At 59.8% G+C, this 57,671-nt stretch carries 40 protein-coding genes (1 of these 40 running past the window's edge); 9 read left to right on the top strand and 31 right to left on the bottom strand.

Going from position 1 to position 57,671, the window contains the following annotated elements; genetic code table 11:
• Nucleotides 1-275: 275 nt before the first annotated feature.
• The 4 genes from ACFFT4_RS03135 to ACFFT4_RS03150 form a co-directional block, all read right to left on the bottom strand.
• A complete protein-coding gene (locus ACFFT4_RS03135) occupies nucleotides 276-1,220 on the bottom strand; it encodes a DoxX family membrane protein (protein ID WP_378045011.1) in 945 nt (314 codons plus the stop codon).
• A 68-nt stretch (nucleotides 1,221-1,288) separates the two neighbouring features.
• The gene (locus ACFFT4_RS03140) at nucleotides 1,289-1,831 is read right to left on the bottom strand and encodes a methylated-DNA--[protein]-cysteine S-methyltransferase (RefSeq protein WP_378045012.1); all 543 of its coding nucleotides are present in this window, start codon (nucleotides 1,829-1,831) and stop codon (nucleotides 1,289-1,291) included.
• Nucleotides 1,818-2,399: a bifunctional transcriptional activator/DNA repair enzyme AdaA gene (locus ACFFT4_RS03145; protein WP_378045013.1), complete on the bottom strand. Its 582-nt coding sequence runs from the start codon at nucleotides 2,397-2,399 to the stop codon at nucleotides 1,818-1,820. Before ACFFT4_RS03145 ends, ACFFT4_RS03140 begins: the two co-directional genes overlap by 14 nt.
• A 486-nt stretch (nucleotides 2,400-2,885) precedes the next feature.
• Entirely contained in the window at nucleotides 2,886-4,388 is a 1,503-nt protein-coding gene (locus ACFFT4_RS03150; protein WP_378045014.1) for an MDR family MFS transporter, read from the bottom strand.
• Nucleotides 4,389-4,608: 220 nt separating this feature from the next.
• Here ACFFT4_RS03150 and ACFFT4_RS03155 point away from each other — a divergent pair, with 220 nt between their 5' ends.
• Nucleotides 4,609-5,229 carry a TetR/AcrR family transcriptional regulator gene (locus ACFFT4_RS03155; protein ID WP_378045016.1) on the top strand — a complete coding sequence of 207 codons (621 nt, stop codon included), beginning with the start codon at nucleotides 4,609-4,611 and terminating at the stop codon, nucleotides 5,227-5,229.
• 66 nt (nucleotides 5,230-5,295) lie between these two features.
• Here the strand turns inward: ACFFT4_RS03155 and ACFFT4_RS03160 are convergent, their stop codons facing one another.
• Nucleotides 5,296-5,955 carry a phosphatase PAP2 family protein gene (locus ACFFT4_RS03160; RefSeq protein ID WP_378045017.1) on the bottom strand — a complete coding sequence of 220 codons (660 nt, stop codon included), beginning with the start codon at nucleotides 5,953-5,955 and terminating at the stop codon, nucleotides 5,296-5,298.
• A gap of 38 nt (nucleotides 5,956-5,993) precedes the next feature.
• The gene (locus tag ACFFT4_RS03165) at nucleotides 5,994-7,844 is read right to left on the bottom strand and encodes an LTA synthase family protein (RefSeq protein ID WP_378045019.1); all 1,851 of its coding nucleotides are present in this window, start codon (nucleotides 7,842-7,844) and stop codon (nucleotides 5,994-5,996) included.
• Between the two features lie 145 nt (nucleotides 7,845-7,989).
• Here ACFFT4_RS03165 and ACFFT4_RS03170 point away from each other — a divergent pair, with 145 nt between their 5' ends.
• Nucleotides 7,990-8,286: a hypothetical protein gene (locus ACFFT4_RS03170; protein ID WP_378045021.1), complete on the top strand. Its 297-nt coding sequence runs from the start codon at nucleotides 7,990-7,992 to the stop codon at nucleotides 8,284-8,286.
• On the opposite strand, the gene lplT is transcribed toward ACFFT4_RS03170, so the two are convergent.
• On the bottom strand, nucleotides 8,267-9,478 hold the full coding sequence (gene lplT / locus ACFFT4_RS03175) for a lysophospholipid transporter LplT (protein WP_378045023.1): 1,212 nt from the start codon (nucleotides 9,476-9,478) through the stop codon (nucleotides 8,267-8,269). The two genes, ACFFT4_RS03170 and lplT, sit on opposite strands and share 20 nt — an antisense overlap.
• 404 nt (nucleotides 9,479-9,882) lie before the next feature.
• On the opposite strand from lplT, the gene ACFFT4_RS03180 reads away from it, so the two are divergent.
• Nucleotides 9,883-11,115, top strand: coding sequence for an S-layer homology domain-containing protein (locus ACFFT4_RS03180; protein ID WP_378045024.1), 1,233 nt, complete (start codon nucleotides 9,883-9,885; stop codon nucleotides 11,113-11,115).
• Nucleotides 11,116-11,450: 335 nt separating this feature from the next.
• Here ACFFT4_RS03180 and ACFFT4_RS03185 read toward each other — a convergent pair whose 3' ends face one another.
• The gene (locus ACFFT4_RS03185) at nucleotides 11,451-12,710 is read right to left on the bottom strand and encodes an NAD(P)/FAD-dependent oxidoreductase (RefSeq protein WP_378045025.1); all 1,260 of its coding nucleotides are present in this window, start codon (nucleotides 12,708-12,710) and stop codon (nucleotides 11,451-11,453) included.
• 477 nt (nucleotides 12,711-13,187) lie between these two features.
• Nucleotides 13,188-13,388 (bottom strand): cold-shock protein, encoded by a 201-nt coding sequence (locus tag ACFFT4_RS03190; RefSeq protein WP_094043234.1) that lies wholly within the window; start codon nucleotides 13,386-13,388, stop codon nucleotides 13,188-13,190.
• Nucleotides 13,389-13,768: 380 nt separating this feature from the next.
• Here ACFFT4_RS03190 and ACFFT4_RS03195 point away from each other — a divergent pair, with 380 nt between their 5' ends.
• Entirely contained in the window at nucleotides 13,769-15,802 is a 2,034-nt protein-coding gene (locus tag ACFFT4_RS03195) for a molybdopterin-containing oxidoreductase family protein (RefSeq protein ID WP_378045518.1), read from the top strand.
• On the opposite strand, the gene ACFFT4_RS03200 is transcribed toward ACFFT4_RS03195, so the two are convergent.
• From ACFFT4_RS03200 to ACFFT4_RS03265, 14 genes are all read right to left on the bottom strand, one after another.
• Nucleotides 15,797-16,783 (bottom strand): oxidoreductase, encoded by a 987-nt coding sequence (locus ACFFT4_RS03200; protein ID WP_378045027.1) that lies wholly within the window; start codon nucleotides 16,781-16,783, stop codon nucleotides 15,797-15,799. The two genes, ACFFT4_RS03195 and ACFFT4_RS03200, sit on opposite strands and share 6 nt — an antisense overlap.
• A 40-nt stretch (nucleotides 16,784-16,823) precedes the next feature.
• Nucleotides 16,824-17,993 (bottom strand): acyl-CoA dehydrogenase family protein, encoded by a 1,170-nt coding sequence (locus ACFFT4_RS03205; protein ID WP_378045029.1) that lies wholly within the window; start codon nucleotides 17,991-17,993, stop codon nucleotides 16,824-16,826.
• A 148-nt stretch (nucleotides 17,994-18,141) separates the two neighbouring features.
• Nucleotides 18,142-18,633 carry a translation initiation factor IF-3 gene (gene infC, locus ACFFT4_RS03210; protein ID WP_378045520.1) on the bottom strand — a complete coding sequence of 164 codons (492 nt, stop codon included), beginning with the start codon at nucleotides 18,631-18,633 and terminating at the stop codon, nucleotides 18,142-18,144.
• An 18-nt stretch (nucleotides 18,634-18,651) separates the two neighbouring features.
• The gene (locus tag ACFFT4_RS03215; protein ID WP_378045031.1) at nucleotides 18,652-19,443 is read right to left on the bottom strand and encodes an energy-coupling factor transporter transmembrane component T family protein; all 792 of its coding nucleotides are present in this window, start codon (nucleotides 19,441-19,443) and stop codon (nucleotides 18,652-18,654) included.
• Entirely contained in the window at nucleotides 19,397-21,052 is a 1,656-nt protein-coding gene (locus tag ACFFT4_RS03220) for an ABC transporter ATP-binding protein (RefSeq protein ID WP_378045032.1), read from the bottom strand. The genes ACFFT4_RS03215 and ACFFT4_RS03220 overlap by 47 nt, the downstream gene beginning before the upstream one ends.
• A complete protein-coding gene (locus ACFFT4_RS03225) occupies nucleotides 21,049-21,663 on the bottom strand; it encodes an ECF transporter S component (RefSeq protein WP_378045033.1) in 615 nt (204 codons plus the stop codon). Before ACFFT4_RS03225 ends, ACFFT4_RS03220 begins: the two co-directional genes overlap by 4 nt.
• Nucleotides 21,664-22,024: 361 nt before the next feature.
• Nucleotides 22,025-22,351, bottom strand: a complete 327-nt coding sequence (locus ACFFT4_RS03230; protein ID WP_378045035.1) for a type II toxin-antitoxin system RelE/ParE family toxin — start codon at nucleotides 22,349-22,351, stop codon at nucleotides 22,025-22,027.
• Nucleotides 22,335-22,607: a type II toxin-antitoxin system Phd/YefM family antitoxin gene (locus ACFFT4_RS03235; RefSeq protein WP_378045037.1), complete on the bottom strand. Its 273-nt coding sequence runs from the start codon at nucleotides 22,605-22,607 to the stop codon at nucleotides 22,335-22,337. The genes ACFFT4_RS03230 and ACFFT4_RS03235 overlap by 17 nt, the downstream gene beginning before the upstream one ends.
• Nucleotides 22,608-22,736: 129 nt before the next feature.
• On the bottom strand, nucleotides 22,737-23,420 hold the full coding sequence (locus ACFFT4_RS03240; protein WP_378045038.1) for a YdeI/OmpD-associated family protein: 684 nt from the start codon (nucleotides 23,418-23,420) through the stop codon (nucleotides 22,737-22,739).
• A 91-nt stretch (nucleotides 23,421-23,511) separates the two neighbouring features.
• The gene (locus tag ACFFT4_RS03245; RefSeq protein ID WP_378045039.1) at nucleotides 23,512-23,949 is read right to left on the bottom strand and encodes a PaaI family thioesterase; all 438 of its coding nucleotides are present in this window, start codon (nucleotides 23,947-23,949) and stop codon (nucleotides 23,512-23,514) included.
• 154 nt (nucleotides 23,950-24,103) lie between these two features.
• Complete coding sequence (locus tag ACFFT4_RS03250; protein ID WP_378045040.1) at nucleotides 24,104-25,873, bottom strand: acyl-CoA dehydrogenase FadE; 1,770 nt, start codon at nucleotides 25,871-25,873, stop codon at nucleotides 24,104-24,106.
• Nucleotides 25,874-25,984: 111 nt separating this feature from the next.
• Nucleotides 25,985-27,169, bottom strand: coding sequence for an acetyl-CoA C-acetyltransferase (locus ACFFT4_RS03255; RefSeq protein WP_378045042.1), 1,185 nt, complete (start codon nucleotides 27,167-27,169; stop codon nucleotides 25,985-25,987).
• A 97-nt stretch (nucleotides 27,170-27,266) separates the two neighbouring features.
• A complete protein-coding gene (locus tag ACFFT4_RS03260) occupies nucleotides 27,267-29,666 on the bottom strand; it encodes a 3-hydroxyacyl-CoA dehydrogenase/enoyl-CoA hydratase family protein (RefSeq protein ID WP_378045044.1) in 2,400 nt (799 codons plus the stop codon).
• Nucleotides 29,667-29,671: 5 nt separating this feature from the next.
• Nucleotides 29,672-31,882, bottom strand: coding sequence for a (Fe-S)-binding protein (locus ACFFT4_RS03265; protein ID WP_378045521.1), 2,211 nt, complete (start codon nucleotides 31,880-31,882; stop codon nucleotides 29,672-29,674).
• 73 nt (nucleotides 31,883-31,955) lie between these two features.
• Here ACFFT4_RS03265 and fadR point away from each other — a divergent pair, with 73 nt between their 5' ends.
• From fadR to ACFFT4_RS03280, 3 genes are all read left to right on the top strand, one after another.
• Entirely contained in the window at nucleotides 31,956-32,558 is a 603-nt protein-coding gene (fadR, locus tag ACFFT4_RS03270) for a fatty acid metabolism transcriptional regulator FadR (RefSeq protein ID WP_378045045.1), read from the top strand.
• A gap of 145 nt (nucleotides 32,559-32,703) precedes the next feature.
• Nucleotides 32,704-33,480: an electron transfer flavoprotein subunit beta/FixA family protein gene (locus tag ACFFT4_RS03275; RefSeq protein ID WP_378045047.1), complete on the top strand. Its 777-nt coding sequence runs from the start codon at nucleotides 32,704-32,706 to the stop codon at nucleotides 33,478-33,480.
• 24 nt (nucleotides 33,481-33,504) lie between these two features.
• Nucleotides 33,505-34,488, top strand: coding sequence for an electron transfer flavoprotein subunit alpha/FixB family protein (locus tag ACFFT4_RS03280; RefSeq protein ID WP_378045049.1), 984 nt, complete (start codon nucleotides 33,505-33,507; stop codon nucleotides 34,486-34,488).
• Nucleotides 34,489-34,652: 164 nt separating this feature from the next.
• On the opposite strand, the gene ACFFT4_RS03285 is transcribed toward ACFFT4_RS03280, so the two are convergent.
• The 5 genes from ACFFT4_RS03285 to ACFFT4_RS03305 form a co-directional block, all read right to left on the bottom strand.
• Nucleotides 34,653-35,534, bottom strand: a complete 882-nt coding sequence (locus ACFFT4_RS03285) for an AraC family transcriptional regulator (RefSeq protein WP_378045050.1) — start codon at nucleotides 35,532-35,534, stop codon at nucleotides 34,653-34,655.
• A gap of 40 nt (nucleotides 35,535-35,574) precedes the next feature.
• Nucleotides 35,575-36,321, bottom strand: coding sequence for a phytanoyl-CoA dioxygenase family protein (locus tag ACFFT4_RS03290; protein ID WP_378045051.1), 747 nt, complete (start codon nucleotides 36,319-36,321; stop codon nucleotides 35,575-35,577).
• A gap of 276 nt (nucleotides 36,322-36,597) precedes the next feature.
• Entirely contained in the window at nucleotides 36,598-36,915 is a 318-nt protein-coding gene (locus ACFFT4_RS03295; RefSeq protein WP_378045053.1) for a nucleotidyltransferase domain-containing protein, read from the bottom strand.
• Nucleotides 36,899-37,324, bottom strand: a complete 426-nt coding sequence (locus ACFFT4_RS03300; protein WP_378045054.1) for an HI0074 family nucleotidyltransferase substrate-binding subunit — start codon at nucleotides 37,322-37,324, stop codon at nucleotides 36,899-36,901. Before ACFFT4_RS03300 ends, ACFFT4_RS03295 begins: the two co-directional genes overlap by 17 nt.
• A 169-nt stretch (nucleotides 37,325-37,493) precedes the next feature.
• Nucleotides 37,494-39,791: a type IA DNA topoisomerase gene (locus ACFFT4_RS03305; protein WP_378045523.1), complete on the bottom strand. Its 2,298-nt coding sequence runs from the start codon at nucleotides 39,789-39,791 to the stop codon at nucleotides 37,494-37,496.
• A gap of 159 nt (nucleotides 39,792-39,950) precedes the next feature.
• Between ACFFT4_RS03305 and ACFFT4_RS03310 the strand changes: the two genes are divergently transcribed.
• Entirely contained in the window at nucleotides 39,951-41,186 is a 1,236-nt protein-coding gene (locus tag ACFFT4_RS03310) for an FG-GAP repeat domain-containing protein (RefSeq protein WP_378045056.1), read from the top strand.
• On the opposite strand, the gene ACFFT4_RS03315 is transcribed toward ACFFT4_RS03310, so the two are convergent.
• On the bottom strand, nucleotides 41,183-42,043 hold the full coding sequence (locus tag ACFFT4_RS03315) for a TVP38/TMEM64 family protein (protein ID WP_378045058.1): 861 nt from the start codon (nucleotides 42,041-42,043) through the stop codon (nucleotides 41,183-41,185). The genes ACFFT4_RS03310 and ACFFT4_RS03315 overlap by 4 nt on opposite strands.
• 349 nt (nucleotides 42,044-42,392) lie before the next feature.
• Here ACFFT4_RS03315 and ACFFT4_RS03320 point away from each other — a divergent pair, with 349 nt between their 5' ends.
• Nucleotides 42,393-46,691, top strand: a complete 4,299-nt coding sequence (locus ACFFT4_RS03320) for a galactose-binding domain-containing protein (RefSeq protein WP_378045060.1) — start codon at nucleotides 42,393-42,395, stop codon at nucleotides 46,689-46,691.
• 1,012 nt (nucleotides 46,692-47,703) lie between these two features.
• Here the strand turns inward: ACFFT4_RS03320 and ACFFT4_RS03325 are convergent.
• Together ACFFT4_RS03325 and ACFFT4_RS03330 are read right to left on the bottom strand one after the other, a co-directional pair.
• Nucleotides 47,704-56,952, bottom strand: coding sequence for a carbohydrate binding domain-containing protein (locus ACFFT4_RS03325; protein WP_378045062.1), 9,249 nt, complete (start codon nucleotides 56,950-56,952; stop codon nucleotides 47,704-47,706).
• 98 nt (nucleotides 56,953-57,050) lie between these two features.
• On the bottom strand, nucleotides 57,051-57,671 hold the 3' end of the coding sequence (locus tag ACFFT4_RS03330; RefSeq protein ID WP_378045064.1) for a sensor histidine kinase. The gene runs 1,155 nt beyond the window's last position; 621 of the gene's 1,776 nt are visible here — the last part of the coding sequence; the start codon falls outside the window, past its right edge; the stop codon is at nucleotides 57,051-57,053.

The following is a 57,671-nucleotide window of genomic DNA, read 5'->3' on the forward strand; positions in this document are numbered from 1 at the left end:
CAGCAAGCACGTCAAAAAACGCCTCCTGTCCCACATGAACTCGCAAAATTACCGAGTGGGAGAGAAGGCGTTGTGTTTAGCCACAGTTAATCGACGGCTTCTGCCAGGCCGTTACGCAGGCCCATTCGGGCAGATGCCCGCTTTTAGCGGTCTGCCAGGCCGTTACGCAAGCCCATTCGGGCAGATGCTTGGTCAGCCGTACAAAAAAAAGACCAATCGGATTTCTCCGATTGGCCCAGCCTGCCGCAGCGCGGTTTTCCCGGTCGTCCGGGGGATCAAGCGAATCTGTAATACAACAGCACGTAAGTCGCCAGCACGAGCAGGAAATTCAGCGCCACGAACACGATTCGCTCCAGCTTCGTCTTATGCATCTCGACCGGAGGCTTGTAGAAGCTCACGCCTTCGATGATGAACAGCGCCAGTACGATATGGATCATAAAATGACCGACGATCTCGACGTAGCCGAACAGCATCGTCGTCATAATGAAGATCAGCGTAAGCACGATGGACAGCAGCCGGTTCAAAATGCCGACGACGAGCAAATAGCCGACAACGAACTCGACGAACGCGGCGAGCACGACGAACACCGCCGGATCGAAGCCAAAGGTCGGCACGCCGTGATGCTCGATAATGTCCAGGCTCATCGCCGGGTAGATCCATTTCTCCACCGCCACCCAGCACAAGGACAAGCCCGTTCCCAGATACAGCAGCGGGAACGACCATTTCTGCATCGGCGTGCGATAGAACCCGAGCGCGGCGGCGATCGCCAGATAGAAGCCGTAGTCCAGCATGTGGAACAGGCCGTACTCGCCGATATAATAGACATAAAGCCCGAACAGAACGATCGAAGCCAGCTTGACCGACCAATGGTGCGGAATGAGCAGGAGCGCGATCGTCGCCCAGACCGTCAGCTCCAGCGCCCCCGCCGGAGGCGCGAACTCGGGAGCGAACAAGCCGCCCTCCAGCAGCGCCCACAACAAGGAGATTGCCGTTCCGTATTGCAAAATATGGAACGACCACGGCCTCAGCTTCTCGAGCCCGTTGTCCAGCTTGTCGAGCGCGCCGATTTTCATGATCGAGGGCAGCAGCTGCGTGAGCGCCGCCAGCAGCAGCGCCACGGCCAGCGCCGTGCCCGCGAATACGGGAGACAGCACATTATCCAGCGTCTCCTTGACCGGGGTCACATCGGTAAACCATTTTACGTGCGCGTAATTTATCATTCGTCGCTCTCCCCATGTCCGCTTTCCTATGAAAATCATACCAAATAAGCGGGGAACGAGTCTATTCTTTAGAAACGAAACCGTTCATGCCCGGTCGGGTTCATCGCCGCAACGCCCTCCAAAGCCAAAATCGCCTTCTTCATCTCCAGGCCGCCCCGGAATCCCGTCAGCGCGCCGTTGGACCCGACAACCCGGTGACACGGCAGCACGACGGGCAGCGGATTGCGTCCGATCGCGGTCCCGACCGCCCGCACCGCCGAAGGCTTGTCCATCGCCTCGGCCATTTGCCCGTACGTCCACGTCTTCCCGTACGGGATCCGCTGCAGCGCCGCCCATACGCTTCGCTGAAACGGCGTTCCCCGCACGTCGAGCGGAACGTCGTCGAATTCGACCGGCTCTCCGGCGAAATAACGCTCCAACCGGTCGATGATCCCGAATTTGGCGAAAAGCTCGGGATTCTCCGGAAGCCGGGAGTAATCTTCGGTAAACCCCGCCTGCTCGGCCACCTGCGGGGGATAGATCAGCTCGCTGATCCCTTGCTCGGTCGCTACGAGCGTCCAGGGCTGAGCGAATCCGATAATCGTCTGCCGATAGCGGTTATCGTCGTTCATTGGATGTGCCTCCTTTATTTATGGCGCGAAATTCCGAGGGAGAGATGCCCGTTTTCTTGCAAAACCAGTACGTAAAGTAAGACGGACTGCCAAAGCCGACAGATTCGCCGATCTCCGCGACGGGATCGTCGGTGGCGAGCAATCGCTCCCGCGTATGCTTCAGCCGGGTTTGCTCGATGCTCTCCTGCGGGGAAAATCCCCTCACCTTCTTGTACACCCGCTGAAGATGATAAGGGCTCATCGCAAGCGAGGCCGCCAGCCTCGTCAGCGTCAGCTTCTCGCCGTAACGCGCCTCGATCAGGGCGTCCACGCACTTGGCCAGCGCCGCATCCGGCCGGAGCGGTCCGTTCTCGTGCGGCCGGCATCGCTTGCACGGCCGGTAACCCGCGCGAATCGCCTCCTCGAGCGAGCGATAGAAAACCACGTTGCTCGCGAGCGGAGTTTTCGCCCGGCAAGTCGGCCGGCAAACGATTTTTGTCGTCTTGACCGCCGTATAATAAATGCCGTCGTAAGTCGTTGCCCGATTGACGACGCCTTCGTAAACAAGCTTAAACAGCTCCGGATCCATCTCTTCACCTCGCATCCTCCTTAGTATAAGGCAAAATGAAATTCATGAGTACGGAAGAGCAATAGGAGAGCAACATTTCGACAGCGGCCCTGCCGCAACAACAGGATTCCCCAACCGAATGCCCGACACTCCGGCCCCCGCGGTCCCGAACCCGATTCCGAACTCATTCCCGAACTCCGCCTTGACAAGCTGATCTATATTTAGTAAGATAATATCTTATAGAAGTTGTGACCCTCTGATTTTTCTGCGTTATGGGATCTATTCCTCCGTTTCCCCACACATTCCTTATTTCATCTAAATGAACGGCTGCTGGAAGGAAACACGAATTCTCACTGGCGCGGCCATGGAGCCGTAAGAGCGATAGAGAGGTAGGGCTATCGTTGTTTTCGTGATAGTGAATCAGGAAGATCGCGCGGTTGCGCTTCAATAACAAAGGGGCCGTTCCGCCAAGCTGTGCGCTTGGGGAACGGCCCCGTCCAATTTCGGTCAGTGTCCGATGATGATCGGCGCCTCCGCGTTCGCGGCGGCTTCGCCTTCCTGCCGCTTCGGCTTGCGGAGCAGCAAGCCCAAAGCCGCGCCCGCCACGGCGATGAAGACGAGAATAAAGAACGTATGGCCGAACGCTTCCGCGAAGATCGGCAGATCCGGAGCCGGCTTCTGCTGCGCGACCATCAGATCCTGCATCCGCGTGGTCGAGATCGTCGTCAGCACGGCGACCGCGAACGACATCATCACCTGCTGCGCGGCGTTCGTCAGCGAAGTGACGCGGCCTACGAGATTCAGCGGAGCGGATTGGATCAGATGCGTATTCAGCGGCATCATGAACAAACCCATTCCCGCGCCGAGCAAGCCGAGCGGAAGCATAATCGCCAGCTTGCCGTCGTCCGCCGAAATGTTGGACAGCAGGAAAGCCGCGACCGTCGTAATCGCCATGCCGACGATCACGAGCGGGCGAGCGCCGAAGCGGTCGGACAGCTTGCCGCCGATCGGCATGAACAGACCGGAGGCGAGCGCCTGCGGCAGCATCATCAAGCCGGCTTCCATCGGAGAGTAGCCTTTGGCCTGCTGCAGGAACAACGGCACGAGGAACAGCGTTCCGAACAGTGCGATCTGCGACACCCACTGCACGATAATGCCCTTCGTGAAGTTGCCGGAGCGGAAGACGCGAAGCTCGAGCAGCGGATTCGTCTTGCGCAGCTCCGTCACGATGAACAGAATAAGCGCGATGACGCCGATGCCGATGCCGATTACGGTCGGAAGCTCGGTCCACGTGGACTTCCCGGTCATCGGGTCGATGCCGCCTTCGGATACGCCGTAGACGAGCGCCGCGAAGGCAAGCGGCCCCAGAATCATGCCGAGCCGGTCGAGCGAAGCCACCGCTTGGCGGCCGATATTCGGCAGCGTGCGAATGCCGAGCAGAATTCCGATCACGCCGATCGGCAGATTGATCAGGAAGATCCATTCCCAGCTGTAATATTCGACGAACCAACCCGCCAGTACCGGGCCGAGCGCGGGCGCCAGCAGAATCGGGACACCCATCATTCCCATGACCGCTCCGACCTTGCTCGGCGGAGCGAGCCGGTACACGAACGCCATCGAGATCGGCACGACTACGCCGCCGCCGATTCCCTGCAGAATCCGAAACGCGATCAGCATCTCGACGCTTGTCGCCAGCGCGCACAGCAGCGAGCCGATCGTGAACAGTCCGATGGAGATCAGGAACACCCGCTTCGCGCCGAAGCGGTCGGACAGCCATCCGGCCAGCGGAATGACAGCCGCTTGCGCGAGCGCGTAGCCGATGACGGTCCATTGAACGAGCGTCAGGTTGGGCAAATTAAATTCCTGCTGCAGCTTGGGCAGAGCGACGTTAACGGCCGTACCGTCCAGAATAACCATGAAAATTCCGATAATGATCGCGACCAGCGGGCCCAGAATGCTGCGCACCGAGATCGCGTTGTCCGCCGTTTCCGGCGCTTGAGGGGAAGACATATACAACCTCCTATCCGAATGGAGAGGTTTTCGCTGCGCAATCTCTCTCGTCCATTGACCGCCGCGGAGCTCGGCGATACAATAGAAGCATATGGACGCTGCAAGGAAAACCCGTAACTAAACCGGACAATTGTCCGTTTAATTTCGATGTTACCGGACAATTGTCCGGTTGTCAACATACGGGAGAGCGATTTTATTCAGATTAGCGAGGTGACGAATCGTGGCCGATAGACGGGAACGCAGAGACGCGGTCGAGAATCGTCAGCTTATCCTTCAGACCGCCCACGAGCTGTTCAGCGAATACGGCGTACAGCCGGTCAGCATGCACCAGATCGCCAAGTCGGCCGGAATCGGACAAGCGACGCTGTATCGGAAGTACGCCCATAAAGGCGATCTGTGTCTGGATATGCTGCACGAATACGGCAATAAGCTGATCGACGAGATCGGAGATTACTTGGAACGCAGCGAGGGAGAGCCGGCGCGGGAACGGCTTTCCGTCATCCTGGGCTATTGGATCGACACGATCGAGGACAAGGCGGAGCTGCTGCTCGAGACCGAAGCGAAGACGAACTGCGTCGACGACCGGGGCAACTTCTTTCATTCCCCGATGTACCGCTATTCCCGGAGTAAAATCTCGGAGCTGCTGACCGAGATCGCCTCCGGCGAAACGGAGCCGCCTTTCGATCCGGACCTCGCGGCCCACGCGATGATCTGCTCGCTGTCCCCGATCGGATATTTCCAGATCAAGAAGGAGCGGGGGTACAGCCGCGAACAGCTCAAGGAGCATTACCTCCGGCTGTGCCTGCGCGCGGTGGAGGCGCCGGCCCCCGGCCGTCATTAACTCCCCCGCTTATGTCAAAGGCCGAGCCCTGGCAGATTTCGTTCTCTGCCGGGGCTCGGCCTTTGTTTACGCTCCGAAAGTGCTCTTCTGGCGCTCGCGCCACAGCCGGGCCTTCCGTTCGGCCACGATAAGGGCCGCCGTCACGGCTTCGACGAGGAACACCGCGCCCAGCACGTCCATAATGACGTGCTGCTTCACGAACAAGGTGGACAGAATAATCAGACTGGACATCCCCGTGATGAGCGCGACGTTCCGCTTGTTGCGGAACGAACTCGTCCAGATCGCCCTCATGACCATGTAACTGGAAAAGCAGTGGATGCTCGGGAAGCAGTTAAAGGGCTGATCCCGATTGTAAATGTAGCGCATCAGCATCGAGACCGGATCGTCTCCGACGACGAAAGGACGTGCGACCGTCGTCTGAAAAACCGAATAAATCAAATAGCAGAGCAGCGCGCTGATCGCGTAAGTCATCAGGTTTCGGTAATAGACGTTGATGTCCTTCTTGAAGAAATAGAACAAACAGACGTAAATGTAGAAAATCCAGATCGAATACGGCAGCGCGAACCATTTCACGAACGGGATCGTCCCGTCCACCGCGGTCGCCAAGCTGTATACTTCCTGGTTCTCGATGTCGTTCGTCAGCGCGTACATCCATCCGAGAACCGGGAACATCAGCATGAGCAGCAGCGGCGAGTATTTTTTCCAATCGGCCTTAATAAGGTTCACGCCCTTACCCCCCATTCTATATCTATAGCGCCAACCTTCTATTCATGCTTGGGCAAGTGACTCACATAGCTGTTCGAAAGCCGCAGAAGCTCCAACGCCCGGTCGTACTCCTCTTTGGAGGCGTCGAACTCCTCCGACCGGCCGCCGTCGAAAGGATAGCCGACCCCGTCCTCGTAGTTCAGGCCGGGAACGAAAATGCCTTTGCCGTTTACGAACGAGCCCGAAGGCAAATAATATCTTTGCGGCAGCAAATTGTCTGTCTGGTTGAGCAGATCCTGGCCGAAGTGAATATGTCCTTTAAGCGAGACCCCCAGCAGGTTCGCGATCGTCGGGAACAAGTCCGCCTGCCCCCCCACCTGGGGAAGCACCTGCGGCTCCGTCACTCCGGAAGCGGCAACGATCAGCGGAATGTTCATCATCTCGGAAAATCCGTACTCGTAGCCGTAGATTTCTTCCATCAGATTCTTCTCGTGATCGGTAAGCGAGTAGATGGGCAGTCCCAGATGGTCTCCGTAAACGACCAGCACCGTGTCGTCCCACAGGCCGTTCTCCTTCAGCCTGTCGATGAACTGGCCAAGCGCGTAATCCGTATAGTTCTGAGCCTGGATGTAATCGCCGACGAGCGTATCCCGATAGCGCTCCGGAAGCTCAAAGCGGATTTTGCGATCCGGAATGTTGAACGGATGATGGGAAGACATAGAGATCACTTGAGCGTAGAAGGGCTTGCCCGTCTGGCTCATCTTCAGCAATTCGTCGGCCGTCTTCTTGTACAACACTTCATCCGAAGAGCCGAAGAACACCAGGTCCTCGTCTCCGAAAAATTCGGCGTCGTAATAGCGGCCGAAGCCGAGCCCCTTGTACAGCTCCTTGCGGTTCCAGAACTGGACGTCGTTCGTATGGAACGTCGCCGTATTGTAGCCATGCTCCGCCAGCTTCCGCGGCATGCTCGGCAGCTCGAGGCCGCCGTACTCCTGCGCGGCCGCGCCGTACTGGGGAATGTAGAAGGACGTGTTGACGACGAATTCCGCATCCGACGTATTTCCCTGGCCGACCTGCTGATAGAAATGCGGAAAGTAGAAATTGTCCTTGGCCAGCTTGTTCATGACCGGCGTAATTTCCTTCCCGTCGATGGTGCGGTCGATCAGGAAATTCTGGAACGCCTCGAGCTGAAGCACGATGACGTTCTTTCCTTCGGCCGCTCCCCAATAGAGGGGAACCTCGGGCTCCCGGACGCCTTTCAACTCGGCGATCGTCTCCTCGGTCACCTTGCTCGGGTCCTCGATCTCTTGCGTGGAGCTGGCGATGACCGCATAGGCCTCGTAATTCAGAATTCCCATGTTCTCGGCCTGCTTCAGCTCGTTAATGCTGTCGCTGTGGGTCCAGACCGTGGCGACGCTGCCGATCAGGGAGACGGCGAATACGACGGAGACCAACGCGCCGGATTCCCTTCTCGCCAAGGTTTTGGTCCAGCTTCGAAACCTGCGGCTGGCATACAGGAGCAGCAGCACGACAATATCGGTATAAATGAACAGGAAGTACGGATGCAGCAGGGAAAATACGCTTCCTTTCACTTCCGTGACCTGGTTGACCTGCTGCAGCGCATGATACGTCACAATGACGCCGAAGTATTTGTAATACATAATGACGGCGAAATAGATCGACGTGACAACGACGTCCACCGTCAAGTACGCGGCCATCTTCCGTCTCGGCACAAGCCATTCGATCAGGCAGAACAGCACCCAGACGGACGGAATCCCCGTCGCCAGCTGCAGCCACATCGAGGCTCCGTCGAATACGACTAGCCGAGCCAGAAGGATTTTAAGCACCATTATGAGAGAGAAAAAAACGAACGGCTTGGAAAGCCATACTCTCCATCTTGAAGCTTGCATTCCCGTTCACCTCCGAACCTTACTTATTATACAAAATGTTAACTGGGCGTTAAAGCCTTACATGCAGGAAGATCACCTAAAGGTTGGCTAAAGAAATTCGATTCGCGTATAATGCAACCATAAACTTTGAAAGGGGAACGACCCCATGGCGATTGCCTATACGAGATCCTATGATCATATTCTGGACGACTTGTCCCGGGCTCTGACGACGGTGCCGCAATTTTACGAAGCGTTCGAGATGGAGGAGACCGACTGGAGCGAGCTGACCAAGGACGAGCGGGAAGTGTGCGTTCGGACGCTCGCCGACGACCTGTTCTATCTGCTCGGCTCCGAGCCGTCCGCGGAAGTCGGGCTGGGCACGGCGGAATACGATTCCGGCCACGCGATCATCAAGATTACGGCCGACTCCCAGCTCGTCCACGTCATCGCCTTGCGCGAATAAGCGCGTAGCTCTCCCGGATGCGGCCGAACTGAAAGGCCAGATAGAGGAAGAACAGCGTCAATACCGCGCCGATGCCGACAACCGAATGGTTGACGGGCACCTCCATCCGCCTGAGCGTCAAATACAGGAACAGGCCGACGACCGTCAGCGCGTTCTCCACGAAGTTCTGGACGGCGATCGTCCGGCCGGGTCCGACCAGAGCCTTGCCCTCCTCCTGGAGCATCGTGTTGAGCGGGATCAGGAAGATGCCGCCCATGACACCCGTGAAGAACAGAAGCGTGACCGTCAGCCACAGCTCGTGCGTAAAATTCGCGGCCATGACCGCTCCGACCATCGCGATGCCGTAGAAAAATCCGCGGTACAGCCGCCCTTCGGGCACCAGCCTCGGCGTCAGCCAAGCGCTTGCCACGACTCCGAGCGCCGTAACCCCGATGATCAGCGATTGCTGGTCGGTATCCACGATGCCCAGATTCAGCGGAAGCCAGGCGATCAGCGCGATTCGCAGCACCGACGCCGTCAGCCAGAACGCTCCCGTGCCGATCAGCGAGAAGCGGCTTCTGCGGTTGCGGAACAGCTTGAGCGTATCCCGGAAAAACTGTCCGGAGGCTTCCCTGTAGCGAATGTCGGGATTGCCCGGCTTAACCGGCACGAGGAACGTCATCGCGAGCGACAGCAAATAAATGAACAAGCAGACGAGAATGGCCGGCAGATCGGACCGGGCGGCCAGGAAGCCGCCCGCCACCGTTCCGAGCAGGATGGCGAGAATCGTCGAGCCTTCCACCTGGGCGTTGGCTCTGAGCAGCTCCCCCTCCGACTTCGTGAGCTCCGACAATATTCCGTATTTTCCCGGCGAGTAGACGACGGCGCCGACGCCGACGAAGAAATAGCACAGCGCGGGAGGCACTCCGACGAGCAGCAGCGTAATGCCGGTCGCCTTCATGACGTTGCCGAGCAGCAGCACGCGCGATTTCGCTTTCTTGTCCGCGAACGCTCCGACAATAGGCGCCAGCACGACGTAAGCGACGAGAAACGCCATTTGTATGTAAGTGACCGTGCCGTCGGGATCGGCGGCCCCCTCCCGCTTGACCAGACCCACGATCAGGAAAAAGTTCAGATTGTCCGCGAATGCGCTTAAAAATTGCGTCCATACGACCGTATTGAGCGGTTTTATTTTTTTGAGAAGAGCGAACAAAATTTTCCATCCTTTCGTATCAGCCCCCTTATTATACTCCTTCCCCCTTGAATGACAACAATGAAGCCACAGGCCTTGCCCGAAGACTCCCGTTCAAGCGCTCCGAACGACGGCCCTCTCTTGCCGGCGGCCGATTTCCCCCGTCCCGCCGAAGGCGGCAGGCTCGGTCCGGGGACACGGATCGAACGACCCCCATCTGATTCTCCCCGCCCATGCGGAACGGAGCTTCCGCACGCAGCGGCCGCTCCGGCCGGAATTTCGCTCCTCAAGACCTACGCAAAACGCATCTTAAGACCGCAACCGCCTTGTTCCACTTAGTCTCCCCGGCCGTTCCCAACCCGCTCCCGAATGTGGTTAGCTTATTAAGGCGTCTGCCAGGACAAATTAGAAACGGGAGGATCTTCATGCGTCGTTTTACGTTTTTCATTATTTTAGCCGCACTCATCGGCACGGGAAGTTCGGCCTATGCGCAAGGAGCCGGCACTAGTCCCTTCACCGACATCCGGGGGCACTGGGCCGAGGAGACGATCGCGGACATGGTGTCCAAAGGCATTCTCGACGGCTATCCGGACGGGACGTTCCGTCCCGACGCTCCCGTGAAGGTCGATCAATTCATCAAGATGCTCGTATTGTCCTATACCGACCTGCACCAGAACGGAGAGCGAAGCTGGAACGCCCCGTTCCTGCAGAGCTTAAGCGCGGAGAACCAGACGATTCTGAAGCAGGATTACCGCTACTTCGACTTCAAGCCGGCGACAACCGGATATTGGGCCAAGCCTTATATCGACGTCGCCAGCGATCTGCACTTTCTGAATCGCAGCCGCTACAATGACTTCCAGGACGATATGACACGGGAAAATGTTGCAGAGGTGATCTATTACACGCTTCAGGAAACGGAGTTTTTGGAGGATTCGCAGTTCAGCCGGCAGCTCGCGCAGGCTTACGGAGATTTGATGAGCGCCACGGAGCGGGAGCAGAAGTTCATCGCCGAGGCGTTGGTCAAAGGCATCATGCAGGGTTATCCGAACGGGTATTTCGGCGTCGGCGACAAGGTCACCCGCGCGCAGTCTCTCGTTCTGCTGAACCGGTTGACGGAGAAGAGCAATCGCATCACCGTAACGAACGGGGAGAACAACGACCTCCAGCTCGCCGTTCCGACGGTCGGAGGAGGTCAACGGACCGTCGTTTTCCCGGACGGCAGAATGCGCGACGCCTACGACGTTCTCAAGCAGGCGGGAGCGCTGCGGGGCTCCAATCACGATCTGCTGGATACGAAACTGAGACTGTTCAAGGACCAGAAGGAAAAAGACGCCGTCCTGTCCGCCGCCAATTCGGACAAGACGCCGGAGGAAACCGCGCTGTGGCTCGATCCCCAATACAATACGTACGGCATTACGATCCGGCTGCGCGAGGGCACGCTGGCGCGCAATCGGGAGGCGATCGAGTCGTTCGCGAACTATTTGTTCGGCTACAACTCGGCGACATTCCGCGACCGCTTCGACGACATTTGCGGCAAGGTCGAGTCCGGCGCCAAGGTCGCTTCCCAGCAGCTTGAGATCGGGGACGACAAAGTGGACGTCCTGGTCGACCTGACGGGCAAAACCGTCATTTTCTCCATCACTAAAAAAAGCGTGTAACAAGCAAAAACGCGTTCGCCGTCCTTAGGACGACGAACGCGTTTTTGTCGGAGACAATACAGACCATGATAAAGGTGAACCTGATAAACTCTGTATCGTCAAAAAAGACGGGGCTGGCTCCCCAAGTACAGAGAGTCGTACCGAACGATGATCGATGATGTAAGTCGCATCTATCTCCTTCCGCTGCAAGGTATCCCACACAATGACGTTAATTTCGAAGCTTATTCCGATTACTTTGCGGGGAGATAGATGCTTCTTTTTTCCCCGATCCTCTTGTACGACTTGACTTGGGGGACAGCCCCGCCTTTGTCTATCAGGACAATTCCCGAAGGGGCTCAGGCCGGAGACCGAGCCCCTTCCTGCGCGGCCGCCAGCAGACGTCCGATCTCCGCCTGGATGTCCTCCGGCTCGCTGGAGTAGTTGTACATGCCCAGGAACGTCTCGGTCGCCTGGCGATCCGCGCCGATGAGCCGGTAAGCCGCCGTCATCTCTTCCGGAACGGGCACGTTCTTCGTAAACTGGCAGCCGAGCCAGAAGCGGGACATCAGCTTCTCCTCCATCGCCGATTGATACGCTTCGCCCATCGACGCCGCGTTGGAACGCCATTCCTCCGGGGCGTGCCGGGACAAAATGTCCGCCAGCAGCCGCGCTCCGAACAGCGCGTCGTGCATTCCTTGGCCGACGCAGGGGTCCTTGAAGGTCAGCGCGTCGCCCAGCAGCGCCCATCCTTCGCCCATGCCGACGTACCAGTCGTTGTCATAGCCGTGAAGACCTCGAATCGGCTCGACGAACCGGGTGTCCCCGAACCGCTCCGCCAGCGTCGTATGCGCGAAGCCGTCCTCGATCAATTCCCGAAAGCCCGCTTCCGGATCGGCTTTGAACCGGGCGATGCGCGGAAAGTCGACGAGCGGGAACATCCCTCCGACGACGAACTGGTCGTCGCTGGTCGGGAAAAGAATCGCGATTTTGTCCCCGTTTTTATAAAACTCAACGTGCGCCTCCCCTTCCTGCCGGAATCCGGACACGTAACCGGTATAGGAGGCGTAATCGGTAGGGAGCGAGATTTTGCGCTCGCTTCCGACCCATTCCCTGATCTTGGACAAGCGGCCGTCCGCTCCGACGACGAGCCGGGCGCGAAAGCTCTCCGTCCGTCCTTCTCCGTCCCGGCGCCGGCCTTCCACTCCCGCGACCGCGCCGTTCTCCCGGATAAGCGAGGTCACCTTAAACCCTTCGATAGCCGTCACTCCCGGTTGATTCGCCGCGTGCTCGAATAAAATATGGTCCAAATATTTGCGCCGAACGCACAGGTTGCCCTGAATCCCGTTCGTCTCCGGAAACAGTCCGTCGATTACCGCGCCGTCGAAATGAACGTGCCCTCTGCGATAAATCCGGGTGTTCGTCCGCAGAACGGCCTCCAGTACGCCCATCTCCCGCAGCATGCCCAGCGAGTTGCCGAACATATTGTGCGTGGACAGCGTATCGCTTGGAAAGGTCGCCCGATCCAGAAGCAGCACCTTGCATCCCGCCTTGGCCAAGTAATAAGCCAAGGAAGCGCCCGCCACCCGGGCCCCTACCACAATCGCGTCGAAGCTCATCGTCTTCTCTCCTGTCCTTCCCGTCCTTGCGGACGGAATTGTCTTCCATCCATCGTAGTCGCGGACGAAGTCATATGACCAGTCACCCCGGTCACCAAGACGGTCATGAGCGCCGTGCAGGCAGCTTTGCCGGAAATCTCGCAAACAAGCAAAGGGGCTGTCCCATAAGCGAATCAAGTTGCTTGGAAAAATAATCGATACTAACGGTGCAAGGGGTATGTACCTCCTTCCGATGCTATACGCTCCTGAAATCTGAATAGGTAAACCCGTTAATGGGTGATTTCAGGAGCGTATGAGGCATTCTCCAGGAGGCACATACCCCTCTTTATTTATCGATTATCTTAAGCCACTCGGCTTATGGGACAGCCTCTTTGTCGGAGACGATTCAGGATAAGAATAGCAAATTTTATACTTTCCGAATCCCTAAAAAAAGACCCCCAACGTTTCCGTTGGAGGTCTTTCAGCGGCGTGTTAAACTTACAGTTTAACTACGTTTTCCGCTTGCGGTCCGCGGTTGCCTTGAACCACGTTGAATTGGACGCGTTGACCTTCGTCCAAAGTCTTGAAGCCTTCGCCCGTGATCGCGCTGAAGTGCACGAATACGTCGTTGCCGCCTTCAACTTCGATGAAGCCGAAGCCTTTGTCCGCGTTAAACCATTTAACTGTACCCTCTTGCATGTATTTCACCTCCAAATACGGATGCCTCATGAACTTTTTTATTCATACGAATAAAAAATTCACACAACGGCAGGGTTAACTTCAAAATGATAACCCTTTCCATTTTGTGAATTCAGGTCACGATTTCGATAGTCTTTACTATAGCAGGTTCCCGCTAAAAAAGCAAACTTATTCTTCTGTCTGAAATTCATTATATCCAACTTTGTTTCCTCCTATAAGCAGGCGAGCGATTTTTCGGCGAAATTGCGCGGGAGGAACGCGGGTTAAAGCCTTCCTATCCGACAAGAACAGGCCCCCCCTCCTCATCGAAATGTTCATGCCGTATCCGCGGATCGCCCCGATCCGTTATACTGACAATAGGAAACGGAGTTGAGATGAACATGTCAGCAGAGAGCAAAGTCGTTCGCTCGGTTTGCCCTTTCGATTGTCCCGACACGTGCAGCCTGCACGTCACCATGGAGAACGATAAGATCGTATCTATAAACGGAAATCCCGATCACCCGGTTACGCAAGGCGCGATCTGCAACAAAGTCCGCCATCTGCACGAGCGTGTGTACCATCAAGACCGCGTGCTTTACCCGCTGCGCCGGACGGGTCCCAAGGGAACGCACGAATTCGAGCGCATCACCTGGGACGAAGCCTACTCCGAGATCGTCTCCAGACTGGAGAACGCCATTGCCGCCAAGGGAGCGGAAGCGATTCTGCCCTACAGCTTCTATGGCAACATGGGCATTCTGAACGCCGAAGGGATGGATCGGCGCTTCTTCCATCGGCTTGGCGCGAGCCAGCTGGAACGGACGATCTGCAACGCGGCCGGAGCCGCAGGCTACCGTTATACGATGGGCGCGTCCGCGGGCACCGATCCCGAGACGACGATCCATACGAAATACGCTCTAATCTGGGGCTGCAATCTCGTATCGACCAACATGCACCAGGTGATGTATTTGACCGAAGCCCGCAAGCGCGGAGCGAAAATCGTCCACATCGACGTGCACCGCAACTGCACCTCGGCCTGGGCCGACGAGTTCGTGGGCATTCTGCCGGGAACCGATACGGCGCTGGCGCTCGGCATGATGCACGTGCTCATCCGGGAAAAGCTGACGGACGAGCGGTTTATCGCGGAGCATACGAAAGGGTTCGAGGAGCTTGCCGCCCAAGCCGAGAAATACCCGCCGGAGCGGGTCGCGGAAATTACCGGCGTCCCGGCGGAGACGATCGTCCGGCTCGCCCGCGAATACGCGGGGACGACGCCGTCGTTCATCCGCATCGGCAACGGCCTTCAGCACCACGACAACGGCGGCATGGCGATTCGCACGATCTCCTGCCTGCCCGCCCTGATCGGTCAATGGGGAGTTCCCGGAGGCGGGGCGATCAAGGGCAACAGCCACTATTCCGCGGTTAATTCCGCCGCGCTGGAGCGCCCGGACCTGCTGCCCGACCGCAGCGTCCGGTCGATCAATATGAACCGGCTGGGCGAGGCGCTGCTGGAGGCGGAGCCGTCCGTCGACGTGCTGTTCGTCTACAACAGCAATCCCGCCGTCGTTGCGCCCGATCAAAACCGGGTGCGCCAAGGACTGATGAGAGACGATCTGTTTACGGTAACGCACGACCTGTTCCTGACCGATACGTGCAAATATGCCGACATCGTACTGCCCGCGACGAGCCATTTTGAGAACCTGGATCTGTACTCGTCCTATTGGCACCTGTACCTGCAGCTTCACGAACCGATTATGGAGCCCATGGGCGAGTGCAAATCCAATTTCACTTTGTTTAGGGAGCTTGGGCTGCGGATGGGATTCGAGCCGGAGATCTTCGATATTACGGAGGAAGAAATGATTCGCCAGGCTTTGGCGTACGACAGTCCGTTCCTGGACGGTCTGACGTATGAGGAGCTGCGGCGGGAAGGCTCGGTGAGGATGAAGCTGGATCGATCGTCTCTCGCTCCGGGCAAGCTGCCGACGCCTTCCGGCAAAATCGAGCTCAGCTCCGAACGGATGCAGCGCGCGGGACTGCCGCCGGCGCCGGAGTTCGCTCCGCTGCTGGAGCCGGAGGAATTCCCGTTCCTGCTTGTCACCGGGCCGAACCACAGCTTCCTCAACTCCACCTTCGCCAACCAGGAGCGATTGAAGAAGCTGGAGAAGGAGCCCGTCGTCGATATGCACGCCGAAGACGCCGCCGCCCGAGGCATCGCGCACGGAGATCGCGTGCGAATGTGGAACGGGCGCGGCGAGGTTCGTCTGAAGGCGAAGGTTGCGGGCAACGTGCTGCCGGGCGTGCTCGTCACGCAAGGATTGTGGTGGGAGCACGGCAACGACGGCGTACAGGCCGTCAACGCTCTGACCTCGCAGCGTCTGGCCGATATGGGCGGCGGAGCGACGTTCTTCTCCACGCGGGTCGACGTCGAGAAGCTATAGCTTCACGACGTTTCGGCCCTTGGACTTGCCGGCGAGCATGACGGCCATCGCCGCGGGAACGTCGGCGAGCGCGATTTCCGACGACAGCTCGTGCAGCTTGACGGGCCGGTATTCGGACGCCAGCAGCTCCCACGTCCTTCGTCTGGCCGGCATCGGAACGAATACGGAATCGATGCCGATCAGCCGCACCCCGCGCAGAATAAACGGGAATACCGTCGCCGGCAGCTCGGTGCCCCCCGTCAGTCCGCTGGCCGCGACGGTTCCGCCGTATTTCACGCCGCCCAGCACCGCGGCGAGCGGCTTGCCGCCCACGCAATCGACGACGCCCGCCCAGCGCTGCTTGTCCAGGGAGCGGGGAACGGCCGGCGTCAGCTCGCCCCGGTCGATGACGCTTGCCGCTCCGAGTCCGAGCAGCTCGTCCTTCGCCTCCGGCTTGCCCGTGCTGGCCGTCACTTCATAGCCCAGCTTGGAGAGAATCGCCACCGCGACGCTGCCTACGCCGCCGGTCGCTCCGGTCACCAGCACCGGCCCGCCCTCCGGAACGACCCCGTTGTCCCGCAAAGCCTGAACCGACAGCGCCGCCGTGAAGCCCGCCGTTCCGCAGATCATCGCTTCCTTGAGCGTCAGGCCGTCCGGAAGCGGGACCGCCCAGTCGGCCGGAATACGCGCGTATTCGCCGTACCCGCCGAAATGGGTGACGCCGAGCCCGTAGCCCGTCGCCAAAATTTCCTCCCCTTCCCGGAAACGGCCGTCCTCGCTGGAGACGACGGTGCCGGCCAGATCGATGCCGGGGACGAACGGATAGGTTTTCACGACGTTGCCGTCCGGAGCGGCGGCGAGCGCGTCCTTGTAGTTCAAGCTGGAATAGGCGACGCGCACGAGCAGCTCTCCCGGCGGAAGCTGATCCGCCGACAGCCGTCTTATCTCGCATTTAACCCCGTTAACCGTTCGATCCGCGACCAGAGCATTGAAGGCCTCCATGTCCGTTCCCTCCCCAGGCTTTTAGTCTTCTCCCCTCAGCTTAAGCCAGCTCGGGCTTGGGCACAAGAACCGAATGCTGCGCCACCGTATGAAGATCGCGCCAAATCCGGTTGATCGGGTGATGCTCCATCAGCACGGCCATGCCGAGCAGCGGAAAAATCGCATGCGCATACGCTAATACGTTTCTGGACAATTGCTGGCAAACCCGTCCGACTTCGGCCTGCTCCGATTCCGGCATTTCGCCGTTCGCGAGGAAGGCGTCCCACGTCCGCTCCACCGTCCCGTAAAACCCGGCCGCGTCCGCCTCCAGCTTCGTTTCCTGCCCGGCAATCGCGCGCTCCGCTCCTTCGGCTCTTCCCGACTTGGCCGCATCCCATTCGGCGCGTTTCGAAGCGACGAACGAGCGGGCCTCCGCGAGAAAATGCCGGCAAATACCGAGGCATACGGCCGCAAACGACGTCTGCGCGAACGGCAGAAACGGATATCGGAAAATCGGATCGTCATAGTTGGGCGGGCTGATAATGCTGAAGGTGCGCTCCTCGGGCACGAACGCGTCGTTCACCGCCATCGAGTGGCTATCCGTGCCTTTTAAGCCGAACGAGTTCCAATCGCGAATCATGCGGACTTGATCGGGCAGAAAAGCGAACGAGCGGATTTCCGGCTCCGAATCCGCGCCCCGGTCGATGCGGCAGTTGGCCGTGTACAGGCTGGCGAACGTCGAGCCGCTGCAATATTTCCACTGGCCGTCGACCCGATAGCCTCCTTCGACCGGGAGGGCGACTCCGTTCGGATGCCCGCTGCCGGCCACGACCGCGTTCGCCGGACCGAACAGCTCCCGCGCCTGGTCGGGCGGCAGCGCCGCGGAGAAAAATCCGCCGCCCGACCCGATAGTCACGAGCCAGCCAAAGCTTCCGTCGAGCTCCGAAGCCTCCGCGAAGACGCGCAGCGCCTCGGGCAGCGACAGCATCAAGCCGTTCAGCTCCTCCGGCACGAACAGCTTAAACAGCTTGGCCGCGTAAATGCCTTCAAGCGCGTCTGAAGGCAGCGTCGTTCCTTCAGGCAAGCCCGCGTATCGTTGGGCCGCAAGCGCGAGCGGCTCCGGGATTCTCCCCGTTGCCGCCGCAGTCGGCTGCCGGGCTTGCGTTTCTGTTCCGGTTGAACTTCCCGCTGCCATTTCCTTTTCCGTTCCCGTTGTTTCGGATCTCGCCACCGTGAATTCCTCTTTTCTTCCCTCGCCTATTTTTAAAGCGGATTTTTTAAGTAATCTCTATAAACCAAATTTTCCGCGAGACGTCCCGCCCGGGAGCCTGCGGCATGCCCTCTTCCGCCCTGCATGCCAAGCGGCCGCCGGACACCCCCTATTGGACGGGATTGACCCGGACGGCCGCTTGTTTGCCGCTGAGCTGGATGCCGGTCTCCTTGCGCCCGACTTCCGCCAGCTCCTTCAGCAATTGCTCCAGCAATTCCTTCGCCCGTTGGCCTTCCTTGCCTTGAATTTTCACGACGAACTGCACCGCGTCGCCGGAGGCGAGCAGCTTCTCCGCCTGGCGCCGCTTCGTCTCGTAATCATGATCCTCGATATGGGGCGTCAGACGAATTTCCTTTACCTTCGCAGGCTGCGCGGCTTTGCGCTCCTGCTGCTTCTCCTTGGCAGCCGTCTGCTTGGCCGTCCCCCGCGGCGTCAACCGGCACGGAGGCGGGCTGCTCAGCAGCGAGGTGCACACCAAATCCGCCTTCAGCTCGCGCGCCAGAGCCAGAGCTTCGTCTCTGGAGACAATGCCCAGTTCCTCTCCGTCCACTCCCGTCAACCTCACCTCGGAAGCTTTTATTTTCTCGTTCATGATCAGCATGGCTTTCATCCTCTTCTCTCATCGCACGTCGGCAATGCCGACGTACGGCCACTGGGTTCCCAGCGCAAACGACAGTCCGAACAAGGCGGCCGCCGCGGCTCCGAAGACGATGTCCCGGTAGCTGAACCCGATAATATAATAATAGGTTCTTCGGGCCTGTCCGGCAAACCGCTTCGCCTCCATCGCGACCGCGATCCGGTGCGCCCGGCGGATGCTCTGCGCGAGCAGCGGTATCGCATAGCGGTGCCACGTCCGATGCAGCGTCTTCAGCCGGCCCTGCTTCTTCATTCCCCGGATCTTCAGCGCGTGGCGCAGCGTCTGGAACTCCTCGGCGAGAATCGGGAGCATGCGCATCGCGGCGAGAAAGCTGTAGGCGTATTTCGGCGGCAGCTTCGCCTTCTGCATCAGCGCGTAGAACAGGTCGACCGGACGCGTCGTCAAGCCGAACAGCAGGCCGACCGCGGCCATGCTCAGCGCCCTGAAACCGAGATGCAGCCCGCGGTAAAAGCTTTCCTCGGTAATGTTCACGATGCCCCACGAGTACCACGGCGTCTCCCCCGTTCCGAAAAACATCATGCCCGTCGTCGAGGAGACGAACACGAGCAGGAACGGAGAAGCGTACAGCAGCAGCCTGCGCCACGGATGGCCCGACCAGAGCAGCAGAAGCATGGAGCCGGCCGCCACGTTCGCCATGACGCTGAAGTCGTGAATGAGAATGACCGCGAAGAACCAGAGGGAAAACAAGACGAGCTTCACGACGGGATTAACGCGATGCAGCCATGTCCGCTTGTGCGGAAAGGTCAATTGCATCGGCCAGCCTCCCTTCCCGGATGCGCCAGATGGCCGTGCAGCAGCGGTCCGCGATTCGCGAATCGTGCGTCACCATCACAATCGCCATCCCTTCCGAGCGAAGGCGCTCCAGCAGCTCCAGCATGGCGAACGTATTGCGCGCGTCCAGCCCGAACGTCGGCTCGTCGAGCAGCAGCAGCCGCTGGCCGCGGACGATGGCGGAAGCGACGCTGAGCCGCCTCTTCTGTCCCATCGATAATTGATAGGGATGGCGGCTCGCGAATTGGGCCAGCTGCAGCTCCTCCATCAGTCTCTCGCTTCTCTCGCGCCGCTCTTCCGCTCCCACCCCGTCGACCAGCAGCGAATATTCGACCTCGTCCCGAACCGTATAGGTTACAAATTGAAACTCCGGATTCTGGAAAACAAAAGCCGCATGTTCAGCCAGTTGCTCCGTCTTCCGCAGCTCCCGTCCCGACACTCTGCACAGCCCTTCCGTCTTGATCAGGCGCATGATCGCGAGCAGCAGCGAGCTCTTGCCCGCTCCGTTATCGCCCATAACGGCGATCCAGTCTCCCGGCTTGATCTCCGCCCGCTCGACCTCGATGACCGGCTTCGTTCCTCTCAGCCCGCGATAGTTTCGGAGCTCGACAATCGGCCGGTCCGAGGGCTCGGAATTGATCTTCCCCCTCCGCCTGCCCGGCGCGCGATCGCGCTCCTCCCAAATGCCCGGATACCAGATTCCGAAGCGGTCCAGCTCCGATTGATAGTGCGTGAAGATTTCTTCCGCCGAGCCGTCCGCCACGATCTCTCCGTCAGGTCCCAGAACGACGATCCGGTCGAACAGATCGGCGACGCCTTCGATTTTGTGCTCGACGGCGATCAGCGTCCTGCCGCTTGCGACCGAACGAATCGTCCGCCACACCTGCTCCGTGCCTTCTTCATCGAGCAGCGCCGTCGGTTCGTCCAGGAACAGCACCTCCGGCTCGGTCGCCAGCGCGGTCGCGATCGCCAGCCGCTGCTTCATTCCTTGCGAGAGAGTCTGAATCGGCGCATGCGGGTCGGGCAGGTCGAGTCCGACCTGCCGCAAATGCCGGGAGATGCGGTCCGGCATCTCCTCGCGCGGCACCAGCAGGTTTTCCAGCACGAAGGCGATTTCCTCGTCCGCATAGGGCATGCAGAACTGCGTTTCCGGATCTTGAAAGACGAAGCCCCAACGCTCGGGCACGACCGTCTCGTCCGCGAGCATCGGCACCTCGATCGAGCCGGGGATGAGCCCGCTCAGCACCTGCAGCAGCGTCGACTTGCCGCAGCCGCTCGGCCCGAGCAGCAGCGTATGCTCCCCCTTGCGAAACGAAAGAGAAACGCCCCGGAACAACAGGGCGTCCTCTCCCGCGAACTTCAGCTTCAGATTGGCGACTCCGGCCGCGATAACACCGGGCCGCTCCGCCGTCGGCGTTGGCTCCGGGGAGTCGGCTTCCGGTGCGGATGCGCCGGAAACAGTCGACTCCGGCGAGGGGGCCGTCGGCGGAGTCGACGCGGAAACGCCGGGCAAGACCGGCGACGAAGCGTCCGCGGCATGCGCCGGCGCGGAGCCGCTCACGGCGCCCGCAGCAGCCGTGTTCTTCGTCATGTCCGGTGAAGCGCGTCGTAGTCCTGCTTCGAAGCGGGACGCAGCCCCTTGGTCACTCCCGTCAGCTCCAGCGCCTTGGACAGCGAATAAGCGAGGATGCCCGCGATGACGATGCTGCCGATCAGGCGCAGCCCGATGAACAGCGTATAATTCCACGCCGTGAGCCGATCGATGTAGCCGTAGCCGAAATCCAGCACCAGCGACCCGGCCGCCGCGCCGATCGCCGCCAGCGATGCGACCCATACCGAGAAATTGCGATACAGGAAGACGGCGAATACGATCTCGGCTCCAAGCCCCTGCAGCAGTCCGTACCACAGCGTCGAAATTCCCCATTCGCTGCCGAGCAGCGCGCTCACGCTGGCCGCCGCGACCTCGGCCAGCACCGCCGCACCAGGCTTGCGGATAATGAGGAACGCAAACGTCCCGGCGAGAAACCACATGCCGTACGACAGCTGCTCCGCATGCAGGCCGAGCGGCTTGAAGACGTCGTACATCGGCCCCCATATTTTGTAGACGATGCCGAATACAACCGCAATCACGATCGTGACCAGAATATCGGTCAATTTCAATCCCCGGGACCTCGTCCCTTGTCCTTGTCCGGCTTGCGCCATACCCTCAACACTCCTTCTCCCGAATGGTATAAATTGCTTCTTGAACGCTCAGAAGGGCAATCAAGCAACAAAGTCTCCCGGGCCTCCGCCGGCGCGCAATTCAAAAAGCCCGCCCTTAACAAGCAGGGCAGGCTAGCGCACGGCATCCGAAGATACGCGACCAAAGTTGTCTCTACGCTGGCATTACCCAGATCAGATCGACGGTCAGCGGCATACGGCCGCAATCTCAGCCTGACTTCATCAAGCACCCGTTTCTTTGCGATTCAATTATCTATAACTTATCTTATGCGGACGATTTTGACAATACGCGATTGAGCCGATCCGCCGGTCCGCTTCCGCCGTCCCCGACTCTTTCGCCTTATTACGGCTGAGGTCCGAACAGCTCGCGCAAATAATCTCTTCGACCATGCAGAATGCGATGGATAATCACCGTATCTTCTACGAGCCTGTAAAAAATCAAATAAGGAGGTGCGACTATAAAGCGATATCCCCGCTGTATGAGAGGATAATCATCGTCCGACAATACCGCCCCCCTATCGGGAAATTCGGCCAACGAAAAGATTTGACGGTTGATTTGCTCCAGGAGCTCTTCTGCTGCCGATAAATTGTTCTCTGAAATATAAGAGAAAATCTCATCCAAATCGTCAACTGCGGCAGGAGTGTATTTTATGCTACTCTTTGACCGCATTCAGCTTCCTCCGCATGCGGGTCATCACTTCCTCGTGATCGACTAGTTCCTCTCCCTCCGCAACCTGCTTCTCAGCCACCAATAGCTTAGATTGCAATTTAATGCGGGCCTCCATGCGTCGATACGTTTCATGACTCATCACGACGAGATCCGCTTCGCCGTTACGAGTCAGAATCACAGGCTCATCCAGTTCATGACAGTATTTTGAAAATCCATTGTAATCCTGACGAATTGTCGTAGAAGGTTTAATATTCATTCGCCACACCTCACATACATAGCATTATTCTAACGATATTATATCATTAAAATAAATCCTCAATCCATTTTTCAGCTTGGAAAAAGTGAAAAGACGATCATCATTACCGTCCGCCACTGCCTCGCCCTGCTATTTTCCGGCTTGCCGGTAGAGCTCGCGGCTTTTGTAGCCGGCCTTCATAATCGCTTTCATCTCATCCCGCCGCTTCGCCTGCGTCTCCTCCTGCTTTGCGCTGTATACGTAGCGGGCCCAATCTTTGCGATAACCCGGCGTAAGCGATTGATAGAAGGCCAACAAATCGGGAGAATCGGCCAAGTCCCGCTCCACGCTCGGAATCAAGGCGACGTAATCGTCCACCCGCTGGCTCGGCTGCGACGATCTTGGAGCCGCCTTCCCTTTGCCCGCCTCTGCGTCCGCCTTAAAGCCGACGACGGTGAACACCTCGTCCAGTCCGACCATCCTCGCGAATTTGACGGAGCTTCCCGCGATATACCCTTCCTCGTCGGCGCCGAGTCCCGGGAACAGATCGTCGCGGTGAATAGACGTCGCGTACTTTTTATTGCCGAGCTTCGGATAAGCGGCGAACAAATAACCGTTCGGGCGGAGCGCCCGCTCGGCGACGACTCGTTCGACAAGGCTCTTTAATTCCGCCATATCCAGCGTAAAAGCGAAGATCAGATCGTATCCTCCGTCTTGAAGCGAAGTATCGTACCCCGTCAATTCCGCGAGATAATCCGTCTCCTCCGGTTGGTTCAAAATCGCGACCCGATCGTATTTGCGCAAGCCCAGCTTATCTACGATTGTTTTCGGCATGGCTTCATCCTCCAGGCGATTATCGGTCTGTACGATCATTATAGCCGATAACCCCCGCCCGATAGAGCCCTATAGACGGACGACATTCAAATTATCTGCCCGTTTGACTCTCCAGCATGCGGAACGTTCCCGTTCCGTACGCCAGCAGCTCGCCGTCCTCCGTTCTGACGCGCGCTTGCGTCGTGGCCGTCCTGCGGGATAAGTGTACGATTTCCGCTTCTACCAAAATTCGGCCCGATCGGACGGGCGCGACATAGTTCAGGTTCAAGTGCGTCGTCACGACGCCGGCGTTCGGGCGGGCAATCATCGCCGCAAGTCCCATCGCGGAATCGATCATCGTCGCGTGAACGCCGCCGTGCAGAATGCCGATCAAGTTCAGATGGCGGGGCTTTACGTCCAGCGACACCACAATCCGCCGTTCGTCCACCCTCTCGAACGCGCAGCCCACCCAGCCCCAGAACGTCAATTCAGCCTTCGCCTTCCACTGCTCCATTTCCGGAGGAAGCTCGACTTCCTTATCCGTCTCCATCCGTTCGTCCCTCCTCCCGTTTTCCAGACTGCTTCCGGATTAAGCCACGATCCTCGCCGTCCGGCCCGGCTGCCCGCAGAACCTCTTTTCCGTTTTCCGAAAAAAGAGCTCGCAGCCCCTCGCGAGAATAGCCCCCATGCCCCGGCCTTCCCCCTCACACGACGTACTTTTCCGCTTCGATCACCTTGGCCGCGATCCGCCGCTTCAATCCGATCGTATCGACTGCCGCGCGCCGCCCCAGCTTCTTCAGAATGGACAGCTGCGTCCGCAGCATGTCTCCCGACTCCATCGCCGCCAGCGCCTCCCGGGCCCGCTCCTCGACTTTGCCGAACCCCTCGTGGACGAAGACGGTCGTCATGTCGATCGCGTTGGCCGCTTTGGCTTCGCCGCTCCGGCCGATCAGCTTGCGGGCGCGCAGCAGCGCGCTTTCCATGGCGAACACGGAGATCAGCATATCGCCCAGATGGCTGAGCAGCTCCTGCTCCCGGTCCAGCTTCGTCTGATACTTCTGCACCGCCTGGGCCCCGACCAGCAGAAAAATCTTCTTCGCCATGGCGAGCAAATGCGTCTCCTGCTCCAGCGCCCCCTCGAACTCCCGGCCCGGCATTGGCTCCATCAGCTCCGCCTGAAGCGCCATCGCCCTCTGCATCAGCGGCAGCTCGCCCTTCAAAGCGCGCTTGAGCAGCGCTCCGGGAATGAGCAGGCGATTGATCTCGTTCGTCCCTTCGAAAATGCGGTTAATGCGCGAGTCCCGATAAATGCGCTCGATACGATACTCCTGGATGTAGCCGTAGCCGCCATGGATCTGCACGCCCTCGTCGGCGACAAAGTCGAGCGCCTCCGAGCCGAACACCTTGTTGATCGAGCATTCGAGCTGATATTCCGCAATCGCCTTGGCCGCCTGGAAGCCGACGTTGTCCGCGCCGTGATCGACCTCCGCCAGCCCTTCGTCGAACAGTCCGGCCGTGCGGTACACCATGCTCTCCAGCGCGAAGGAGCGGATATTCATCTCCGCCAGCTTCTTGCCGACGAGCGGGAACGAGGAAATCGGGCGGCCGAACTGCACGCGCTGATTGGCGTATTTGGCGGACAGTTCGATCGCTTCCTTGGCGGTTCCCAGCGTACCGGCCGCCAGCTTGAACCGGCCGATGTTCAAAATGTTAAAAGCGATCAGATGACCTTTGCCGGCTTCCCACAGCAAATTTTCCGCCGGCACCTTGACGTCCTCGAGAATGAGCGGGCAGGTGGACGAGCCTTTGATGCCCATCTTCTTCTCCTCTGGACCGATGCTGACGCCCGGCATCGTCCGCTCGACGATAAACGTACTGAAGTCGGTGCCGTTAACCTTAGCGTATACGATGAAAATGTCGGCAAAGCCCGCGTTCGTAATAAACTGCTTCGTGCCGTTCAGCACGCAGAACCGGCCGTCCTCCGTCGGCGTCGCCGTCGTCTTCGCCCCCTGCGCGTCCGAGCCGGAAGAAGGCTCCGTCAAGCAATACGCGGCCAGCTTCTCTCCCGAAGCCAGCTCCGGCAAATACTTGCGCTTCTGCGCCTCGGTGCCGAAATAGACGATCGGCAGCGTGCCGATGCCGACATGCGCCCCGGCGGACAGCGCGAAGGAGCCGGCCTTGGCGAAACGCTCGCCGATCAGCGTCGTGCCGACCTTATCCAGGCCGAGCCCGCCGTAGGCCTCGGGCACGTCCGCGCCAAGCAGTCCGGTCTCTCCCGCCAAACGCAGCTTCGCCACGGTCAGCTCGTAGTTCAGCTTTTCGATCGCTTCGTCATGAGGCGCGATCTCGGCCGCGACGAAATCGTCGGTCGTCTGCGCAATCATCCGATGCTCCTCGGTAAAGTCCTCCGGCGTAACGATCCGATCCGCATCGATATCCTCGATGATGAAGCCTCCGCCCAGCACTTTGCCCATCGCTTTATCTCTCCTTTGACTTGATCTAGTACGCCTCTCGCGACTTTGACCCCCCTCATCCCGTGAACGCCGTGGCTCAGAGGCATTCTTTGGGCCTTCACGAAGCCGGCTTTATCCGGCATACACTTCGAATACGCCCGCCGCGCCCATGCCGCCGCCAATGCACATCGAGACGACGCCATAGCCGCCGCCCCGTCGACGGAGCTCGTGGAGCAGCGTCGCCGTCAGCTTCGTGCCCGTGCAGCCAAGCGGATGGCCCAGCGCGATTGCGCCGCCGTTCACGTTCACCTTCTCCTCGTCGATGCCCAGTTCGCGAATGATGTGCACGCATTGGGAGGCGAACGCTTCGTTAATCTCGAACAGCTTGACGTCGTCCAGCGAGACGCCGGCCATTTTCAGCGCCTTCGGGATCGCCTTGACCGGTCCGACGCCCATGATGTCGGGGTCCACGCCGGCCAGCGCAAACGAACGGAAGGCGGCGAGCGGTTTCAGTCCGAGCGCGTTCGCCCGCTCCCGGCTCATCACGACGACGGCGGCCGCTCCGTCGCTCATCTGCGAGGCGTTGCCCGCCGTCACCGTGCCGCCAAGCTTAAACGACGGCTTCAGCTTGCCGAGCGTCTCCACGTTCGTATCGGAGCGAACCCCTTCGTCCGTATCGAATATCAGCCGCTCCGTCCGCAGTTTGCCCTTGTCGTCCAAGCTTCTCCGCTCGACCGTCACCGGCACGATCTCGTCCTTGAACCTGCCCTCCGCGATCGCCTTCGCCGCCTTCGCGTGCGACCTCGCCGCGAAGGCGTCCTGGTCCTCCCGCGACACGCCGAACCTTGCGGCTACGTTCTCCGCCGTATGCCCCATGCCGATGTATACCTGCGGCATCTCCTCAACGATGCGCGGGTTCGGAGAGATTTTGAAGCCGGTCATCGGCACATGGCTCATGCTCTCGACTCCTCCGGCCACGATCGCGTCGGCGTGGCCGAGCATGATCCGTTCCGCCGCGAACGCAATCGCCTGCAGACCGGAGGAGCAGAAACGGTTGATCGTCAGCGCGGGCACCTCGCTCGGAAAACCCGCGTACAGCGACATAATGCGCGCGAAGTTCAACCCCTGCTCGCCCTCCGGCATCGCGCAGCCGATGATGACGTCCTCCACGTCTTCCTTTCGCAAGCCGGGAGTCCGGTCCACGATCGCCTCCAGCACCGCCTTGCCCAAGTCGTCGGCGCGCGTCTGCGCCAGGCTGCCCTTCTTCGCCTTGCCCACCGCGGTTCGCGCAGCGGACACGATTACAGCCTCTCTCATCGCCTTATCACTCCCCTGCAAAGTTAGTTGCGTGGCAGTTGGTCCCACACGGTCACCCTCACAGACTCTTTCACGCCTCGCTCCACTCCCGGCAAAGTCAGTTGCGAAGCGGCTTGCCCTTGGTCAGCATGTGCTGCATCCGCTGCTGCGTCTTCGGCTCGCCGCACAGGCTGAGGAACGCCTCCCGCTCCAGATCGAGCAAATACTGCTCCGTCACGAACGTGCCCGCCGGAACGTCGCCGCCCGCCAGCACGTGCGCCAGCTTCTTGGCGATCTTCAAGTCGTGGCCGCTGATATACCCGCTCTCCCTCATGCCGATCGCGCCGAGCTGCAGCACCGCCTTGCCTTCCGCGCCGGCGACGCGAATCCGTTCCTCGCCGATCGGCTCGTAGCCCGCCTGCGCCATCCGCAGCACGGCTTGCTTCGCCTCATAGACCAGATGGTCCTGATTCGCAAGCACGCGGTCCTTCTCGCGCAAGTAGCCGAGACCCTTCGCATCGTGCCCGCTCGATGACACTTTGGCCATGCCGATCGTCTCGAACGCCCGATTCAGATACGGCTGCAAGTCGGCTTCCGGAAGCCCGACGCTCTTGCTGATTCGCAGAGCGAACTCCTTGCAGCCGCCGCCCGCCGGAATCAACCCCACACCGGTCTCGACAAGCCCGTAATACGCCTCGGCGGACGCGATGACCTGATCAGCCGGCATGCACGCCTCCACGCCGCCGCCCAGCGTCATCCGGTGGGGCGCGGCCACAACCGGCTTCTCCAGCTTTTTCACGGCGTACATCGCGTTCTGGAACAGACGGATGATATTGTCCACTTCGTCCCATTCCTCTTCCTGCGCTTCCATGAGCAGCAGCAACAGATTGGCGCCGACGCAGAAGTTGCGGCCCTGGTTGGCGATGACCAGCCCCTCGTAATTGCGCCGTACCTCCTCGACGCTCTGCGCGATCATACTCAGAATGTCGCCGCCGATCGCGTTGTTCGGGGAATGGAACTCCAGGCACGCCACGCCGTCGCCCAAGTCGATCAGGCTGGCTCCTCCGTTGCCCCGGATCGTGCGTCCGCGCTCCTTCAGGCTGCGCAGGGACACGACCTCCGGCCGCTCCTCGGCCTGCTTGTATTTCCCTTCATGGACGTAGAACAGGGAGCCGTTCTCCTTGCGATAAAACGTCTCGTTCCCCTGCGCGATCCAATCCTTGACCCACTGCGGGACCGCCGTCCCTTCCCGCTCCATTCGCTCAACCGAACGGGCGAGGCCGATCGCGTCCCACGTCTCGAACGGTCCGAGTTCCCAGTTAAAGCCCCATTTCATCGCGTTGTCGATCTCCTCGATCGTGTCCGCGATTTCGCCGACTTTCTCCGCGGAATAGACAAGCACCTGCTTGAGCAAGCTCCAGGCCAACTCGGAGTAGCGGTCGCCTCCGCCCAGCAGCGCCTTGACCTTCTCCCTCGCGCCCTTGGCCAGCTTGGCGGCCTCCAGCGAGCCGGAGGTCACCTTCTTCTGCGGCGAATAGGTCATCGCGGCCAGATCGAGCGAGGCGATCTCGCTTCGGCCGTCCGGCCCTTTCGTCTTGCGATAGAAGCCCTGCCCGGACTTCTCGCCGAGCCAGCCTCTCTCTACCAAACGCTTTAATGCCTCCGGAGCGATGAAAGCCTCCTTCTCCGCTTCGTCCGGAACATTGTCGTATACGTTGTCCGCCACATATACGAACGTGTCGATGCCGACGAGATCCAAGGTGCGGAACGTCGCACTTTTCGGACGGCCCAGGGCGGGACCGGACACCGCGTCGATCTCCTCCACCGTGAACCCGCCCGCTTCCATTTCCCGCAGCGTCGCCAGCATCCCGAATGTGCCGATACGATTGGCAACGAAGTTCGGCGTGTCCTTGGCAAGAACAACGCCTTTGCCGAGCGTATTCTCGCAGAACGACTTCATCCGGGCGACCAGCTCCAGACTCGTATCCCGGCCCGGCACGATCTCCAGCAGCTTCATGTAACGGGGCGGGTTAAAAAAGTGCGTCCCCATAAAATGCCGCCGAAACGCTTCCCCGCAATGCGCCGACATCGCGTCGATCGAGATGCCCGACGTGTTGGACGAGACGATCGTGCCGGGCTTCCAGTAACGCTCTACTCGGGACAGCAGCTCCCTTTTCACCCCTAAATTCTCGACGACGACCTCGATCACCCAATCGACCTCGCCGATCGACGCCAGATGATCGTCCAGATTGCCCGGCGTAATGCGCTCCGCGAACGCCTCGTCGTAGAGCGGGGGCGGGTTCGTCTTCTTCAGCTTGGCGACGGCGGCCGCGGCCAGCCGGTTGCGCACAGCGGGGTGTTCCAGCGTCAGCCCCCTGGCGGCCTCCTCCTCGGTGAGCTGCGCGGGCGTCACGTCCAGCAGCAGGCAGGGGATGCCGACGTTGGCCAGGTGGGCGGCGATGCCGGAGCCCATAATGCCCGAGCCGATGACGGCGGCTTTGCGAATCGGTTTGCTCATCTCCTCTAACCTCCGATCGATTGATTCCGGCGAAGCGGCGAATCGCCGAACACGGCCTGCTCCAAAATTTCCGCAACGTCCTTCGCCTGCACTTCGTCCGCGACTTCCTTCATTTTCGTCCCGTCCTCCATCATCGTGAGGCAGTATGGACAGGCGCTGCCGATGACGGTCGGCTTCACTTCCAGCGCTTGCTCGGTGCGGGCCAGGTTGACGCGCTTGCCCGCCGTTTCCTCCATCCACATCATGCCGCCTCCCGCGCCGCAGCACATTCCGTTCTCGCGGTTTCTGGCCATCTCGGCCAGCTCGACGCCCGGAATCGCTTTCAGCACGCGGCGGGGCTCGTCGTACACGTTGTTGTAACGCCCGAGATAGCAGGAGTCGTGATAGGCGATGCGTTCCCTGACCTCATGGCGGGGATGGAGACGGCCTTCCCGGATCAGCCGGTCGAGCAGCTGCGTATGGTGCAGCACCTCGACGCCTTCGAGTCCGAAGTCGGGATATTCGTTCTTGAACGTGTTAAAAGTATGCGGGCAAGCGGTGACGATCCTCCGCACGCCGTATTTGCGGAACGTCTCGATGTTGTCCGACGCGAGCTGCTGGAACAGCATTTCATTGCCCATCCGGCGCGGCGTATCGCCCGAATTGCGCTCCTCGTTGCCGAGGATGGCGAAGCGGACTCCGGCCTCGTTCAGCAGCCGGGCCAGCGCCCGCGACACTTTGCGTGCCCGCAAGTCGTAAGCCCCCATCGAGCCGACGAAAAACAGATAGTCGAAATCGGGATTGTCTTTTACCGTAGGCACGCGCACGCCTTCGATCTCTCCGGTCCATTTGTCGCGATCGCTGCGGCTCAGCCCCCATGGGTTGCCTTGGCGCTCGATGTTTTGCAGCGCGCGCTGGCCTTCGTGGGGGATGCTTCCCTGCATCAGCACGAGATGGCGGCGAAGGTCGACGATCTTATCGACGTGTCCGTTGCCGACCGGGCATTGATCCTCGCAGTTGCGGCATGTCGTGCAGGACCAGATTTCGTCTTCCGTCATAACGCCTCCGATCAGCTCCGTCTGCTCGGGACTTGCGGTGGACGCTGTCGTCCAGGAGGCTTGCTGCCAAGCAAATGTCGGGCGAATGTCGGTGATCGCCCCTCCTGCGCCGTCCCATACGAATTTGTTGTCCGATGCGTTCGACAGCGAATGTGCCTTCGCAGCTCCTCGGAACGCAAACTCCGGCTGCCAGGGCGACTTGCCCGTCACGGCGGCTCCTTTTTCCGTCAGGTGGTCTCTTAGTTTCGTAATGAGGTGCATCGGGGACAGCGTTTTGCCGGTGTTCGAGGCCGGGCATACGTTCGTGCAGCGCCCGCACTCCACGCAAGCGTAGAAATCGATCATCTGCTTCCGCGTGAAATCCTCGATCCGGCCGACGCCGAACGATTCCGCCTCCTCATCCTCCAGGTCGAGCTTCATCAGCTTTCCGGGCGTCTCGGCGCGTCCAAGCCAAAGATTAATCGGGGCAGAAATCAGGTGAAAATGCTTCGACTGCGGAACATAGACGAGAAAAGCGAGCAGAATGAGCAGATGCAGCCACCAGAAGAAATAGAAGAGCGATTGCGCTGCAGCGGCGGGCAGATCTTGGAATGCTAGCGCGATCGCGGAGGATACCGGCGCGTAACCCGAATAATCGAGGCCGAGCCACAAGCGCTCGAAGCCGAGTGACAGCAGTACGGACAGCATGAGCGAGAAAATAAAATAGAGAACGAGGCCAGGCTTCCAGCCGCGCTTCAGCCGGCTCAGCTTCTCCCCGTAACGCCGGTAAGCGGCGTAGCCCATCGCGACGAGAATGAGCAGCACCGTTATTTCCTGCAGCAGACCGAACAGCTCGTAGGCCGGGAGCGGCAGGTGGCCGCCGGCGGTTAACCCTTTTACGACCAGATCGATCGCCCCGAATTGCAGAATAATGAATCCGTAGAACACGACGAAGTGCATAAGCCCGCTGCGGAGGTCCTTGAACAGCTTTTTCTGGCCGAATACTTGCGAGAGGAACGTCCCCGCTCCTTCTTTTCCCCGCACATGGAGCTCTCCCGCCTGCCCCAGATTTACGTACAGGTACCGGTGGTATACGGCTTTTCCGAACAAATAGCAGCCGTACCCGGTTACCGCCGCAAACAAAACCGCGTTTATCGTCAGCCACACCGTCGCCCGCCCTCCCCTCCCGCTTTTTCTCATGATATGGGCGGAAGGGGAATAAAATGAATGAGGCTTCATTCAGCGATCGATTTTTTCCACTGGGGTGCGTGCGATGACGGGAAGAAAAAGGGAGAAGTACGGCCTCATTCTCGATGCCGCCGAGAAAGTGATCGCCCGCAGCGGCTACCACGGCGCTCAAGTGTCGCGCATCGCGAAGGAAGCCGGGGTCGCGGATGGCACCGTCTACTTGTATTTCAAAAACAAAGAGGACCTGCTCGTGTCCCTGTTCCGGGAACGTCTCGGCTCCCTCGTGCAGCGATTTCACGACAGCATACGGGAGACGCACACCGCCGGCGAGGCGCTCCGCATCGTATGCGGCATCCACTTCACGATGCTGGAGAAGCACCCTGATCTCGCCCACGTCACCCAGATCGAGCTGCGGCAGAGCTCTCCGAAGCTGCGGAGCGCCATCGGGCTCACCGTTAAGCCCTATATCGTGCTGATCGAAAATATCGTAAGAAAGGGGATCGAGGAGAACACGTTCCGCGCCGATCTGGACACGAAGCTGACCCGGCTGCTCCTCTTCGGGGCGATGGACCAGGTCGTCACCTCGTGGATCATCTCCGGACGGAAATATTCGCTGTCGGGGCAGGTGGACAAAACGGTAGATTTCTTTTTGAGAGGGTTGACGGTGCAGGAAAGGAAGATCCGCTGAATGGATAAAGAGGATGATAGACGACGTTGGCGGGAATAGGCACTTGGGGCGGTTCTAATGGTCACAGAGATATCCAATGACGGTTCGCCTCAGTCCAACGGACTTCCAGGGATTCAACTTCTACCAAAGAAAGGGGAGCATGCCTATGAACATTTACGTCATTATGAAGCAAACGTTCGACACCGAGGAGAAAATCGTGCTGCGGGACGGACGGATCGAGGAGGATGGCGTCAAGTTTGTGATTAACCCGTACGACGAGTATGCCGTGGAGGAGGCGATCCGGTTGAAGGAGCGTCATGGGGGCCTTGTCGTCGCCGTCTCCGTGGGCCCGGACCGTGCGGCCGAGGCGCTAAGAACGGCGCTGGCGATGGGAGCTGACGAAGCCGCGCTAATCGCCGACGAACGCATCGGCGGAGACGAATATTCCGTCTCCAGAGCGCTGGCCGCATATTTCGCAACCCAGGCCCCGCAGCCGTTCGACCTCATCCTCGGAGGCAGCTTCTCGATCGACAACGGAAGCGGGCAGGTGGCCGTGCGGCTCGCCGTGCTGCTGGACATCCCGCATGTCTCGTCCGTCACGCGGCTGACGGTCGACAACGGCCAGGCCACGGCGCTGCGCGACGCCGAAGGAGATTCCGAGACGATCGAGCTGGCGCTGCCCGCGCTGATTACGGCGCAGCAAGGGCTGAACGAGCCGCGTTATCCTTCGCTTCCCGGCATCATGAAGGCGAAGAAGAAGCCGCTGCGGACGCTGCGCCTGGAGGACGTCGGCCTGACGGAAGCCGACATCACGCCCAAGACGGAGCGGCAATCGCTGGCGCTGCCTCCCGCCCGCCAAGCCGGAAAGCTGCTGCAGGGCGACCCGGCGCAGCAGGCCGAGGAGCTGGTCCAGTTGCTGCGCACGGAAGCGAAAGTGCTTTAGTCCATATAGAAAAGGAGGAATAAAATGAGCCAGACCTATGCGGTTATTGCGGAAACGCGAGAAGGCAAGCTTCGGCAGGTGACTTTCGAGGCGATCGAAGCGGCAAGACGGGCGCAGCAAGGAAAAGCTGCGGTCGCCGCGGTGCTCATTGGGCATCAAGTGACAGAGCTGGCCGAGGAGCTGGCGCGCTATGTCGACGGCCCGGTGCAAGTCGTCGACCGTCCCAAACTGGCAGCCTACCATGCCGAAGCGACGTTCCAAGCCGCAATCGCCGCGCTGAACGGGTTGAACCCAAGCGCCGTCTTCCTCGGCCATACGGCAATCGGACGCGATCTGGCTCCGATGATCGCCGCTCGCCTGGAAGCGGGGCAAATTTCCGACGTGACCGCAATCGAACACGCCGGAGGCGATACGATCTACGTCAGGCCGCTGTACGCGGGCAAAGCGTTCGAACGCAAACGGTTCGCGGAAAACCCCGACGGTACGCAAATCGTGACCGTCCGGCCCAACAACTTCCCGGCGGCGGAGCCGCTCCCCTCCTCCGGCCCGGTCGTCACCTCAAGCGAAACGCCGCTGCCGAATCTGCGTTCAGCCGTGAAAGAGATCGTCCGCAAGACGTCCGGCAAAATCGACCTGACCGAGGCGAAGATCGTCGTCTCCGGCGGGCGAGGCGTGAAGAGCGCCGAAGGCTTCCGGCCGCTGGAGCGGCTCGCCGAGGTGCTGAACGCCGCCGTCGGCGCTTCCCGCGCCGCTTGCGACGCCGGCTACTGCGACTACGCGATGCAGATCGGACAGACCGGCAAAGTCGTCACTCCCGAAATTTACATCGCCTGCGGCATCAGCGGCGCGATCCAGCATCTGGCCGGCATGAGCCAATCCCGCATTATCATCGCCATCAACAAAGATCCGGAGGCTCCGATCTTCAAAGTGGCCGACTATGGCATCGTCGGCGACCTGTTCGAGGTCGTCCCGCTTCTGACGGAAGAGTTGGAAAAGGCGCTCTCCTAGCCAGAGATTCCCTCGCACGAGTTGGTGCTTCCAGGCACACCCATACAATAAAAAGCGCAAGCTCGCAGGCAGCATCCGCCTCGAATTGCGCTTTTCATCTTCCCAAGCCGATCAACCGTTCGCTCCCCGTCCCCGGACTTGCGCTTTTCCTCTCCCCGAGCCGTTCAACCGTTCGCTCTCCGTCCTTCGTCCGCGCCCGTCATCCCCAAACCCCGAAGCTGGCGGGGGGACACCCGATACCTCGCCCTGAACGCTCTCACAAAATACGCCAGAGTATTAAAGCCCGCCGCATAACAGATTTCCGTAATCGGAAGATCCGTCGCCTCGATCAGCGATTTGGCGAACTCGAGTCTCATATCGCGCACGTGCGTTTGAAAGGTTTGCCCGGTCTGCTTGCGAAAGCTCTCGCTGAAATAATTGACCGACAGGCCGGAAAACCGGGCGACCTCCTCCTGCAGCAGCGGCTCGCGAAAATGATGCTGCAAGTAGACGAGCGCCTTGCGGATGGACGGATGCATCGACAGGATCGGCTCTCTGTCAAATGCCGGCTCCGACAGCGAGCAGCCGCGGCACAGATCGACGAGCAGACGCTCGATGCATCCTTTTACGACAATGCCGCTAAGCTCCCGCCAATTGTCCGATTCGCGGATAATCCGTTCGAATTCATGCTCCGCATCCGCGTACTCCTCATGACCGTACTCGCAATAATACGCATTGCCGCGCTCGAACAGTTGACCCGCAAGCTCGTCCGAGATCATTCGCTCCGTAAAAATCAAATTATACTGCCGAAGCGTCTGACCGGGATCGGGAACGATGCGGTGAAAATCGGCGGGAGTCAGCAGGAACGCATGGCCCCTCTCCAAGCGAACCGGAACGCCGTTCACGTGATGGACACCCGTACCGGAGACGACAAGTCCCAGCTCGTAAAATTGATGCCAATGCGTATCGATCGTCCGATTCAGCACATGCCGCTCTATCCGAAAGGAGGACAAGGAATCCATATACTCATCGTTCAGCAGCCTCTCGGGCAAATCCTGAATTTTCAAGAGCTTCTCCCCTCTCCGACAGAACTTGGCACCATGAAACCTAAGCGTTCACGAACGTATTGTCTCCCAGATCCCGGCCGCGCGCCAGCCAAACCTTGAAGCCCGGATTGGCCTCCGGGATGACGGTAGCCTCCGTGGAGAAATACCGCATCGTGTAGCCGCAGCGGCGATGAGGGCTCGTGTTCGGCGGGGCGCCATGGATAATTCGCGAGTCGTGCAGCGAACACTGGCCGGGCTCAAGCTCGAAGTACACCGCTTTCGATTCGTCGATCTCGCTTCTTCTGATCTCTGACGAGAAAATATTTTGCCCCTCGTCGACATTCTCGTACTTCGAGAAGCCGTTCCGGTGAGTGCCTGGAATCACCCTCATGCAGCCGTTCTCCTTGTTGCTTCTGTCGATCGCCAGCCACACCGTTACGATCTTGTCGAAGCGGGTCAGCCGGCCTTTCCAATAAGCCGAATCCTCGTGCCATGGCGTCTGCTTTCCGGTCAACGGCTCCTTGCAAATGAAATGGCTGGACCACAGCCCGATATTCGGGCCGATGATCGGCTCTACCAGATCGAGCACCTCGTCGGCCAGCAGAAATTCCAGCAATCTCTCGTCGCGAAAATGCGGCGTATCCAGCTCGCTGTTCAGCTTTCGGCCAACCGCCGCCCACTGCTCTTCGAAAATATCGGTGAGCTTTTGCATTTTTTCCGATCCGAACAACGGCTCCCGATACAGCGTGTATCCCTGGTCCTTGTACTGCTGCAACTGCTCCTCCGTCAACCTTCCGTTTGCCGCCATATTCGTTTTCTCTCCTTATGGTACACGATTTCGGTTACGCTTCCATCATAAAAAATCGCGGCGTTTAATGCTTATCTTCATTACGGAAAAAGTTGACTTTATTTCGGATGTTGAAAAGGCACACGCGCCTCCTTTCCGGAGAATGCATGTGCCTATGCGCTTCGTCCGTCTACGCCAGGGAGGACAAATCGGCCGTCTCTAAGTTACAGGAACGCGAAAACCCACCTTTGGCTGGGAAACCTTGGGGTGGGTTTTTACTTTCTCTTGTATTGGAGTTCACCCCTGCAAAAAGAGGGCCGCCGCTTCTTCCCTGCTGTATAACAATACGCCGTCTCTATTTATGCTTTCGAGCAAAGGATCATCGTCCAACTCGTTCATTCTCACGATGTCCAACGAATACAACCCCACGTTCTCCCGCAGCTTAGTATGGAGAGAAAGAGGGATAGCGTCGCCTATTAAAGCCAGATCGATATCGGAGCTCGCTCTGGCGTCTCCTCTGGCTCTTGATCCGAATAGCAGAGCCTTCTCCACTGTTTTTTCATTGGACAAAATCGAGACGATTCTATCTTTGACGCTCTCAGGAAGGTCTGACATGATTACGGATCACCTCCCCGATCTTAACATGAAGATAGCTCAATTCGGGGTAATAAATATCTCGAATGGCTGTATAAACAGCCTCTGCTGTCCTTAGCTTATAAGTATGAGTCGTAAGGTTGCGGTCCTCGATCATCGCTTCCCAATGCTCCTGATTAACGATCCAGCCGGAAGCGTATGCTTCGCTGAAAATCTCTTTCGGATGCCTCAGCTCTACTCCTTGATACGACAGAACGGATTTAATTGCTTTCCATGCGGTTTCATAGGTGTATTCGAATCTTTGTATGATGGCATCACGAACGTATTCGTTAAAGTTCGGTTCGCGGATCGCTGCACCTAGTGACTCCAAAGCACTTCCAAATTGTTTCTCGCTATACAGCACTTTGTTGGCCTTCACTTTTTGGCTCATTGCCTCCGCTCTCCTTTAACCGAACCAACTGTCCATCTATTCCATTATAACACACTTCCAATAACCTCTAACCTCAATCTCGTAGCGGTTTTCAGAGCACGGCAGCGAATTAATCATTGGACGCTCAATAATTCGATCCGACCTATGCAGAAGCGGACAGCCTCTCTGACTACTCCCGCTCCAGAGCCAGTTCCCCCGTCTTGTCGTTCTTCAGCACGATCCGCGCCTCGAACGCCTCTCCGCCGCCCGTGCCCGGGAACTTGAGCTTGCCCGTCCGGCCCTTGCCGATCAGCGATTTGACCATCGCGTCGGTCAGCGTGCGGCCCAGGCTTTCCTTCCAGATGACGAACTTGCAGCCGGTTTTGTAATGGCTGCATCCGTAGCCTTTGCGCCCCATGAAAATGCTGCCCCCGCATCCGGGGCTCGGGCAGACGCCGAGCACGGCCGGCTCCCCGCTCTGCTCCGCGGTGGACGCCTTGACCGCCGCCTTCCGCTTCGCCGGCGCCTTCTTCGCGGCGACGGCCACCGAACCGCCCGACTCTCCGCCGCCTGAAGCCTTCTTGCCTCCCCGCGCCCCCTTCGCCGGAGGCTCCGGCCGGGCGAACGCGTTCCTGGCCGCCGGACGCTGAACGTTAACCTTGTCGATAATTAGCCGCGTAAACTTTTTCACATTGCCCATGAATGCTTCCGCCGAAGCTTGTCCGCGCGCGATCTCCGTCAGCCGCCGTTCCCACTGACCGGTCATCTCCGGCGACGTCAGCAGCTCGACGCCCGCTCCGCGGATCAGCTCGACCGCCATTCTTCCCTTGGGCGTAATGACGATGCGCTTGCCCTGCATATCGATGTAGCCGACCTGCTTCAGCCGCTCGATCGTCGCCGCGCGCGTCGCCGGCGTGCCCAGACCGGAATCCTTCATCGCGTCACGCAGCTCTTCGTCCTCGATCTGCTTGCCCGCGCTTTCCATCGCCTTCAGCAGCGTGCCTTCGGTATACGGCTTCGGAGGCTGCGTCTCCTTCTCCTTGACCTCGGCGTCCGCGCAGACGACGGGCTTCTGCGGATCGACCTCGAACGGCGTATCCGTCTCCTGCTCCTCTTCCTCCGCGGCTCCGTCGTCCTTGTCCTTGGCTTTTTCCTTGCCGCCGCCCTTGGAAGCCGGAGCGTCTCCGGCATAGATGATCTTCCAGCCGAGGGAGAGCAGCTGCTTCACCGTCGTCTTGAACGTCTCCTTCTCCACCTCCGTCAGCACCGTATGCACCTTGTATTCCGCCGCCGGATAGAAGTGGGACAGGAATCTTTTGACGACCAGATCGTACAGCTTGCGCTCGTCCGGGCTCAGCCCCTGCGGCTTTCTCATCGTCGGCATAATCGCGTGGTGATCCTCGACCTTGGCCGGATTGCACACGTTCTTGTTGTTCGCGTGGACGAATCGCTTGTTCGCGCCGTTCACGAAATCCCCGTAATCCGGAGAATTCCGCATCGCGTCCAAAATTTTGTGCATCTCCGGGATGTTCTCCGCATTCACGTAGTTCGAGTTCGTACGCGGGTATGAAATGATCTTGTGTTTCTCGTAGAGCGCCTGCGCGACGTCGAGCGTCTTTTTGGCGGAGAAGCCGAACTTGCCGTTCGCCTCCCGCTGCAGCAGCGTCAGATCGTACAACTTAAACGGGTATTCTTTCGTATCCTTGACCTCGTAGCTCGCGATCGCTCCCGTCTTGCCCCTCACTTTGTCGGCGATGGCTTTCGCTTTCTCGGGATCGGTCAGCCTGTCCCCCTGCCAATTGCCTTTATAAGCGATACCTCCGCTCTGCTCGAACAAACCCGCAATCTCGTAAAATTTCAGAGAATCGAACGACTCGATCTGCTTCTGCCGATCATAGATGAGCGCAAGCACCGGCGTCTGCACCCGCCCGACGGACAACAGCTCGTTATGCTTCGTCGTGAACGCGCGCGAGCCGTTCATCCCGATCAGCCAGTCGGCCTCGCTGCGCGCGCGGGCCGCCTGAGTCAGGTTGTTGTACTCCGTGTTGTCCTTTAATTGGTCGAACCCTTTGCGAATCGTCTCCGCCGTCAGGTCGGAAATCCACAGCCGCTTCACCGGATGCCGCAAGCCCAGATGCCTGACGATCAGGGAGAAAATATGCTGCCCCTCCCGCCCGGCGTCGCACGCGTTGACCAACTCGCCGCAGCGCGCGGCCAAATCCGCAATCACTTGAAGCTGGTCCTTCGTCCGGGGATTCGGAAGCAGCTTGAAATGGTCCGGAATAATCGGCAGATCGCCGAATCTCCACTTCTTGTATTTCTCGTCGTAGAGATCGGGCTCGGCCAGTCCGATCAGATGGCCGATCGCCCAGGTGATAATATAATTTTCGCCCTCCAGATAGGAGCGCTTGTTCTGCGCCTTCGGCTCGATCACGGCCGCGATATTGCGGCCCATATCGGGTTTCTCCGCGATGACCAGCGTCTTCAACACGGCTTCGTCCTCTCCGTCAGCAATCCGCGCAACCGCTCCGCAAATTGGTCGATATAGGTCGATTATAGCACAGGATGAGCCCCGCCTAGCGAAAATGAACCCAGGGCCCCGTTCCGTCGTTAGTTACATAACAAGACAAAAAGGATGGATTTTCCTATGATCGATTTGAAGCTGAGACGGCTCGGAGCGGCAGCGCTGCTCGGAGCCCTGATGATCGCGGCAGCATGCGGCTCGGGCGAGAAGGAATCCGGCAGCCCGGCGGCGGGAACGCAAGCCTCCCCGGCCGGTATGGAAACTGCGGCCTCTCTGTCCGCATCCGGACCGGCGGCATCGCCCGACGCCTCGGCGGAGCCGGAGTCGGACAAGCCCGACGAACGGCAGACCTCTCTGCCGGAGCGGCTTCAGTCCGAGCTGGACGGCGCGAGCATTCCGGAGGAACAATTTGCCGAATGGCTTCGGTCGCGGGCGGAACAAGACAATCCGGGCGATGATCCGATTACCGTCGTCCGGGCCGATCTCGACGGGGACGGCTTGGCGCGCGAATGGGCGGCCGTCGTTTACGAGAACCGGCTTATCGAAAATGCCGAATACCGCTATGCCTACGGAATCGTCGCGGCTTTGCGCAGCGGCGAATACGAATGGCAGAGCTTTATTTTCCCCGAGGAAGATGGCGGACGGGCGTCGATCCTCGATACGGGCGACTTGAACGGAGACGGCAAACCGGAGATCGTCTGGGCTTCGCTGGGGATCGGCGCCCACACCTCCACCTTCACCTATACGATATCCGGCTGGAACGACGGGAAGCTCGACCGTTTCCAGGGAGCGGCGATCGTTCCGACCGTAACCGAAGCCGGGGTCCGCGACGGGAAGCTGGTCGTCTCCGGAGGATTGATCAACTCCGCGGGAGCGGGACCTTGGCAGCGCGAGTACACCGATACATATACGATTGCGGACGGCGCCATAAAACGGACAAGCCGGATTTTCACCGAAGCTGCGACTCCTTTTCAGCGGCTGTTGGACGGCTTGTGGGCGGAGGCGGACGGCGACGCGAAGGGGGCGCTTCGGCATTACGAAGCGGCGGCTGCCATGAAGGCGGAGAGTTATCGGGATTTTGCTTTTATTTTCGGGAGCGATTGGGTCGAAGGCGGAACGATGGAGGACGAGGAAAAGAAATTCGAGGAGGTCGTTCACCGGTTCGCCGGCTTCCGAAGAGAACGGCTCAACGCGATATCGCAAGGGCAGAACGAGGAGAACGCGTGCGCGGCCGCCAAGAAGAAAAGCGGCTACGATGCGTCCTGGATCGCCTATCTCAACGCCCCGGCCGGCTACGCCAATCCGGTATGGAGCGACGATACCGTATGCGCCGCGATCGATGAACAGTCAGGCAGTTAAAAGCTGCTGTTTTTCGGGGACGAGGATTGTCGGTTCATTCTTTTCTTGAATACGAAAACGGCCAGCAGCATGATGCCAATCGCGACCGACAAAGCGATCATGACCTCCGACGGCGACATCGACAGCCATTCCGCCACCTGAACGGAATAAGCGAGCAGGAATGAGGTGATCAGCTTGGACGCGCCCGCGATCAGCAGGAACTTGCGCGGGGTCACACCGCTCACTCCGGCGCCGACGCAGACGATCTCGTCGGGCAGCACGGGAATGACGAACAGCACCCCCATGATGAAGCCTTCGTTTTTCCGGACGAAGCGGTGATAACGCTCCAGTTGCTCGGCCTTCACAAGACGGCTGACAAGTCTCGTTCCTCCGATGCGAGCCAGGTAGAACATCGTCGCGATACCCGCCATCGTTCCGGCAAAGCCGAACAGGAACGCCTGGGAGGCGCCGAGAATCGTGCTTCCCGCCAATATCGTAACGGCTTCGGGAACCGGGAGCAGAATCGGCTGCGCAAAGCAGATCGCGATATAGATCCACTGCGCGGCCGCATGATGGTCCTGAAGCAGCTTTTCCATGCCGTACACGTCGGTGAAGACGATAATCCGGCTTACCAGGTACACCACCCATATCACGCAGGTAAAGGCCAGATAGTAGATCGACACCCACTTGATCACATGCGCCCAACCGCAGCGCTTCATCAGCAGAGCGACGAGACCGAGAACGAACAGCAGCAGGCCAAACCCGGTTAGCGAATAGCGAAACTCGGGATTAAGCGTCTGAATAAATTCGAACTTGAACAACAAAACGGGAATGATCGGAAATAACAAAAGAGATAGAATAGGCATTTTCCGGGTCATTGACTAACGACCTCCATTGCTTGCGTCTCTTCATCAGTTTATACGAACCGGGGCACCGCGGGCAACCGCGACCCGTTCCCGCCGCCTCTCCGTCGGTCTTCCGGGCCTCCCGCTTTGGCTAATCCGCCGCTTTTCCCCTCAAGATCCTCAAAATTACGCCAACTTCCTTTATCAGAGTGCAAAATCGTTGATTTGTGTCATTGTTTTCATGCCCACGCTGGATTAAGGTTTAGCTGAATTCCTATTTGTAAGCGTTTTAGCGCAGGCGATTCTCTTCGGAAAGGGGTGAAGGGGAGGTTATTTCAGCTGGAAAAATCAATTCAAATCGATGAACGGAGGAAAATGAAACATGAACAGGAACGCGGCACGTTTGCGCAAGACGATGCTTCGGGCGGCCTACGGCTTCCTTGTCCTGACGCTCGTCGCCGGCCTCGCGGAGATCTTCCCGACCCGGACGGCTTACGCGGCTCCATCTTACCTGCTCTCGCTGGACCGCACGGCCTACGCCTCCTCGACGGAAGGCAACAATACGCCGGATCTGGCCGTCGACGGAAATACAGGCTCGCGCTGGAGCAGCGCCTGGGGGGCCGACCCGCAATGGATTTACGTCGATCTGGGCGCTGCGGCGACGATCGACCAAGTAGTCATCCGCTGGGAGGGCGCCTATGCCAAAGCATATAAAATCCAGGTATCCAACGACGAAGCGAGCTGGACGGACATCTACTCGACCGCGGCCGGAGACGGCGGCGTCGATACGATCACGCTTTCCGGCAGCGGACGTTACGTCCGCTTGCTGAGCACCGAGCGTTTTCTGACCCAATACGGAGTATCCGTCTTCGAATTCGAAATTTACGGAACCGGCGGCATCAATCCCCCTCCGGCCGTGCTCGGACCCAACGTCGCCCTGAATCGGCCGGTAACGGCCTCTTCCTACGAGCAGTCGGGCTATTTGCCGCCGGGATCGACGCTGCCCCAGAACGCGGTAGACGGAAATACGTCGACGCGTTGGTCGTCCAACCCCGCGGACGGGGAATGGATCTACGTCGACCTCGGAAGCCCGAGAACGATCGGACGCGTTCGCATCCAGTGGGAAGCGGCGGCCGGCAGGGCGTACGACGTCCAGGTGTCCAACAACGCCTCCGACTGGACGACCGTCTACCGGGAGATGACCGGAGACGGGGGCCTGAAGGATATCCCCCTGTACGCCAACGGACGTTACGTGCGGATGAAGGGCATCAGCCGCGCCACCAGCTTCGGCTACTCGATCTTCGAGCTCTCGGTTTACGATTACGTGCCCGGGGATCCGCAGCCCAGCTACCCGATTCCGCCGCTGCCGACGCCATCGACCGTCCAGGTCGGCCAAGGCAGCTACTACACCAACGACATCGCGATGCCGCAGCCGAAATATCCGCTGTATAAGGGCGCTAACATTACCGGGCCCCTGCCGTCCAACGATTGGTGGCAATCGGTATTCGTCAATCAGTTGGGCAACGGCATCATTACGCTGCCGCTTAAATCGAAGTATACCAAGCAAGGACTAAGCGTCTTGAACCCCGGAGCGGGTTGGGTCAACGGCCGTTCCCAGGAAGCGGCGGGCAGTCCGGATCTGTTCCTGATGGCGAGCAACATCAATTCCTCGTCCATGTCCAACAAAATCGTCGGCTACGGGGATTGGTCCGCCACCGTCTCGCTCAGCGACAACGCGACCGACAAAATGAAGACGACGTTCGTCAAGGGTTCGCCTTATCTGTTCAACGAATTCAGCGATCCGAATTCCCCGGAGCTGTACCTTCCGGCTTCGGTCCGGTTTTTCGACGACGGCAACAATACGATTCTGGGCGCGGACGGCGCTTCGGTAACCGGCGACCGCATCGGCATCGCCGTCACGAATACGGACGGGGCTCCGTCTCCGGCGACGGTAACGCGCTATTACGGTATTTTCGCTCCGCCGGGAACGACGTTTAAGCGGGTCGGCTCCAAGGTGAAGCTGCAGCTTGGCGGCGGGCAAAATTATTTGTCGCTGGCCTCTCTGCCCGCCGTCGGAGACTTGAACTACTACTATCAGCACGCTTACGCTTTCGTAACGAACACGGCGGTATCCCCGTCCTTTAATCCGGCCACCTCCGAGGTGACGACCGTCTTTAACGCGACGACCGCGCAGAAGCGCTCCGGCTTCCCGACGACAACGCTGATGGCGCTCCTGCCGCACCAGTGGAAAATTACGACCTCGCCGCTTACGTCCCGCAGCTACGCTTCCATCCGGGGGACGATGAAAGTGCGCGAGGGCAATTCGTTCACGACGTCGGACCGGTTCTACGGCATCGTCCCGCAGTTTACGGAGCCGAACGATCCGACCTATTCCCGCCAGACGCTGCTGCAGTATTTGGCGCTGCTGGACCAGGATACGGCGACGAATCCGATGCGCGCCGACGCCTACTGGCAGGGCAAGGTATTGCACCCGTTGGCGATGGGCGTTCTGATCGCCGACCAGATCGGCGCGGCCGATTACAAGTCTCTGTTCCTCGCCCGAATGAAAACGGTGCTGAGCGACTGGTATACGTACACCCAGGGAGAACCCGATTATTTCATGTATTACGATCCGACCTGGGGAACGATGTACTACAAGACAAGCGAATTCGGCGCCAACACGGGCATTACCGACCACCATTTCACCTACGGCTACTATGTATTCGCTTCCGCCGTCCTGGCCACCTACGATCAGGATTTCCGGGACAAATTCAGCCCGATGATCGAGCACCTGATCCGGGATTACGCCAATCCTTCGAAAACCGATCCGATGTATCCGTTCCTGCGGAATTTCGACCCTTACGAGGGCCATTCCTGGGCAGGCGGGTACGCCGACAACGACAGCGGCAACAACCAGGAGGCGGCCGGGGAATCGCTGTTCGGCTGGGTCGGCCAGTACATGTGGAGCGTGCTTACCGGCAACACCGCATATCGGGATACCGCCATCTACGGGTTCACGACCGAGCTGAAAGCGGTGGAGCAATACTGGTTTAACTACGACAACGACAACTGGCATCCCAACTATCCTTACAAATCGGTCGGCCAGGTATACGGCAGCTCCAATTTCTTCGGCACGTTCTTTAACGGAGACCCGGTCTACGTGTACGGCATCCACTGGCTGCCGACCGCCGAATATTTGACGAGCTACGGATTCGATCCGGCCAAAGCTTCCGCTCTTTACAACGGCTTCGTCGCGGACAACGGCGGGCCAGAGACCGACTGGTACCACATCGTCTGGCCGATTCAGGCGCTCAGCAATCCGCAGGCCGTGCTGGCCAAGTGGAATACGGCGGGCATGCAGCAGAACGAGGTGTTCAACACCTACTGGTTCGTGCACTCCATGGCGTCTCTCGGCCAACGTACGAAGGACATCTGGGCGACCGGAGGCTACAGCGCGACGGTCTACAAGAACGGCGCGGCCTATTCCGCGCTCGTCTGGAATCCGACGAACGCGCCGATTACGGTCACGTTCCGCAACGCCGGAGGAGTTACGGGCACCGCGACGGTCGCAGCCAAAACGCTGGCCAAGGTTAATCCCACGGGCAGCAATCCCGGCTTGCAAACTCCGCCGTCGTTAACCGCGGATACGACGCAAAACACGGTCGGACAGCCGATCGAGCTGACATTCGCGGACAATGCCGCCTGGCGCGGCGCGATTACCGGCGTAAGAGTGAACGGCGCGGCCCTGTCCTCGGGACAGTATGCCGTCTCGGCGGGCAAGCTGACTCTGAACGCCTCCGTTTTCCCGCAGGCGGGCGCCTATTCGGTATCCGTGCAGGCCGGCGGATACAGCGACGCTTCCGTCTCGCAGACCGTCCTGCCTTCGGGAGGCACGGGCAATCCGGGCGGCACGAACCTGGCGCTCGGCAGGCCGGCCACCTCCTCTGCGGGGCAGCTGCAAAGCGCTTCTCTCGCGGTCGACGGCAATACCGGAAGCCGCTGGGAATCGGCGTTCAGCGATCCGCAGTGGATTCAGATCGATCTTGAAACGACGGCGACCGTCGACCGGATCGTCCTGAATTGGGAAGCCGCCTACGGAAGCGCTTATGCGATCGAGGTTTCGACGAACGGCAGCTCCTGGTCGACCGTCTACTCGACGACGACCGGCGACGGCGGCATCGACGACATCCCGATCACGCCGGTCAGCGCCCGCTATGTGAGGCTTACCGGCACCCAGCGCGGGACGCCTTACGGCTACTCCCTCTGGGAATTCCAGATTTACGGCACGTCCGGCGCGCCCGTGAATCTGGCGCGGAATAAGAGCGTCGCCACCTCGGCCAATCCGATTACGGCGGGCTCCTGGGCCGTCGACGGCGATCCGGGCACGCGCTGGGAGTCGGCGTTCAGCGATCCGCAGTGGATCAGCGTCGATCTCGGCGCCCCGGCGACCGTCGGGCGCGTCTACCTGAATTGGGAAGGGGCCTACGCCTCCAGCTATGCGATTGAAGTATCGACCGACGGCAGCTCCTGGTCGACCGTCTACTCGACGACGACCGGCAACGGCGGCATCGACGATATCCCCTTCGCTCCGGTAAGCGCCCGCTACGTGAAGCTCACCGGCACCCAGCGCGGAACGCCTTACGGCTACTCCCTCTGGGAGCTGGAAATCTACTCTCAGTAACCGCTAACTTCTATCGTCTAACTTCAAGCCTCACGGTAAAGAAACCCCTCCGTTGGAGCGGGAATGCGCAGGGGGATGTCTCAAAAGGTCTATATGCGACCTAAGAGACATCCCCTGTTTTTATGCTCACGATCCAGTATATGCGAAGATGTTTCTCCATCCATTAACCCACTTACTTATTCGACAGAACTTCATTGGAGCGCCGATGCTCTCTTCCCTAGCCCCCCCTCGATAACCGATTCCTTAGAATATCGCCCCTCCATTCTCGCCTTTTCACGCTACGATAACCGATTCCTTAGAACATCGCCCCTCCATTCCCGCCTTTTCACACCACGATAACCGATTCCTTAGAACATCGCCCCTCCATTCTCGACTTTTTACGCTACGATAACCGATTCCTTAGAACATTGCCCCTCCATTCCCGCCTTCTCGCGCCACAATAGCCGATTCCTTAGAACATTGTCCCGCCACTCCCACCTTTTCGCGCCACGATAACCGATTCCTTAGAACATCGCCCCTCCATTCCCGCCTTTTCGCGCCTCGATAACCGATTCCTTAGAACATCGCCCCTCCATTCTCGCCTTCTCGCGCCACGATAACCGATTCCTTAGAACATCGCCCCTCCATTCCCGCCTTTTTCCGCCACGATAACCGATTCCTTAGAACATCGCCCCCTCCATTCTCGCCTTTTCACGCCACGATAACCGATTCCTTAGAACATTGACCCGCCACTCTCGCCTTTTCACGCCACAATAGCCGATCTCTCGGAGTCGGTGAAAAGCATTGCATGTCAGAGTACGGGTAGAGTTATAACGAGAGGTTAATCTATTTTGTACATGCTTGCTTAAAGAGACTCAGGCGAGTTCATGTACATCGATTAGTCGGTCGTAGAAAAAGAGAAAAAGCATCTATCTCCCGAAAATTGCCTCAGGAGACAGATGCGGCTTATACCATTGTCGTCTTTTGATATCACTCTGTTTACTTGTGGAACAGCCTCGTTCGTCCTCCCAGATTAATAGATCGCGATCTCGTAAATCGAATATCCGTAAGGGGGCATCGCTCTCTCCGTTCCGGTAATTTTCACATATCGAGCGACAACGGGAGCGAAAATCAGCGTATCCTTCAGACCGATCGGATTTGTCATCGAGTACGCCTCTTCCCAGTCCGTTCCGTTCACGGATACTTCCACCGTATACGCAGAGGCTCGGGCGCCCTCCCAATCGATGACCAACTGGCTGATCGTGTAGCTTGCACCCAGATTTACCGTAATCCATTGCGGGTCGACGCCATGCACGCTTTCCCAACGAGTACCCGGATTGCCGTCAATCGCCAGCTCCGCTGCCTCCTCCCCGGAAGAAGCCTCCGCCGTCACACCCGGACCGGCAGCGAGATTTATCGGCAGCACCGGCTGGATGACGACCGCGTCGCCGTAGCCGACCGCGACGACTCTGATCTCATAGTCCTTCGCCGTCGGAAGAAGCGCGGCCGGAATGTCGATCGTTCCCGCGTTCGCATAGACGGAATCGGCAACGCTGACGGAATCGATCCGGATGTCCGTAATCGCCGTTCTCCAGGCCGGGTCGTCGGCGAAGGCGACGCTGACCGCCTGCCCGATCGTATTGCCCGTCGTATCCGCGATCAGCAGCGGCGGCGTCAGCAGGCCGCTCGGATCGTACGGATACACCTCGAAGTCCCAGATCGAATAGCTCCATGCCTCGTTGATCCGCACCGTTCCGGTCAGCTTCACATAACGCGCCTGCACGGCCGGGAAGCTGAACGTATCGATGCCGCCGTCGCCGTCCGCCGTCGCGTACACTTCCTGCCAATGCGATCCGTCCTCGGAGACCTCTACCGCGTAAGCTTTGCCGTACGCCCCTTCCCAAGACAGCTTGATCCGACCGATCTCGTACGTGTCGCCAAGATCGACCTGAATCCATTGGGGATCGCTTGTCTCCGATTCCCAGCGCGTGCCGGAATTGCCGTCGAACGCCATGGCGGCATTGCCCGAAGAAGCGGTGTGCGCCCCCGCCGGTCTGCCGGCCGCCAGATCGGTCGTCGGCGGAATCCGGGATATCGTCTGCACGACGACAGCGTCCTGGTAACGCAGCGATTCGACCGTAACGACGTAATCTCCTGCGGTCGGAAACGCGCTTGCTTTAATGACGAGCTTCTTCCGTGTCGGCTCGGTCGGCGCGAAGTCCTCGACCGTGTATTCCGTTCCATACGCCAAGGCCGTTCCGTTCACCTTGACCGAAGCGATGCCGTTCCTCCACGTCTCGTCGTCCGCGAACGCGATCTCCGCGTCGCGCTTGATGATCGCATTCGTCGTATCGGCCTCCAATACGGGAGGAGCGGCCGGTTCGACAACGTACCCCGGATCGTGCGGATAAACCGCGAACTCGTACAAGGAATACCCGTAAGGCGTGCCACGGGCCGTTCCGGTCAGCTTGACGTACCTGGCCGACACCGGCACGAACCGGATCTCGTCCGTTCCGCCGTTGCCGCCGTGCGTCGCGAACGCCGTGCTCCAGCTCGCGCCGTCCTCGGAAACCTCGATCGCATAGGCTTTGCCGTATGCCGCCTCCCAGACCAGCTTCACGCTGTCGATCTCCTTGACGCCGCCAAGATCGACCCTGATCGACTGCGGATCGCTCTGCGCCGACTCCCAGCGAGTCGCGGGATTGCCGTCGAAGGCCAGCTGCGCATTGCCGCTCGTTGCCGTCGCCGACCGATTCAGCGCCAGATTTTCGAGCGCTCCTCCGCCGAGCTCGGGCACCGTTTCGGCCGTCTCCGCGAGGAACACGTTGTCCAGATAGATCCGGTGCGGCGCGACGCCCCCGGAAACGTTGCCGACGATGAAGTTGATCTTGACGTCGTCCCGGCTGACCCGGGTCATGTCGAAGTCGAAGCTGTACCGGGTCATGCCGCCGCCGAGGTCGACCGTTCTAAGCAAATATTGCGGATCCCCGCCGTCGATCTCTACGGCGACGCGTATTTGCCGGGCGACCGTGGAACGGGCGTCGAAGGACAACCGGTACTGCTTGCCCTGCTTAAGCGCCGCGCCGATCTGGTTGAACTGCACGCTCCAGAACTGCGAGCCCACGCTGCCGATGTCCAGCACGGCCTCACCGTTCTCGATTCCGAACGAAGCGGACGCGTTCCCGGCCCAATCCTCGGTGCCGACCCACAGCGTCCAAGGCTCCTCGGCGTCCATCTCCGCATTGGCGACCAGATTCGGCGCCAGCTCGATCCAGTCCAGATTGACACCCTCGCCCGACAGTCTCCACGTGTGGCTGCCGGCAGACAAAGCGACCAGTTCCGTTACGACGGCCCATTTCTCGTAGCCGTGCGTGGCCGGCACGGATAGAGCCGTCGCGGCTCCCTCGTCCAGCGCAACGTTCAGAGCTTTGCCCGCTCCGATGGCGGATACCTTGTAGGAGACGATATACTCGCCCGCTTCGGCAACATCGATCGCGCCTTCAATGAAATCCCCGGCATCGGCGAAGGCCGCATAATGCCCTCCGCCCGTCTTCGGCTTTAACGCCGCGCCGTTCACCGTTTCGAACTGCTCCGCTCTCCGCATGACGCTTAGAGGCGGAAAGTAACGCTTCAGCGCCACATTGTCGATATACGCGTCCGCATCGTCCCCTCCGAGCAGGAACGCCAGCTCGCCCGCCAACGTATCGGGATCGGTCATCTGGAATACGAACTCGTACTCTGCGTTCGCGGTCGACAGCGCGAAGTCCTCGCGCTTGCCCGCAATCGCCAGTTCGATCTGCCGCGGCGCCTCCGCACGTGCCCGGAACGCCACCTTGTACCAGCTGCCCTGCTCGAGAGGAAGACCTCCCTGCTTCAGCCGCACCGCCTCCGCCGACGCTCCCCCGTCCGCGATCGCGGCGTGAAATTCGCGGTGCCCGATACGTCTGTCGACCTGCGCCTCGGCCGCGGCTCCTCCGGCCGTCTCGAACGTCCAATAGGACAAGTAGTTATTGCCCAGCTCGAACTGTCCGTTGTACACGTAATTGCCGTCCCCAAGCGGTTGCCGCTCCACCGCCGTATCGTCCGTCACTTCCTCGAACCGGACATCGTCGATCCAGACGGAGCCTGCCGCCCCGCCCAGGTTGATCTCCAGGCGGGCCGTATAGTGCGTGCCGGACAGCATGCGGAACGCGTAGGAGTACGTCCCCTCCTCGGTCGTGACGGCCATGCCGCCCTTGCCGTAATCGGTCCAGCCTCCTTCTCCGCCCTGGCTCAGCTTCACCTCGATGCTGCGGTTGGCCGAAGCCCGGGCGTTTAAGGTCACCTTATACGATTTTCCCGTCCGCAGCGGAATCGGCTTCTGAATCAACTGCACCGCATACGTGGCATCGCCGCCGTTCGCGATGTCCACCTTCATCTTGCCGCCCGCGTTCGAGACCGACGCTTGCGCGCCGAAGCCGCTGACGAACGTCCAGTAGTCGGTGCCGGCCACTCCCGCGATGCCTTCCACAGCCGGATCGTCCTGATCGAACGAGCCGTTGTACACGTAATTGCCGTCCGCCGTCGGCGCTTTCGCTTCTCCCACGATGCCGCTCGTATCCCGCGGTCCCGGGCGTTCGCCCGGAACTGGACGATAATTCGCCTCGTCGAGCTGATAAACCCTCACGTAGTCGACCTTCATACGCTGCGGGAATACGGTGGAGGCGTCCGGATTGCCCGGCCATACCCCGCCCACCGCCACGTTCAACTGCATATAGAAATCGCGGTCGAACGGAGCCGGATACGTATAGACGTCCGGATGCTCGTAGCCGTAAGCAAACCAGTCGTTCTGCACGGCGTACAAAATATCGTCCGCGTAAAATCTCAGCTCGCCCGGCTCCCACTCGACGGCGAACGTATGGAAGTCGTCCGTGAACTTCCTGCCGCCGGGAAGCGTGTAGCTGTAGCCGGTGTTGGCGTGCTCGACGCCGTAGTGCAGCGTGCCGTGAACCGTACCGGGCTCGTGTCCCAGCGCTTCCATGATATCGATCTCCCCGGAAGCCGGCCACGTGCCGTAGACGTCCATATCGTGCGGCATCATCCAGATCGCCGGCCACAGCCCCTGGCCTTCCGGGAGCTGCGCCCGAATCTCGTACCGGCCGTACGTCCACATCGCCTTGTTGTTCGTCTCCAGCTTCGCCGACGTATAATCGGAGCCCTCGTAATTTTCCTTGCGGGCTTCCAGCACCAGTTCCCCGTTCTCGATGCGGACGTTCTCCGGACGGTTCGTATAATTTTGCAGCTCCTGGTTGCCGTATCCTCCCCCGCCTTGAACGAAGTTCCACTTCGAGCCGTCGATCGCCGGGCCTTCGAATTCGTCGCTCCAGACGAGCTGCCATTGCTCGCTTTTGACTTGCGGCTCGCCCAGCTCGATCAGCTTGAACCCGACGATGCGATGCTCGGCGTCCGCCTCGTACAAGCCGACGTATTTGTTCGTCTCCGCGTCGACTCCCGACAGATCCGTGCCCGCAGCGTACGGATTAACGACGGTGCCTCCGGTCGGAGCGCGCGAGCCGACGTTCGGCGTCGGAATCGGCAGATGCGACACTTTCGCGACCAGATGATGACCCGGCGCGACGCTTGCGGAAATCCGCGTCGTCGCGTGCGAGCCGCCCGGCTGAATCGCGCTTGTCGCGAGCTCGGGCGCGGGTTCCGTCGCTTCGCCCGCCCGAATGTCCTGCTCGGTCAGCGCAAACAGCTTAAACCTGACGATCTCGTTGCTCGCGTTCGCCTCATAGACGGCTGCGTAACGATTGGACGACGCATCCGCGCCGAACAGATCGTCGCCGCTCGCGTACGGATTGACGACGTTCCCCGTCCCGGGCACCCTGTCGCCGACGTTCGGCACGGGAACCGCCGAGCTCCCGATCGACACGGCCAGATGATGGCCGTCGTCCGGCGTCGCCCGGATAAGCGTCGTTCCCGGCGCCGTTCCCGACTCGACGCTCGCGGACAGCGACGGAGCCTTGTTCGTCTCCCTCAGCTTGACGTTGTCGATCCAGATCTGGTGGCTGCCGATCGCCCCCGCGTCGCCGACGTTGCCCAGGAAAAACACCAGCTTGCCGATTTCCGCCGCTCCTCCCACGCCGAATTCGAGCGCGAAGGAAGCGGTCGAGGTCGTCAAGTCGATCGTCCGGTTCGGCAGAATCCCGGTGTTGTTCGCCCTCTCGATCGCCAGGCCGATTTTTCGGGGGGCGGACGCGCTGGCGTCGAACGACAGCGTATAATACTTGCCGGCCTCCAATGCGACGTCCGATTGGGTCGCTTGCACGCTCCACGACTGCCCGCCGACGTTGCTGACGGATATTTTCAGCTTGCCGGCATCATTGGACGGCACGGCAGCCGCCTCCGTCCAGAAGCCCCACTGCTCCAGGCCGTCGTTGAACTGCCCATTGCGGATCAGATTGCCCGCATCGTCGTCCGGGAAGTCTCCCTCTCCGGCCGCAATCGCGAGCCAGCTCAGCTTCATCTCGCCCGAGACGGCCTCCAGCTTGATCATCTGCTTGCCCGCGGAGAGCGAGACGGGCTCGCTCACGCAAGTCTCCCAACCGCCTGCCGTATCGGCTATCGCGGTCGTTCCCAGAACGCTGCCGTCGGAGGAAAGCCGGATCTCGCCGCCGCCGGACGCAACGCGGTAAGCCAGACGGTACGAGCCCGTCTGCGCAACGTCGATCAAATATTCGAGCGAGTCTCCTACCTCGAACGAGTCCGCGTAATTGCTCCCGCTGCCGCTTGCTTCCAAACGGATTCCGCTTTGATAGAAATAATGCTCGGCCTGGATGTAGACCGGCTCGTCGGCCACGACGGCAAGAGCCCGCTCGTCGATGCGGAAGTCGTCCAGCGTGACGGTTCTCGCGGAGCCCCCCAGCAGCACCCGCAGCTTCGTCTTGCGATCGTCCGGGGAATCGAAATAGAAATAAAATTGCTTCCGCTGAAGCTCCGTCGTCAGCGCGATCGTTCGAACGCCGGAGTAGCTCTCGCCGGTCGCGGCATCCGCGACCTCCAGCCGGATATCCGAAGGAACCGTAGATTTGCCGTCGAACGAAACGACGTAATAGGCGTTCCTCTTCAGGTAAATCTCGCTCTGCGTCAACTGAACGGCCTCGGAGCCGTTCCCTCCGGCGGAGATGCTCGCCACAAGCGGCTTTCCTTCCGCCGCCGTTCCCGCGGCCGCGACGGCCGAAGCCGACGCTCCCGTCTGCCAGGTCCAATACGCCAATCCGGCCTTGCCCAGATCGAACGAGCCGTTGTACACGTAATTGCCGTCGGTCAGAGGGGCGCGGTTATCCGTTTCCTCGGCGTCCGTCTTCGCGACTCTGACGTTGTCGATCCAGACCGGACCGACGGCTCCCCCGAAATTCAGCTCGATCCGGGCGTTATTGTGCGTGTACGCCTGCATCTTGAACGTAAATTCGTAAGCCGTCATCGACGTATTCAGGTTAAAAGAATGCTCGGCGTAATCCTTCCAGCCCCCGTCGCCGCCGCTGCCCAGCTTGACGGCGAGCGGCCGGTCGGCGGACGCGGCCCGCGCGTCGAACGACACCTTGTACGTCTCGCCGAATTGCAGCGGCACGGGCTGCTGCACGAGCTGTACGGAATAGTTCGCGCTGCCCGTATTCGTTACGTCGACCTTCATCGCGCCGCCGTCGTTCTGCACCGTGGCCTCACCGTCGAAGCCGACGAGGAAGCCCCAATAATCGGAGCCCGTCACGCCTTCGATTCCGGGAGCGGCCGGATCGCTGCCGTCGAACCCGCCGTTATAGATCAGATTGCCGTCGGGCAGCGGCGCTTTGGGCGGAGTAACGCCGCCCTGGTCGCGCTGCCCGGGACGCTCCGCGGCAGGCTTGCGGTAGCCGTATTGCGAATCCATCTCGTAGACGCGCACGTAATCGACTTCCATCTTCCGCTCGCCCGCGAAGATCGCGTCGTCCGGATTGCCCGGCCACGTGCCGCCGACGGCCACGTTCAACTGCATATAGAAATCGCGGTCGAACGGAGCCGGATACGTATAATCGACGGGCTGCGAAGCGCCCAGCGCGAACCAGTCGTTCTGCGTCGCGTACAGGATGCCGTCCACGTACCAGCGCATCTCTCCCGGCTCCCACTCCATCGCGAACGTGTGATACTCGTCGGCGAAGCTTTCTCCCTCGGGGAGGGCGTAGGAATAACCCGTGCTCGTATGCGGATTGCCGTAATGCAGCGTTCCGTGCGCCGTTCCGGGCTCCTGCCCGATCAGCTCCATAATGTCGATCTCGCCGGAGGCCGGCCACGTGCCGTACATGTCCATATCCTGCGGCATCATCCAGATGGCGGGCCACAGTCCCCGTCCTTCGGGAAGCTTGGCGCGAATCTCGTATTTGCCGTACGTCCAGCGGCCCTTGTTCTCCGTCGTCAGCTTCGCCGACGTATAATTCATGTCCTGATAGCTTTCCTTATGAGCTTCGATGACGAGCGCGCCCTGCTCCACGCGCGCGTTCTTGGGACGCCGGGTGTAGAACTGCAGCTCGCCGTTGCCGAAGCCGTCGCCCTTCTCGACGAAGTTCCATTTCGTCTCGTCGATGCCGGGCCCGTCGAACTCGTCGTTCCAGACGAGATTCCACCGCTTCGGCGCAATGCTGGCCTCCGTCAGCTCGATCTGCCGGAAGTCGACAACCTTATGACTGGCGTCCAGCAAATAGACGCCGACATATTTATTGATCTCGGCATCCACGCCGCCGATATCCGTGCCCGGCGAATACGGATTCATTACCGTTCCCCCGGTCGGAGCGGCCGCGCCTGCGGGCGGCGCTTCGATCGCGCTGTGCGACACCAGAATCGCCAGATGACGGCCCGCCGGCACGCCGGACGCGACCTTCGTCGTGCCGGCCGCCGTTCCCCGCGAAGCGGCCGGACGGAAGACGCCGCTGGACGAACCGCCCCCGGAGCCGCTCGAACCGCTGCCCGAGCCGCCGTCCGCGCCCGTTTCGGAAGCGGAAGCTCCCTTGGGCACGTTCTGTCCGTCGTGCGTCACGCCGTCCGCCGCGTTGTCGATCGCGCCGACCTTCCCTTCCAGCACGCTTCCCGCAGCCGTCGGCCCCAGCTTCACCGTCCCGACGGAGCCTCCGGCCGCAACGACGAGGTTCGCCCGAAAATTCAATTCCAATACGTCGATCGTACCGTCGACGACGATCGTGATCGCTTCTCCTCCCGCAGGCCGGGCCTCCGTCCCTACCTTCGCGAAACGCCCGATCAATCTGACTGTGGCCTCCGGCGGCAGGGAACCGGAGATCACGACCTCTCCGAACGCTTCCCCGTTGTCCGTGCCGTTCTCCAGGATCGCTCCGCTGTTCGCGCGAACGCTGCCGGCGGTCGACGTTCCCTGCAGCAGAACGCGCAGCTTGTGATTGCGCTTCAGCACTTTAATCTCGTTCAGCTTGGAATCGGTCAGCCGGAGACTGTTTTCTCCGCCTCCGAGGACGAACGTGGTGCCGGTAACGGTTACCCCTTCCAGCGCCACGTCGCCTTCCCCAATCCCCTCGGTCAAGTAAAGATCGCCGAAAATCGTCGTATTCCGCAATACCGTTCCGGACGCGTTAACCAGCACATTCCCCTCCGCTTCGGGCAGCTCGCTTGCGCCCGCTTCGCTCACGATTCGCGGCGCGATTCTGTCCATGACCGACACCGCTTCCGCCCGCGTGATCGAACGCTTGCTCCGGAACGTTCCGTCCTTGTAGCCCGTCAAATAGCCGTTCCCCGACATGGCGGCCACGGCTCCGCGCGCATACGCGCCGATGGCTTCCGCATCCTCGAACGCGGGCGCCGCGGCGTCCTCCTCCGGCTCCAGTTGGAACACGCGAGCCAGTACGACCGCCGCCTCTTCCCTGGTAATCGGATGAAGCGGCCTGGCCGTATGGTCCGGATATCCGGTCAAGTAGCCCGCCGCTTGCGCCTTGGCGATGTCGGAGGCGTACCAGGCTCCCGGCTTCACGTCGGCGAAGCCGGAATCGCCCGCTTCGGGCAGTCTCAGCAGCCGATTGACGAGCGCGGCGAACTCGGCCCGGGAGATCGGCCTGTCCGGCCGGAGATCGCCCGTCTCGTCGCCCTGCAGCAGCCCGCGGTCCTTCCATTTGTTTAACGCCTCCGCCGCCCAGTGGCCGGCGGGTCTGTCCGGGGTCTCCCCGGAGGGCGCCGCGAATCCGGCGGCCGGCTGCAGCGCGCCGATCAGCATCATGAACGCGAGCAACAAGGAAACATTCCTTCTCATATAAGCACATTTCTCCTCGCTATTATGGAGTTTAACTCCCATTCTAGCGAGGAAGCGCTTGCACAAACACTGCAGGCATCAACGAAATGTATTCAAAATCAACGCACATATTTCGGGAAACGGATCGTTACGGTCGTTCCCTCCCCGATCGAGCTGTCGATCGACACGCCGCAGCCTTTGCCGAATTGCAGCTTGATGCGCTGGTCGACGTTGCGGATGCCGTAGCCGACCCCTTTCTCCGTCGGATCGAGCACCTGCTCGACCAGCTCTTCCTTCATGCCGATCCCGTTGTCCTCCACCTGCATGACGACGTCGTCCCCCTCCAGCGCGATGCGAATGCGCACATGGATCTCGTCGTCGTACCAGGCATGCTCGATCGAATTTTCGACGAACGGCTGCAGAATGAACTTGATCGTCTCGTACCCGAGCGCGGCCTCGTCGATGTCGTACTCCGCGACGATCCGGTCGGCAAACTTGATTTTCTGGATATCGATATAGGACTGAATGATCTGCAGTTCCTTCTCGATGGAGATGATCATCTCTCCCTTGTTGAGCGACAGCCGGTAAAACTTCGCCAGCGCGCGCACCATTTCGTGCATTTTGTCGATTTCGCCGAGCTTGGCCATCCGGCTGATCGAGGAGAAGGTGTTGTACAGGAAATGAGGATTCATCTGCGAATGAAGCACCTGCAGCTCGACCTCTTTTTTCTCCAGCTTGCT

This window comes from Cohnella cellulosilytica (genome assembly GCF_042431195.1).
Lineage (GTDB): Bacteria > Bacillota > Bacilli > Paenibacillales > Paenibacillaceae > Cohnella > Cohnella cellulosilytica.

Coding starts and splice junctions, on each gene's coding strand:
- ACFFT4_RS03135 (WP_378045011.1), bottom strand. CDS start 1,220: ATGATAAATTACGCGCACGTAAAATGGTTTACCGATGTGACCCCGGTC.
- ACFFT4_RS03140 (WP_378045012.1), bottom strand. CDS start 1,831: ATGAACGACGATAACCGCTATCGGCAGACGATTATCGGATTCGCTCAG.
- ACFFT4_RS03145 (WP_378045013.1), bottom strand. CDS start 2,399: ATGGATCCGGAGCTGTTTAAGCTTGTTTACGAAGGCGTCGTCAATCGG.
- ACFFT4_RS03150 (WP_378045014.1), bottom strand. CDS start 4,388: ATGTCTTCCCCTCAAGCGCCGGAAACGGCGGACAACGCGATCTCGGTG.
- ACFFT4_RS03165 (WP_378045019.1), bottom strand. CDS start 7,844: ATGCAAGCTTCAAGATGGAGAGTATGGCTTTCCAAGCCGTTCGTTTTT.
- ACFFT4_RS03170 (WP_378045021.1), top strand. CDS start 7,990: ATGGCGATTGCCTATACGAGATCCTATGATCATATTCTGGACGACTTG.
- ACFFT4_RS03180 (WP_378045024.1), top strand. CDS start 9,883: ATGCGTCGTTTTACGTTTTTCATTATTTTAGCCGCACTCATCGGCACG.
- ACFFT4_RS03185 (WP_378045025.1), bottom strand. CDS start 12,710: ATGAGCTTCGACGCGATTGTGGTAGGGGCCCGGGTGGCGGGCGCTTCC.
- ACFFT4_RS03190 (WP_094043234.1), bottom strand. CDS start 13,388: ATGCAAGAGGGTACAGTTAAATGGTTTAACGCGGACAAAGGCTTCGGC.
- ACFFT4_RS03195 (WP_378045518.1), top strand. CDS start 13,769: ATGTCAGCAGAGAGCAAAGTCGTTCGCTCGGTTTGCCCTTTCGATTGT.
- ACFFT4_RS03200 (WP_378045027.1), bottom strand. CDS start 16,783: ATGGAGGCCTTCAATGCTCTGGTCGCGGATCGAACGGTTAACGGGGTT.
- infC (WP_378045520.1), bottom strand. CDS start 18,633: ATGCTGATCATGAACGAGAAAATAAAAGCTTCCGAGGTGAGGTTGACG.
- ACFFT4_RS03215 (WP_378045031.1), bottom strand. CDS start 19,443: ATGCAATTGACCTTTCCGCACAAGCGGACATGGCTGCATCGCGTTAAT.
- ACFFT4_RS03220 (WP_378045032.1), bottom strand. CDS start 21,052: ATGACGAAGAACACGGCTGCTGCGGGCGCCGTGAGCGGCTCCGCGCCG.
- ACFFT4_RS03225 (WP_378045033.1), bottom strand. CDS start 21,663: ATGGCGCAAGCCGGACAAGGACAAGGGACGAGGTCCCGGGGATTGAAA.
- ACFFT4_RS03230 (WP_378045035.1), bottom strand. CDS start 22,351: ATGCGGTCAAAGAGTAGCATAAAATACACTCCTGCCGCAGTTGACGAT.
- ACFFT4_RS03235 (WP_378045037.1), bottom strand. CDS start 22,607: ATGAATATTAAACCTTCTACGACAATTCGTCAGGATTACAATGGATTT.
- ACFFT4_RS03240 (WP_378045038.1), bottom strand. CDS start 23,420: ATGCCGAAAACAATCGTAGATAAGCTGGGCTTGCGCAAATACGATCGG.
- ACFFT4_RS03245 (WP_378045039.1), bottom strand. CDS start 23,949: ATGGAGACGGATAAGGAAGTCGAGCTTCCTCCGGAAATGGAGCAGTGG.
- ACFFT4_RS03250 (WP_378045040.1), bottom strand. CDS start 25,873: ATGGGCAAAGTGCTGGGCGGAGGCTTCATCATCGAGGATATCGATGCG.
- ACFFT4_RS03255 (WP_378045042.1), bottom strand. CDS start 27,169: ATGAGAGAGGCTGTAATCGTGTCCGCTGCGCGAACCGCGGTGGGCAAG.
- ACFFT4_RS03260 (WP_378045044.1), bottom strand. CDS start 29,666: ATGAGCAAACCGATTCGCAAAGCCGCCGTCATCGGCTCGGGCATTATG.
- ACFFT4_RS03265 (WP_378045521.1), bottom strand. CDS start 31,882: ATGAGAAAAAGCGGGAGGGGAGGGCGGGCGACGGTGTGGCTGACGATA.
- fadR (WP_378045045.1), top strand. CDS start 31,956: ATGACGGGAAGAAAAAGGGAGAAGTACGGCCTCATTCTCGATGCCGCC.
- ACFFT4_RS03275 (WP_378045047.1), top strand. CDS start 32,704: ATGAACATTTACGTCATTATGAAGCAAACGTTCGACACCGAGGAGAAA.
- ACFFT4_RS03280 (WP_378045049.1), top strand. CDS start 33,505: ATGAGCCAGACCTATGCGGTTATTGCGGAAACGCGAGAAGGCAAGCTT.
- ACFFT4_RS03290 (WP_378045051.1), bottom strand. CDS start 36,321: ATGGCGGCAAACGGAAGGTTGACGGAGGAGCAGTTGCAGCAGTACAAG.
- ACFFT4_RS03295 (WP_378045053.1), bottom strand. CDS start 36,915: ATGTCAGACCTTCCTGAGAGCGTCAAAGATAGAATCGTCTCGATTTTG.
- ACFFT4_RS03300 (WP_378045054.1), bottom strand. CDS start 37,324: ATGAGCCAAAAAGTGAAGGCCAACAAAGTGCTGTATAGCGAGAAACAA.
- ACFFT4_RS03310 (WP_378045056.1), top strand. CDS start 39,951: ATGATCGATTTGAAGCTGAGACGGCTCGGAGCGGCAGCGCTGCTCGGA.
- ACFFT4_RS03315 (WP_378045058.1), bottom strand. CDS start 42,043: ATGACCCGGAAAATGCCTATTCTATCTCTTTTGTTATTTCCGATCATT.
- ACFFT4_RS03320 (WP_378045060.1), top strand. CDS start 42,393: ATGAACAGGAACGCGGCACGTTTGCGCAAGACGATGCTTCGGGCGGCC.
- ACFFT4_RS03325 (WP_378045062.1), bottom strand. CDS start 56,952: ATGAGAAGGAATGTTTCCTTGTTGCTCGCGTTCATGATGCTGATCGGC.